This window comes from Streptomyces sp. H27-H1, from assembly GCF_026627445.1.
In the GTDB taxonomy this organism is placed as follows: domain Bacteria; phylum Actinomycetota; class Actinomycetes; order Streptomycetales; family Streptomycetaceae; genus Streptomyces.
Genome location: NZ_JAPNLJ010000008.1, coordinates 1 through 56,117, shown reverse-complemented (window position 1 = coordinate 56,117; position 56,117 = coordinate 1). Strand labels below are relative to the sequence as shown.

General features: G+C 72.9%; 52 protein-coding genes and 2 pseudogenes (1 of these 54 running past the window's edge). 27 read left to right on the top strand and 27 right to left on the bottom strand.

Going from position 1 to position 56,117, the window contains the following annotated elements; genetic code table 11:
* The 9 genes from OTB20_RS10910 to OTB20_RS10870 form a co-directional block, all read right to left on the bottom strand.
* A protein-coding gene (locus OTB20_RS10910; RefSeq protein ID WP_420716370.1) for a hydroxyacid dehydrogenase crosses the window boundary here: on the bottom strand, window positions 1-1,019 show its 5' portion. 28 nt of this gene lie to the left of the window's left edge; only the first 1,019 of its 1,047 coding nucleotides appear in the window; it begins with the start codon at window positions 1,017-1,019; the stop codon falls past the left edge of the window.
* Complete coding sequence (locus tag OTB20_RS10905) at window positions 1,016-2,017, bottom strand: carbohydrate ABC transporter permease (protein WP_267816793.1); 1,002 nt, start codon at window positions 2,015-2,017, stop codon at window positions 1,016-1,018. Before OTB20_RS10905 ends, OTB20_RS10910 begins: the two co-directional genes overlap by 4 nt.
* Entirely contained in the window at window positions 2,014-2,874 is an 861-nt protein-coding gene (locus tag OTB20_RS10900) for a carbohydrate ABC transporter permease (RefSeq protein ID WP_420716376.1), read from the bottom strand. The genes OTB20_RS10905 and OTB20_RS10900 overlap by 4 nt, the downstream gene beginning before the upstream one ends.
* Window positions 2,875-3,120: 246 nt before the next feature.
* A complete protein-coding gene (locus OTB20_RS10895) occupies window positions 3,121-4,428 on the bottom strand; it encodes an ABC transporter substrate-binding protein (RefSeq protein WP_267816790.1) in 1,308 nt (435 codons plus the stop codon).
* 115 nt (window positions 4,429-4,543) lie between these two features.
* Window positions 4,544-5,659, bottom strand: coding sequence for a substrate-binding domain-containing protein (locus OTB20_RS10890; protein WP_267816789.1), 1,116 nt, complete (start codon window positions 5,657-5,659; stop codon window positions 4,544-4,546).
* Between the two features lie 101 nt (window positions 5,660-5,760).
* On the bottom strand, window positions 5,761-7,266 hold the full coding sequence (locus OTB20_RS10885) for a peptide MFS transporter (protein ID WP_267816787.1): 1,506 nt from the start codon (window positions 7,264-7,266) through the stop codon (window positions 5,761-5,763).
* Between the two features lie 297 nt (window positions 7,267-7,563).
* Window positions 7,564-8,322 (bottom strand): ribonuclease H family protein, encoded by a 759-nt coding sequence (locus OTB20_RS10880; protein ID WP_267816785.1) that lies wholly within the window; start codon window positions 8,320-8,322, stop codon window positions 7,564-7,566.
* A 14-nt stretch (window positions 8,323-8,336) separates the two neighbouring features.
* Window positions 8,337-8,828 carry a hypothetical protein gene (locus tag OTB20_RS10875; RefSeq protein ID WP_267816783.1) on the bottom strand — a complete coding sequence of 164 codons (492 nt, stop codon included), beginning with the start codon at window positions 8,826-8,828 and terminating at the stop codon, window positions 8,337-8,339.
* Window positions 8,829-8,970: 142 nt separating this feature from the next.
* Window positions 8,971-9,459, bottom strand: a complete 489-nt coding sequence (locus OTB20_RS10870; RefSeq protein ID WP_267817117.1) for an MMPL family transporter — start codon at window positions 9,457-9,459, stop codon at window positions 8,971-8,973.
* A gap of 317 nt (window positions 9,460-9,776) precedes the next feature.
* Between OTB20_RS10870 and OTB20_RS10865 the strand changes: the two genes are divergently transcribed.
* The 7 genes and pseudogenes from OTB20_RS10865 (at window position 9,777) to OTB20_RS10835 (ending at window position 15,106) form a co-directional block, all read left to right on the top strand.
* Window positions 9,777-10,469, top strand: coding sequence for a TetR/AcrR family transcriptional regulator (locus tag OTB20_RS10865; RefSeq protein ID WP_267816781.1), 693 nt, complete (start codon window positions 9,777-9,779; stop codon window positions 10,467-10,469).
* Window positions 10,466-11,206 carry a DUF2993 domain-containing protein gene (locus OTB20_RS10860; protein WP_267816780.1) on the top strand — a complete coding sequence of 247 codons (741 nt, stop codon included), beginning with the start codon at window positions 10,466-10,468 and terminating at the stop codon, window positions 11,204-11,206. The genes OTB20_RS10865 and OTB20_RS10860 overlap by 4 nt, the downstream gene beginning before the upstream one ends.
* A gap of 8 nt (window positions 11,207-11,214) precedes the next feature.
* Window positions 11,215-11,364 (top strand): annotated as a pseudogene (locus OTB20_RS10855) (DUF4440 domain-containing protein); the annotation flags it as partial.
* 123 nt (window positions 11,365-11,487) lie between these two features.
* Window positions 11,488-12,452: pseudogene (locus OTB20_RS10850) on the top strand (ADP-ribosylglycohydrolase family protein).
* 83 nt (window positions 12,453-12,535) lie between these two features.
* Window positions 12,536-13,240 (top strand): VanZ family protein, encoded by a 705-nt coding sequence (locus OTB20_RS10845; RefSeq protein ID WP_267816778.1) that lies wholly within the window; start codon window positions 12,536-12,538, stop codon window positions 13,238-13,240.
* 98 nt (window positions 13,241-13,338) lie between these two features.
* A complete protein-coding gene (locus OTB20_RS10840; protein ID WP_267816777.1) occupies window positions 13,339-14,034 on the top strand; it encodes a response regulator transcription factor in 696 nt (231 codons plus the stop codon).
* Window positions 14,027-15,106: a sensor histidine kinase gene (locus OTB20_RS10835; RefSeq protein ID WP_267816776.1), complete on the top strand. Its 1,080-nt coding sequence runs from the start codon at window positions 14,027-14,029 to the stop codon at window positions 15,104-15,106. The genes OTB20_RS10840 and OTB20_RS10835 overlap by 8 nt, the downstream gene beginning before the upstream one ends.
* A gap of 47 nt (window positions 15,107-15,153) precedes the next feature.
* On the opposite strand, the gene OTB20_RS10830 is transcribed toward OTB20_RS10835, so the two are convergent.
* Window positions 15,154-17,346, bottom strand: a complete 2,193-nt coding sequence (locus OTB20_RS10830) for a D-alanyl-D-alanine carboxypeptidase family protein (RefSeq protein ID WP_267816774.1) — start codon at window positions 17,344-17,346, stop codon at window positions 15,154-15,156.
* Between the two features lie 169 nt (window positions 17,347-17,515).
* Between OTB20_RS10830 and OTB20_RS10825 the strand changes: the two genes are divergently transcribed.
* Window positions 17,516-18,205, top strand: a complete 690-nt coding sequence (locus tag OTB20_RS10825) for an N-acetylmuramoyl-L-alanine amidase (protein WP_267816772.1) — start codon at window positions 17,516-17,518, stop codon at window positions 18,203-18,205.
* On the opposite strand, the gene OTB20_RS10820 is transcribed toward OTB20_RS10825, so the two are convergent.
* Entirely contained in the window at window positions 18,165-19,199 is a 1,035-nt protein-coding gene (locus OTB20_RS10820) for a helix-turn-helix transcriptional regulator (RefSeq protein WP_267816770.1), read from the bottom strand. The genes OTB20_RS10825 and OTB20_RS10820 overlap by 41 nt on opposite strands.
* Before the next feature lie 95 nt (window positions 19,200-19,294).
* Between OTB20_RS10820 and OTB20_RS10815 the strand changes: the two genes are divergently transcribed.
* The 3 genes from OTB20_RS10815 (at window position 19,295) to OTB20_RS10805 (ending at window position 21,561) form a co-directional block, all read left to right on the top strand.
* On the top strand, window positions 19,295-20,014 hold the full coding sequence (locus OTB20_RS10815) for an NADPH-dependent F420 reductase (protein ID WP_267816768.1): 720 nt from the start codon (window positions 19,295-19,297) through the stop codon (window positions 20,012-20,014).
* Between the two features lie 215 nt (window positions 20,015-20,229).
* Entirely contained in the window at window positions 20,230-20,391 is a 162-nt protein-coding gene (locus OTB20_RS10810) for a carbohydrate-binding protein (protein ID WP_267757631.1), read from the top strand.
* 195 nt (window positions 20,392-20,586) lie between these two features.
* Window positions 20,587-21,561 (top strand): phosphotransferase family protein, encoded by a 975-nt coding sequence (locus OTB20_RS10805; RefSeq protein WP_267817115.1) that lies wholly within the window; start codon window positions 20,587-20,589, stop codon window positions 21,559-21,561.
* 171 nt (window positions 21,562-21,732) lie between these two features.
* Here OTB20_RS10805 and OTB20_RS10800 read toward each other — a convergent pair whose 3' ends face one another.
* Window positions 21,733-23,457: a chloride channel protein gene (locus OTB20_RS10800; protein WP_267816766.1), complete on the bottom strand. Its 1,725-nt coding sequence runs from the start codon at window positions 23,455-23,457 to the stop codon at window positions 21,733-21,735.
* A gap of 272 nt (window positions 23,458-23,729) precedes the next feature.
* Here OTB20_RS10800 and OTB20_RS10795 point away from each other — a divergent pair, with 272 nt between their 5' ends.
* Window positions 23,730-25,115 carry a cytochrome P450 gene (locus OTB20_RS10795; RefSeq protein WP_267816763.1) on the top strand — a complete coding sequence of 462 codons (1,386 nt, stop codon included), beginning with the start codon at window positions 23,730-23,732 and terminating at the stop codon, window positions 25,113-25,115.
* Here the strand turns inward: OTB20_RS10795 and OTB20_RS10790 are convergent.
* Window positions 25,087-25,836 carry a ZIP family metal transporter gene (locus tag OTB20_RS10790; protein WP_267816761.1) on the bottom strand — a complete coding sequence of 250 codons (750 nt, stop codon included), beginning with the start codon at window positions 25,834-25,836 and terminating at the stop codon, window positions 25,087-25,089. The two genes, OTB20_RS10795 and OTB20_RS10790, sit on opposite strands and share 29 nt — an antisense overlap.
* A 363-nt stretch (window positions 25,837-26,199) precedes the next feature.
* Between OTB20_RS10790 and OTB20_RS10785 the strand changes: the two genes are divergently transcribed.
* The gene (locus OTB20_RS10785; protein ID WP_267757636.1) at window positions 26,200-26,820 is read left to right on the top strand and encodes an L-threonylcarbamoyladenylate synthase; all 621 of its coding nucleotides are present in this window, start codon (window positions 26,200-26,202) and stop codon (window positions 26,818-26,820) included.
* A 120-nt stretch (window positions 26,821-26,940) separates the two neighbouring features.
* Here OTB20_RS10785 and OTB20_RS10780 read toward each other — a convergent pair whose 3' ends face one another.
* The 4 genes from OTB20_RS10780 to OTB20_RS10765 all read right to left on the bottom strand — a co-directional run bounded on the left by OTB20_RS10780 (window position 26,941) and on the right by OTB20_RS10765 (window position 30,754).
* The gene (locus OTB20_RS10780; protein WP_267816759.1) at window positions 26,941-27,192 is read right to left on the bottom strand and encodes a hypothetical protein; all 252 of its coding nucleotides are present in this window, start codon (window positions 27,190-27,192) and stop codon (window positions 26,941-26,943) included.
* 67 nt (window positions 27,193-27,259) lie between these two features.
* Window positions 27,260-28,147, bottom strand: coding sequence for a hypothetical protein (locus OTB20_RS10775; protein ID WP_267816757.1), 888 nt, complete (start codon window positions 28,145-28,147; stop codon window positions 27,260-27,262).
* 82 nt (window positions 28,148-28,229) lie between these two features.
* A complete protein-coding gene (locus OTB20_RS10770) occupies window positions 28,230-29,630 on the bottom strand; it encodes a uracil-xanthine permease family protein (RefSeq protein ID WP_267816755.1) in 1,401 nt (466 codons plus the stop codon).
* Entirely contained in the window at window positions 29,627-30,754 is a 1,128-nt protein-coding gene (locus tag OTB20_RS10765; RefSeq protein ID WP_267816753.1) for an aryl-sulfate sulfotransferase, read from the bottom strand. Before OTB20_RS10765 ends, OTB20_RS10770 begins: the two co-directional genes overlap by 4 nt.
* A 153-nt stretch (window positions 30,755-30,907) precedes the next feature.
* Here OTB20_RS10765 and OTB20_RS10760 point away from each other — a divergent pair, with 153 nt between their 5' ends.
* A complete protein-coding gene (locus OTB20_RS10760) occupies window positions 30,908-31,486 on the top strand; it encodes a helix-turn-helix domain-containing protein (protein ID WP_267816751.1) in 579 nt (192 codons plus the stop codon).
* Between the two features lie 30 nt (window positions 31,487-31,516).
* On the opposite strand, the gene OTB20_RS10755 is transcribed toward OTB20_RS10760, so the two are convergent.
* A complete protein-coding gene (locus OTB20_RS10755) occupies window positions 31,517-32,680 on the bottom strand; it encodes an AI-2E family transporter (RefSeq protein ID WP_267816749.1) in 1,164 nt (387 codons plus the stop codon).
* A 270-nt stretch (window positions 32,681-32,950) separates the two neighbouring features.
* On the opposite strand from OTB20_RS10755, the gene OTB20_RS10750 reads away from it, so the two are divergent.
* The 7 genes from OTB20_RS10750 to OTB20_RS10720 all read left to right on the top strand — a co-directional run bounded on the left by OTB20_RS10750 (window position 32,951) and on the right by OTB20_RS10720 (window position 41,967).
* Window positions 32,951-33,322 (top strand): hypothetical protein, encoded by a 372-nt coding sequence (locus OTB20_RS10750; RefSeq protein ID WP_267757643.1) that lies wholly within the window; start codon window positions 32,951-32,953, stop codon window positions 33,320-33,322.
* Window positions 33,323-33,527: 205 nt separating this feature from the next.
* Window positions 33,528-37,481, top strand: coding sequence for a helix-turn-helix domain-containing protein (locus tag OTB20_RS10745; protein WP_267816746.1), 3,954 nt, complete (start codon window positions 33,528-33,530; stop codon window positions 37,479-37,481).
* Window positions 37,482-37,712: 231 nt separating this feature from the next.
* Window positions 37,713-38,561, top strand: coding sequence for a C40 family peptidase (locus OTB20_RS10740; protein ID WP_267816744.1), 849 nt, complete (start codon window positions 37,713-37,715; stop codon window positions 38,559-38,561).
* 98 nt (window positions 38,562-38,659) lie between these two features.
* Window positions 38,660-39,916, top strand: a complete 1,257-nt coding sequence (locus OTB20_RS10735) for a serine hydrolase domain-containing protein (protein ID WP_267817113.1) — start codon at window positions 38,660-38,662, stop codon at window positions 39,914-39,916.
* 115 nt (window positions 39,917-40,031) lie between these two features.
* Window positions 40,032-40,832 carry an NPP1 family protein gene (locus OTB20_RS10730; RefSeq protein ID WP_420716369.1) on the top strand — a complete coding sequence of 267 codons (801 nt, stop codon included), beginning with the start codon at window positions 40,032-40,034 and terminating at the stop codon, window positions 40,830-40,832.
* 287 nt (window positions 40,833-41,119) lie between these two features.
* On the top strand, window positions 41,120-41,683 hold the full coding sequence (locus OTB20_RS10725) for an HPP family protein (protein WP_267816742.1): 564 nt from the start codon (window positions 41,120-41,122) through the stop codon (window positions 41,681-41,683).
* A 98-nt stretch (window positions 41,684-41,781) separates the two neighbouring features.
* A complete protein-coding gene (locus OTB20_RS10720) occupies window positions 41,782-41,967 on the top strand; it encodes a DUF6381 family protein (RefSeq protein ID WP_420716368.1) in 186 nt (61 codons plus the stop codon).
* Between the two features lie 95 nt (window positions 41,968-42,062).
* Here the strand turns inward: OTB20_RS10720 and OTB20_RS10715 are convergent, their stop codons facing one another.
* The gene (locus OTB20_RS10715; RefSeq protein ID WP_267757651.1) at window positions 42,063-42,413 is read right to left on the bottom strand and encodes a hypothetical protein; all 351 of its coding nucleotides are present in this window, start codon (window positions 42,411-42,413) and stop codon (window positions 42,063-42,065) included.
* Window positions 42,414-42,533: 120 nt separating this feature from the next.
* Here OTB20_RS10715 and OTB20_RS10710 point away from each other — a divergent pair, with 120 nt between their 5' ends.
* A complete protein-coding gene (locus OTB20_RS10710) occupies window positions 42,534-43,109 on the top strand; it encodes a YdeI/OmpD-associated family protein (protein WP_267816740.1) in 576 nt (191 codons plus the stop codon).
* 25 nt (window positions 43,110-43,134) lie between these two features.
* Here the strand turns inward: OTB20_RS10710 and OTB20_RS10705 are convergent, their stop codons facing one another.
* Entirely contained in the window at window positions 43,135-44,328 is a 1,194-nt protein-coding gene (locus OTB20_RS10705; protein ID WP_267816738.1) for a cytochrome P450 family protein, read from the bottom strand.
* A gap of 114 nt (window positions 44,329-44,442) precedes the next feature.
* Here OTB20_RS10705 and OTB20_RS10700 point away from each other — a divergent pair, with 114 nt between their 5' ends.
* A complete protein-coding gene (locus OTB20_RS10700; RefSeq protein WP_267816736.1) occupies window positions 44,443-45,240 on the top strand; it encodes a dienelactone hydrolase family protein in 798 nt (265 codons plus the stop codon).
* A gap of 452 nt (window positions 45,241-45,692) precedes the next feature.
* On the opposite strand, the gene OTB20_RS10695 is transcribed toward OTB20_RS10700, so the two are convergent.
* Window positions 45,693-46,103 carry an organic hydroperoxide resistance protein gene (locus tag OTB20_RS10695; protein ID WP_267757655.1) on the bottom strand — a complete coding sequence of 137 codons (411 nt, stop codon included), beginning with the start codon at window positions 46,101-46,103 and terminating at the stop codon, window positions 45,693-45,695.
* 125 nt (window positions 46,104-46,228) lie between these two features.
* On the opposite strand from OTB20_RS10695, the gene OTB20_RS10690 reads away from it, so the two are divergent.
* A complete protein-coding gene (locus OTB20_RS10690; protein WP_267816734.1) occupies window positions 46,229-46,702 on the top strand; it encodes a MarR family winged helix-turn-helix transcriptional regulator in 474 nt (157 codons plus the stop codon).
* On the opposite strand, the gene OTB20_RS10685 is transcribed toward OTB20_RS10690, so the two are convergent.
* The 3 genes from OTB20_RS10685 to OTB20_RS10675 all read right to left on the bottom strand — a co-directional run bounded on the left by OTB20_RS10685 (window position 46,665) and on the right by OTB20_RS10675 (window position 49,739).
* A complete protein-coding gene (locus tag OTB20_RS10685; RefSeq protein ID WP_267817108.1) occupies window positions 46,665-47,315 on the bottom strand; it encodes a cytochrome b/b6 domain-containing protein in 651 nt (216 codons plus the stop codon). The genes OTB20_RS10690 and OTB20_RS10685 overlap by 38 nt on opposite strands.
* 85 nt (window positions 47,316-47,400) lie before the next feature.
* A complete protein-coding gene (locus tag OTB20_RS10680; RefSeq protein WP_267816732.1) occupies window positions 47,401-48,165 on the bottom strand; it encodes a molybdopterin-dependent oxidoreductase in 765 nt (254 codons plus the stop codon).
* Between the two features lie 212 nt (window positions 48,166-48,377).
* Window positions 48,378-49,739, bottom strand: coding sequence for an FAD-dependent oxidoreductase (locus OTB20_RS10675; RefSeq protein ID WP_267816730.1), 1,362 nt, complete (start codon window positions 49,737-49,739; stop codon window positions 48,378-48,380).
* Between the two features lie 198 nt (window positions 49,740-49,937).
* Here OTB20_RS10675 and OTB20_RS10670 point away from each other — a divergent pair, with 198 nt between their 5' ends.
* Both OTB20_RS10670 and OTB20_RS10665 read left to right on the top strand, forming a co-directional pair.
* On the top strand, window positions 49,938-50,480 hold the full coding sequence (locus OTB20_RS10670) for a hypothetical protein (RefSeq protein WP_267817107.1): 543 nt from the start codon (window positions 49,938-49,940) through the stop codon (window positions 50,478-50,480).
* A 162-nt stretch (window positions 50,481-50,642) separates the two neighbouring features.
* Complete coding sequence (locus OTB20_RS10665) at window positions 50,643-51,380, top strand: HNH endonuclease family protein (RefSeq protein ID WP_267816728.1); 738 nt, start codon at window positions 50,643-50,645, stop codon at window positions 51,378-51,380.
* A gap of 21 nt (window positions 51,381-51,401) precedes the next feature.
* Here OTB20_RS10665 and OTB20_RS10660 read toward each other — a convergent pair whose 3' ends face one another.
* From OTB20_RS10660 to OTB20_RS10650, 3 genes are all read right to left on the bottom strand, one after another.
* Complete coding sequence (locus OTB20_RS10660) at window positions 51,402-52,538, bottom strand: YncE family protein (RefSeq protein WP_267816726.1); 1,137 nt, start codon at window positions 52,536-52,538, stop codon at window positions 51,402-51,404.
* Window positions 52,539-52,756: 218 nt separating this feature from the next.
* Window positions 52,757-53,290 (bottom strand): GNAT family N-acetyltransferase, encoded by a 534-nt coding sequence (locus OTB20_RS10655; protein ID WP_267816724.1) that lies wholly within the window; start codon window positions 53,288-53,290, stop codon window positions 52,757-52,759.
* 188 nt (window positions 53,291-53,478) lie between these two features.
* Window positions 53,479-54,450: an isopenicillin N synthase family dioxygenase gene (locus OTB20_RS10650; RefSeq protein ID WP_267816722.1), complete on the bottom strand. Its 972-nt coding sequence runs from the start codon at window positions 54,448-54,450 to the stop codon at window positions 53,479-53,481.
* 785 nt (window positions 54,451-55,235) lie between these two features.
* On the opposite strand from OTB20_RS10650, the gene OTB20_RS10645 reads away from it, so the two are divergent.
* On the top strand, window positions 55,236-55,994 hold the full coding sequence (locus OTB20_RS10645) for a VOC family protein (RefSeq protein ID WP_267817105.1): 759 nt from the start codon (window positions 55,236-55,238) through the stop codon (window positions 55,992-55,994).
* Window positions 55,995-56,117: the final 123 nt, after the last annotated feature.

The following is a 56,117-nucleotide window of genomic DNA, read 5'->3' as shown; positions in this document are numbered from 1 at the left end:
TGGACGGCGTACGCGAAGGGGAGACCTCCGGCGTATCGCTCCAACTCCTCCGCTGCGCAAGCCGCGAGGCGTCCGAGCTCGTTGCCGAGGGAGCCTGCGACATGCGGTGTGAGCAGCACGTTCGGCAGGTCGTAGAGCGGTGATCCGGCCGGCAGCACGTCGGGGTGGGTGACGTCGAGCACGGCGTGCAGCCGGCCGGAGACCAGCTCGGCGGTGAGTGCTTCCGTGTCGACCAGCGATCCCCGGGCGGTGTTGACGAGGGTGGCCCCGTCACGCATGAGGGCGAGGCGGCCGGCGTCGAGCATGTGGCGGGTCTCGGGGGTCTGCGGCGCGTGCACGGTCACCACGTCGCTGCGGCCCATCAGTTCGTCCAGGTGGACGGTCTCGACCCCCAGGGCTTCGGCTTCGGCCCCGTCCAGGTAGGGGTCGTGGACCAGCACGTGGGCGTCGTAGGAGCGCAGCAGCTCGATGACCCGGCGGCCGATGCGCGAGGCGCCGATGACGCCGACGGTCCTGCCGTAGTTGCCGATTCCGGGGTACAGCGTGAGCGGGTTGAGCTGTGTGCGGGCCTCGCGGTAGGCCCGGGCGGTGGCGAGGACCCGCTTGTTGGCGAAGACGATCGCGGCGACGGTGTACTCGGCGACGGGGCGTGCGTTGGCCTCGGCCGCGCTGGTGACGGAAAGTCCGCGCCGCCAGGCCGCTTCCGTCATCAGGCCCTTCACCGATCCGGCGGTGTGCACCACCGCGCGCAGGGACGGGAGCAGGCCGAGGGTCCGCTCGGTGAGGGGCGGGCAGCCCCAGCCGGTCAGCAGGACCTCGGTTTCGCGCAGTCGCGCGGGGTCTGCCGTGGCGAAATCGGTCACCAGGAGCGCGGGGTCCAGACGGGCGGTGGCGCCGAGGCGGGCGAGGAGCGGCTCGTCGAGCAGGGCCGCCCTGGTCTCCTGGTCCATGACGAGGAGGGTGCGGGGCCTGTGGACGGGGCTGGGCAGGCGAGGGTCGGCCAGGCGCTGGTCGGTCATTTCACCGCTCCCGCCGACAGGCCGGAACGCCAGAACCGCTGCAGGCCGATGAAGGCGAGGGCCAGCGGGACGACGGCGACCAGTGATCCGGTGATGGCCAGCGAGTACAACTCGGGGTTTTGCACGACGAGTTGGTTCCAGTTGTAGATGCCGAGCACCGCCGGGTACAGGTGGTGGTCGTTGAGCATGACCAGCGGCCCGAAGAAGTTGTTCCAACTGGCGGTGAAGGAGAAGAGGAAGAGGGTCATGAAGCCGGGCATGAGCATCGGCAGCGCTACCGACCGGAAGACGCGCATCTCGCTCGCCCCGTCGATGCGCGCGGCCTCCAGCACCTCGCCGGGTACGTAGCCCTCGGAGAAGACCCTGGCCAGGTACACGCCGAAGGGGTTCACGAGCGCCGGAAGGAGGATCGCCCAGTAGGTGTTGACGAGGCCGGCCTCGGAGGCGAGCAGGTACTGCGGGAGGGTGATGACGACGCCCGGTACGAGGGTGCCGGCCAGGATGAGGCCGAAGAGGGGGCCCTTGCCGCGGAACTCGTACTTGTCGAAGCAGTATCCGGCGGCGACGCTGATCAGCGAGGACGCCAGTGATCCGAGGACGGAGTAGAGGAGGCTGTTGAGCAGCCAGCGGACGAAGATGCCGTCGTCGTAGGTGAACACGGCCCGGAGGTTGTCGAAGAGGTGGAACTCTCCGAAGCCGAAGCCGGGCGTCCCGAAGAGGTCCGCGTGGTTCTTGGTGGCCGCGATCAGCAGCCAGGTCAGCGGCATGAGGGTGTAGAGGACCGCGACCAGGAGCACGGCGTTGACCGCGACCTTGGATGCCGCCGTCCCGCTCCGGCGCCGCCAGGGCCGCGCGGCGGAAGCAGTGGAAGCGACGGAAGTGGCGTCGGATCCGGCACCGGGGAGCCGCCCCGGTGGGACGCCGGCGCCGACGCCGGGGGCCTCGCGGCCGGGTTCGGGCGTGGCGGACGAGGTCGGGGGGACTGTCCGGGTGTTCATTCCGAGCCACCTCGCTTTCCGATCCGGGTGACGACGTAGGAGAGGGTGCCGGCGACGAGGGCCATGAGCAGCGAAGCGGCGGAGGCGAGGCCGTAGTCGTGCCGTTCGAAGGCCGCCTTGTAGATGAACATCATCGGAGACCAGTCGGACCCCATCGAGCCGGACCGCTGCGAGAGGAGCATCGGCTCGCTGAAGATCTGGACGACTCCGACGCAAGTGAAGAGGAGGGTGAGGAAGACGGCGGAGCGGATCATCGGGAGTTTGATGCGCAGCGCGATGCGCAGTTCCCCGGCGCCGTCCATGACGCCCGCTTCGATGACCTCCCGGGGCACCGCTTGCAGGGCCGCGAAGAAGATGATCATGTTGTAGCCGATCCACTGCCAGGCCGCCACGTTCACCAGGGAGGGCAGGACGCTGCCCGGGGCGAAGAAGTCCCAGTGGCCGCCGGCGCCTTCGATCCAGTCCACGACCGGGCTCAGGCCGGGGGTGTAGAGATAGATCCAGATGATCGCCGCGATCAGTCCGGGCACCGCGTGCGGCATGAAGACGGCGAACTGGACGAGGCGCTTGGCCTTGGCCGCCGCCGAGTCGACGAGCAGGGCCAGGGCGAGTGCGGCGCCGATCATCACGGGGATGTAGAGGGCGCAGTACGCGGCCACGTGCAGGAACGAGGAGCTGAAGCCGTGGTCCGCGAGGGCCTTGGTGTAGTTCCCGAGACCGCTGAAGACCCGCTCGGTGCCGCCGAATCCCAGCCCTGAGGAGCGTTCCGAGAAGAGGCTCATCCACAGCGCGTACCCGACGGGGAGGATCAGCACGGCGGTGAAGAGCAGGAAGAAGGGACCGAGGAAGGTGACCACCGCCCGGCCCTGGCCTGGCCGGTGCGCGGCGTCGCGCGCGGAACGAGTGAGGGGTGCTGCCACCGGGGCTCCTTGGTGGTGTGCTGCGGAGGGGGATCTACGGGGGTGTACGCGGAGGGATGTAAGCGGGGGTGGTAGGTGGGAGGCCTGCGCGGGGGGGCGTGCGAGGTGACCGGCTGCGGGGCCCGGGCGCCGGGCGGGCTTCGGGCCCCGTGCTGCGGCTACTTCGCGAGCGAGGCGCTGCGGCTACTTCGCGAGGTTGAGCCCTCGGCCCTTGATGGCTTCCTCGGCGGCCTTCTGGCCTGCCGCGAGCCCGTCGGTCAGGGTGCCCTTGAGTCCGGCGTCCTGGATGGCGGTGTTGGTCGCCGTCTGCACGGGACCCCAGACCCAGCCCGGGACGATGGTGTCCACCTGCGCCCCGGCCACCGCGAAGACGTCGTCCCCGCCGAAGAAGCCCTTGTCGTCGAAGGCCGCGGCGGCGATCGTACGGAGTTCCGGGTTGGCGGGCAGGCTGCTGCTCGGCGACTTGAGGCTGCTGATGCGCGCCTTCACCCCTTCGGGGCTGGTGGCGGCCCATGCGGCGAACTCGGCCGCCTCCTTGACGTGCTTGCTGCCCTTGGGGACCGCGTAGCTGGTGCCGCCGAACATGCCGGTGGCCGGGGTGCCCCAGTGCGGCAGCGGGGCCACGCCCCACTTGCCGGAGTCCTTCGCCAGGGCCGTCATCGTGCCGCCCGCGCTCCACGAGGCGCCGATGAAGCTGGCCATGGCCCCGTCGGCCTTGGCCTTCACGAACTCCGGGCCGTTGATCTTCAGGTTCATCACCAGGTCGTCCTTGACCAGGCCCTGCCAGTACGAGGCGACCTTCTGCGAGGAGGCGTCGTTGATGTTCACCTTCCAGCCGTCGCCCTCGGTGCCGTACCACTTGCCGCCGGCCTGCCAGGAGAGCGCGGCCAGCAGCGGCGCGTCGTCGTTGCCCCAGCCGCCGATGCGCACGTTCTTGTCCGCGGCCTTGATCTTCTCGGCGGCTGCCTTGTACTCGTCCCAGGTCTTGGGGACTTCGACGCCCGCGTTCTTGAAGAGGTCCTTGCGGTAGTAGAGGAGGTTCGGCGTGGCGTCGTAGGGCACGGCCCAGGTCTTGCCGCCGAGCGTCACCCGCTCCTGGACGCCCTGGGGGAACTTGGCCTTCACGGTCGCGCCGGTCTGGGCGCTGAGGTCCTCCAGGAATCCCTGGCTGACGAACTCCGGGAGGGTCGGGTACTCGATGCCCGCGACGTCGGGTGCGTTCCCCGCCTTGATGGCGTTGCTGATCTTGGCGTATCCGTCCGGTCCGCCGGTGATGGCGGAGTAGGTGACCTTGATGTCCGGGTGGGACGCGTTGAAGGCGTCCACCACCTGCTGGGCGCCGCCGGTCCAGCCCCAATAGGTCAGGCTGACCGGCTCCTTGGGCCCCTCGGCCTTGGGGTCGGCGCTCCCACTGCCACCGCAGGCAGTGGCGAACAGGGCCAGCGAAAGGGTGGCGAGGGCGGCGCGGGAGGTACGGGAAGTGAGCTTCACTGCTCTGCTCCTCAGATGCGAGCCGTCGATGCGGCGAGGTGATGCACATCATTCGGCCAGAGCAGAAGGGAGTCAATAGAAAAACAAACTTTGAGAAAGGAAAGCGAAGTTACCGTTACGCTTCGCTGGACGCACGCACCCGCAGCTCGGGCAGGATGGCGATCCGACGCCGGGGCCGGCCCGGCTCCCGAAGCCGGCGTACGAGCAACTCCACGCCGGTGACGCCGACTTCATGCTTCGAGGGTGCCACCGCGCTCAGCGGCAGATCCGCCAGGGACGCCACCTCGTCGTCGTACGAGACCAGCGCGACGTCTCCCGGCACGGACAGCGAGGCGCTGCGCAGTCGCTGCATCAGCACCATGGCCTCGTGATCGGGATGGACCAGGGCGGCGTCGACGCGGCCCGCCCGCACCGCCTCTACGAACGCGTCGACCACCTGCTCGTAGGCGGGTTCGCCGCCGCTGAACTCGGCGAGGTCGAGGAAGAGCGCGTGGCCGGCGACGTCGGGACCGGCTTCGTCCATCGCCGCGTGGTAACCCTCCCTGATCCAGGGCGCGGTGGGGGTGCCGCCGCGCATCACGAGGGCGATCCGGCGGCGCCCCGTGTCCAGGAGGTGGCGGACCGCCAGCCTGGCACCGTACCCGTGGTCGGTCCCGACGTGCTCGGCGGCGGAGGCCTGCTGTTCGGGGCGGCGCTCGATCAGCACGACGGGCACGCCGAGCTCCTCGTACCACTGGCCGCCCGGCTTGCCGTCCCCGGCGGAGGGTGCGAGCAGCAGCCCGTCGACGCCGTCCGCGACCATCCGCGCGGCCTGCGCCTTCTCGGTGTCCACGTCGTACGTCGACACGGCGAGGGTCAGCCGTACCCCCAGGGCGTCCGCCGCCTCCCGGGCCCCCTTGATCACCTCGGGGTAGTAGTAGGCGGAGGAAGGCACGATCAGTCCCAGTACGAGCGACCGGCCGGGCGCGGCTCCCCCGGACCGTCCGCCACCGGCGGCCGCCCCCGTCCCGGCCGCCGCGGCGGCCGGGACGGGGGCGGTTTTCGCCCAGTCCTCGGGCAGCATCGCGCCGCCGTGCACCCGGGCCAGCAGACCGCGCTCCGCGAGCACTTCGACGTCCTTGCGCACCGTCACCACGGATACGCCGAGCTCCGCCGCGAAGTCCGTGACACGCATCGATCCCGCTTCGCGGACCCGGCGCAGGATGGCCTGCTGTCGTTCCTCTGCGTGCACGGTGGAGCTCCCCTCGACTGCGTCCCTGGTCGAGGTCAGCGTAGCGCGCGAAAGCCCGAACTATCGTTTTCTTTCGAACGAAAGGATTACATGGTTTCCGCTCACCGTACGCCGCCCATCAGTTCCTTCACCTTGTTGCGGTACATGAAGATCGCGGTGCCCCCGAGGAGAGCGAGCGCGCCCTGACTCGCGAACCAGGACGGGGCGTCGGTGGGTACGCCGAACTGCTGGAGCAGTGCCACCACCGAGTCTCCGACGGTGACCGCCAGGAACCAGACGCCCATCATCTGGGAGGAGTACTTCTCCGGGGCCAGCTTGGTGGTGAGGGAGAGGCCCACCGGGGACAGGGTGAGCTCGCCGACCGTCTGGATCAGGTACACCATCGCCAGCCACATCGGGGAGACCCGTACCCCGTCCACGGCGACGCCCTGCGCGATCATCATCACGCCGAACGACAGGCCGATCAGCACCAGTCCGACGGCGAACTTGGCCGGGGTGCCCGGCTCCTTGGCCCGCCGGCTCAGCGCCATCCAGGCCCAGGCGAAGACGGGCGCGAGAGCCATGATGTACAGCGGGTTGAAGGCCTGGAACCAACTGGCCGGGAAGCCCAGGCCGAAGAAGGTGCGGGCGGTGCTGTCCTGCGCGAACAGGTTCAGTGTGGAGCCGGTCTGGTCGTAGATCCCCCAGAACAGCGCGGCGGCCGCGAAGAACCACACGTAGGCCGACATCCTGGCCCGCTCGGCCTTGGCGAGCGCCTTGTCGCGCTTCATCCGCAGCAGGTACCAGCACGGCAGGAAGATGCCCAGGACGGTCAGGGGCAGCATCGCCCAGTTCAGGGTGAGGTGCCCGGACAGGCCCACGCAGCCGTAGGCGACGGCGGCGACGGCCAGCCAGACGAGCGACTTGCGGACGACCGCTGCGCGCTCCGCCCGCGAGAGGGGCGTGGGGACCACGTCGCTGCGCTCCGACATGTGGCGGCTGCCCAGGGCGAAGAAGGCGAGGCCGAGGGCCATGCCGACACCGGCCATGGCGAATCCCAGGTGCCAGCTGATGCTCTGGCCGACGGTGCCGATCGTCAGCGGCGCGATGAAGGCGCCGAGGTTGATCCCCATGTAGAAGATCGTGAAGCCGCCGTCGCGGCGCGGATCGTTCTTGTCCTTGTAGAGGTGGCCGACCATCGTGGAGATATTGGCCTTGAGCAGGCCGGAGCCCACCGCGATGCACACCAGGCCGACGAAGAACGAGACCCGGGCCGGTACGGCCAGCAGGAAGTGCCCGATCATGATGACCGTGCCGCCGATGGCGACGGTCCTGCGGGCGCCCCAGGCGCGGTCGGCGAACCAGCCGCCCGGGAGGGCGAGCAGGTAGACCATCGCGTTGTACAGGGAGTAGATCGCGGTGGCCATGGCCGCGTTCATGGCCAGCCCGCCCTGGGAGGCCGGGGCGACCAGGTAGAGCACGAGCAGTGCACGCATGCCGTAGAAGCTGTAGCGCTCCCACATCTCGGTCATGAAGAGGTTGACCAGCCCGCGGGGGTGGCCCATGAAGGTCTTCTCAGTGCCGGCGGAGGAGGTTCTGTGCTCGTCCTTCGTCAGGCTGGACGCCATGAGTCGGTCCTTGCTCGCTCTGGGCGCGCGCGGATCGGCGTGGGGGCCGCGCCCGGTGGGAAGGCCGGCACCGGCGGGCCGTCGCCCCTCCCCCACGCCCATGGGGGTCCGGGCGGGCCTCAGGAGCGGCCGGCCGGGGGCGGAACGCGCCGGGATCCACGCCCGGACGCACCATCGCGGCCGGGCCCGGCCCACAGGTCATTCACTGCCATCCAGCCTGTCCCGGTCCACGGCCCGCCCCCAGAGACCTTCGGGCAGACCCCACGGCCGAAGGTCACTGCTCCGGCGGGCGGGGGGCTACCCGGCGTCGGCGTCGCCGCAGTCGGGGTGGCCCCAGCGCGAACCGAGCTTGCTGATCTTCTCCCCCGCCGCGTACTGCTTCCCGCACGGGCAGGTGCCGGGGAACTTGGCCTTGATCGTCACGCCGCCCCGGCCGGGGCTCGTACGCCTGGTGGCCGGCGCGCTCTTGGCGGCTTCCGGGCCCCCGGCCGGCGCGGCGCCGGCCGTACGGCGGGCGGAGGCGCCGCGGGCGGGGGCGCTACGGGCCGGGGTGCTGCGGGCCTGCGCCGGGACGGGCATGGACGCGTGGCCGAGCGCGGTGCCGGCCGGCTCCTGGCTGACGGCCGCGTCGCTGGCCGCCTGGTCGGCGATCGCGTTCAGGTGGTCGCCGTCCTCGCGGTGCGCGGGGACGTAGCGGAACTCCACGTCCCGGTCGGTCAGCAGGGCGTCGATGCTCTCGACGAGCTCGCGGTTGGCCACCGGCTTGCCCGCCGCCGTCTTCCAGCCGTTGCGCTTCCACGCCGGGAGCCACTGGGTCACGGCCTTCATGGCGTACTGGGAGTCCATCCGCACCTGAACGGCCGTGCCGGGGGCAACGGCCTCCAGCAGCCGCTGCAGGGCGGTGAGTTCACCCACGTTGTTGGTGGCCCGGCCGAGCGGCCCGGATTCCCAGCGCTCGGGGTGCCCGTGGACGTCGGCGATGACCCATGCCCAGGCGGCCGGCCCGGGATTTCCCTTGGCCGCCCCGTCGCAGGCGGCGATGATGCGATCAGACATCCCCCGATCATGCCTCACCGCGAGCGCTGCTCGTGCCCGCGGCTGTGGCTGTGGCTGTAGCCGCGTCCGGTTCCGGCGACGGCTCCGGCCGGTCGTCGGTGTCCGGCCGTGGCAGGACCCGGTCCAGGAACCGCGGCAGCCACCAATTGGCCCGGCCCATCAGGAACATCGCCGACGGCACCAGCACCAGCCGCACCACGGTCGCGTCCAGGACCACACGCTATCCCGGCCGTGTCCCGCAGCGCCGACGTGAGTTCGGCCGCGATCCGGTCGGCCGGGACCGCGGCGTGGTGGAGGTCGGCCACCAGGACGAAGGGGCCGTTGGCCCCGGGGCCGAAGCCGGGTCCCTCGCCCTCGGCGATCCAGTCGTAGGCCTTACGGGTGGTGCTGCCCGACCGGTCGGCGCCGTCGTCGACGTGGCCGAGGCGCATGGAGAAGGGCGGTACGGCGCACACCGCGAGCAGCAGGGTCCCCGCGGTCGGGAACTTCCACGGATGCCGTGCCACCTGGGCGGTGTAGCGGTGCCAGCCGTCGTGGTCGCCGGAGGTCTCGGCGACCGGGCGGCGCAGCGCGAACCGGTCGCGATCCGGCGTCCCACCAGGCCCAGGGCGGCCGGGACGAGGGCCAGCGCGGCCGTTCCGGTGACGGTCAGACCAGCGCCGTGACCAGGGGCAGCAGGGCCGCGGCGACGCTGCCGAAGGCGAGGGGGAGGATCAGCAGGGCCACGAGGTCGCCCACCGCCTCGCCGGTCCTGTCGTCGGCCGGCGGCCGCACGATCTGGTTCAGGTCCCCGCCGTAGGCGACCTCCACGCCCGAGGCCCGGGCCTCGGCGGTGGCCGTGTCGAGGGTGGCGGTGGAGGCGTGCCCGAGGGTTTTGACCTGCCGGTCGTAGGACACCGTCGTGTAGGCGGTACGACCGTCCGCGCTGGTGGCGACCGGGGACGCGGCGGTGACGTGGGGCATCCGCGCGAGGCGGGCCACGCTCTCGTCGACGGCTTGGCGCCGTCCGGCCAGGGAGCCGGAGTCCACGTGGAGGACCACGCGTCCGTTGGGGTCGCCCATCCCCGGAGCGGACGCGGCCAGCAGGTCGGCGCCGGTACGGGACTGCGTGCTGGGGAGGTTGACTGGTCGCTGCAGACCGGGGCGGCCAGCTGGCGGCGAGCATTGCGCCGGCCGGCAGCAGGAGCCAGGCCGCGATCACCCGGACGGAACGGCGGGCGCAGAAGGCTCCGGGGCGGCCCAGGCGGCCGAGGCTTCTGGAGCTGCTCACGATGCTCACGGGGGAGGCCTCGGCCCGTGGTGCGGGCGGCTGGGGGAATGCACGACGCCTCCAAGAAGTGGCAGGACTGACACGAAGCGCCATAAGCGGAAAATGTCAGGACCGACAATTGGCGGAGCTGTCAATTGTCATGGGTGACAATTGACAGGGGTGACGCGATTGCTAGGCTTCGGCCGTGAACCAAGATCCGGCCGCACCCGCCTCCTCAGCCGCACCCGCGCCCCCATCCGGCTCCGGCTCGGAGCCGGAGCCGGATTCCGGGCTGCGCGAGCGGAAGAAGGAGCGGACCCGCAAGCTGCTCCGCGAGGGCGCCGCCGCACTGTTCGCCGAGCACGGCTTCGCGGGCACCACGGTCGCGGACATCGCCGCCTGCGCGAACGTCTCCGAGCGGACCTTCTTCCGCTACTTCGAGAGCAAGGAAGCCCTGCTCCTGCCCGACAGCGTGGACCTGTTCGCGTACGTCGAGGCCGAACTGGCCCGGCGCCCGCCGCAGGAGGATCCCCTCGACGCGGTCTGCAACGCCCTGATCTCCGCGGTGGCCCCGTTCGCCGCCTCCAGCCTGACGGCCCTGACCCACTCCGTGGCCATCGCGGGTGACGAGCGCGTGGTGGCCGCCCAACTCGTGCAGCTCTTCGCCGATTGCGAGAACCGGCTCACGCTCCTGGTGCTGAACCGGCTCCCCGCCGACACCCCCGAGGCCGACCTGCGCGCCGGGGTGATCGCGGGCGCCGCCCTGTCCGCCGTCCGCGCCGTCCTGCGCACCCAGCGCCGGCGCCGCGCGAACGGCACCCTCACCGACACCCCGCCCTCCTCGCTCCTGCTGGAGGCCTTCGGGATGCTGAAGCAGATCGGATCCGCCCCGCAATGAAGCTCCGACGCACCCCCGTACTCGTCACCGCCGGAGTGGCCGCCGCCCTCGCCGCCGTCTTCGTGGCCGACACCGTGGTGGAACAGACCGCCCTGGACCGCATCGCACGGGCGGCGGGCTGCCGCCTCGAGGCCCGCGGGCCCGTCACCGCCGAACTCTCCGGCGCCTTCGCCGGACTGCGCGCACTGACCGGCCAGGTCGGCTCCGTCCACCTGGCGGCCCGGGGCGTGCACCGTGCCGACACCGACATGGACATCAAGGCCGATCTGTACGACGTCACGCGCGACGGCGGCATGAGCGGCGGCCGGGCGACGGCCACCATCCCCTACGAGGCCCTGCAAAAGCGCCTGGCCGACTCCGGGGAGGCCGCCGCGGGCACCGAAGGGCTGACGGTGGGCGGCGACGCGAAGGGGCTCACCCTCACCGGGACCGTGGGCGGCCTCGGCCTCCCCATCACCGTGCACGCGAGCACCAGCGCCACGGCGACCGGCCTCACGATCACACCGACGACGGTCACCGTACTGGGCCGCGAACTGCCGATAGCCACCGTGAGCGGGCTGCCCGGCGCGGCCGGCCTGGCCGAGCGCCTCGCGCCCCGGACCGTGGACGTCGGCGACCTGCCCGACGGCGTCCGGCTCACCGGAGCCAGGACCACCGGCGCCGGCCTCACCCTGGACGCCTCCCTCGCCAAGTCCGCCGCACCCGATGCCGATGACAGCCGCTGCACGTCGGCTTAGCCTTCCCAGACGGCGAGGTCACCTACGCGGTGGTCCACGTGCTCTTCGTCCGCCCCGACGTCGCCGCGGTCAAGGTCCGTCAGCGCTACCTGTGCCCGGGCGAGGAGAGCGAGGGCGCACCGCTGCAGGTGGTCTCGAAGCAGGCCGACGGCTGCTGACCGCTGGCTGCCTGCCAGAACACCGGGGTTGTCGCGGACCAGCCTTAATCGGCTCGCGCCCGGCATCCGCGGACGGCGAGGATGACCGGACCAGTCCGCCGCCCCCCGCCTCGAGGACCCCCGATGAGCAGCCCGCCGTACACCCGTTCCGGCCGTTCCGCCCGTGGCGCCTTGGACGGGCTGGTGATGGGCGACGCCTTCGGTGACAGCTGGTTCACGCTCTCCGGCGAGAACATCGAGGAGCAATGGGCGGCGCGCGGGCTCCGGCCCGCTCCGTGGCGGTGGACGGACGACTCCGCCATGGCGTTCGTGCTGTTCGCCCACCTGACGGCCCACGGGGAAGTCCGGCCCGGCGCTCTGGCGCGGGAGTTCGCCGCCGAGTACGAGCGGGACGACGGGCGCAAGTACGGGGCGTCCATGCACGAGGTACTGGGGCGGATCGGCGCGGGCGAGGACTGGCGGGGCGTCACCAACGGGCAGTTCGACGGGCAGGGTTCCTACGGCAACGGCGCCGCGATGCGGGTCGCACCGCTCGGCGCCTGGTTCCGGGGGGACCCGGAGGAGGCCGCCGCGCAGGCCCGGCTGTCCGCACTGGCCACGCACGCCCACCCGGAGGCGGTCGCGGGCGCCGTCGCCGTGGCGGTGGCCGCCGCGCTGGCGGCCGCGAGCGAGGGCCGCAGCGCCCCACTGCGCACCGAGTTCCTCCGGGAGGTCGCCGGGTACGTGCTCGGGAGCGAGGTCGGTGCCGGGGTGCGGTTCGCCGCGGGTTTGCCCGCGCGCACGTCGGTGCCCGTGCCGCGTCCGTGCTGGGCTCGGGGTGGCGGATCTCGGCACCGGACACCGTGCCGTTCGCCCTGTGGTGCGCCGCGAGCCACTTGGACGACCTGCCGGAGGCCTTGTGGCAGACCGTCGGCGGCTGGGGCGACCGCGATACGACCTGCGCGATCGCGGGCGGGGTCGTGGCGGCCCGCACCGGCACCGGCGGGGTCCCGGCCGACTGGCTCGCGGCACGCGAGGCCCTTCCCGCGTGGAGCGGGTGGACGCCCGAACGGCAGGCGCCCGAGCGTGCGAAGCCGTCGCCGGACTGAAGGCCGTCCTGGGAGCGTGCGTATCGCGGGTGTATCGAAAACCGGATACGCCACCGCGACGGCCCTTCGCCTTCAATGGGCGCATGAACCACACCGCACCCCTGTCGCCACCGCCCCGCCGCACGCTCAGGATCGTGCTCCTCGGCCTCGCGGTCCTCGGCATGGCGGGCGCCCTGTTCCTCGTACGACAGCCGCTCATGATGGCCGCTCCGACGTGCGGGGCCGGGCGGTGGCACGGCTGCTTCGACACGTTCAACGGTGTCGTGCTCATGACCTTGGTCTTGCTTCCGCTGTCCGTGCTGGTGGTGTGGGCTCTGGCGCGCGTCCGGCGCGGCGCCGGTGTCGCATCGGCGTGGCGGATGTCACTGGCCGAGGTGGGCATGGTCCACGGGACGGTGCCGTGGACATGGATGACGATGATGCCGGGCGCCGGGGCCGGCGTCGTCCCCGGCCGGTTCAGCCTGGTACCCCTGCGGGACCTGGTCACGATGGGCCCGCTCGGGATCTTCGGCAATCTGCTCGTCTTCGCGGCGCTGGGGTTCTTCGCCCCGATGCGGTTCGCGGCACTGGCCTCCGTGCCGCGGATCCTGGCGCTCGGGGCGGGCTGCTCGGTCCTGGTCGAGACCGCGCAGTACGTACTGCAGCTGGACCGGGTGTCCTCCGTGGACGACGTACTGGTCAACGCGGTCGGCGCCGCGCTGGCCGCACTGGCCTCGCGCCGCTGGTGGCGCACCACCGCACAGGCGCCTTCGGACCAGCCCCGCCCCGTTCTGACACCGGTGGGCTGAGTCGCTCGTCCGGTAGGGACACGTCCTTGCGTACGTCCTTGCACTTGCGTACGTCCTTGCATACGACGGCGATATGTCGCGCTGCTTAGGCTTCGGACATGCGTGTACTGATCGTGGAGGACGAGCCCTACCTGGCCGAGGCGGTCCGTGACGGTCTGCGGCTGGAGGCGATCGCCGCCGACATCGCGGGCGACGGCCACTGCGCCCTGGAGCTGCTCGGCGTCAACTCCTACGACCTCGCGATCCTCGACCGCGACATCCCCGGCCCCTCCGGAGACGAGGTCGCCCGGCGCATCGTCGCCTCCGGCAGCGGTATCCCGATCCTCATGCTCACCGCCGCCGACCGGATCGACGACAAGGCCTCCGGGTTCGGGCTCGGCGCCGACGACTACCTCACGAAACCGTTCGAGCTGCGCGAGCTCGTCCTGCGGCTGAGGGCGCTCGACCGCAGACGCGCGTACGCCCGGCCGCCGGTCCGCGAGATCGCGGGCCTGCGACTCGACCCGTTCCGCCGGGAGGTCTTCCGCGACGGACGCTACGTCGCGCTCACCCGCAAACAGTTCGCCGTGCTGGAGGTCCTCGTCGCCGCCGAGGGCGGGGTCGTCAGCGCCGAAGAGCTGCTGGAACGGGCCTGGGACGAGAACGCCGACCCCCTCACCAACGCCGTGCGCATCACCCTGTCCGCGCTGCGCAAACGGCTCGGCGAACCATGGGTCATCACTACGGTGCCCGGCGTCGGCTACCGGATCGGCGCGGGCCAGGACACCGCCGGCCCCGGCGGTACGCATGCGTAGGCGCCCGGGGCTCAGCGCCCGACTGAAACTCACCCTCAGCTACGTCGGATTCCTCCTCCTCGCCAGCACCCTTCTGCTGGCCGTGGTGTGGGTGTACCTGCTGCGCTACGTACCCGACAACTCCCAGGGCCTGCTCGGGGTCTCGCCCAACCGCTACCTCCTCCTGCACATGTTCGCCCCGGCCGCGGCCACGGCACTGGCCTGCCTGCTCGTGCTCGGTCTCCTGGGGGGATGGATCCTCGCCGGCCGGATGCTCGCACCGCTCAAGCAGATCACGGATGCGGCGCGGCTGGCCGGAAGCGGGTCGCTGTCCCACCGGATCCACATGCGGGGCCGTCAGGACGAGTTCCGCGAACTCTCCGACGCGTTCGACACCATGCTCGGACGACTCGACTCCCACGTGGCCGAGCAGCGGAGGTTCGCCGCGAACGCCTCCCACGAGCTGCGCACCCCGCTGGCGATCTCTCGGACGCTCCTCGACGTCGCCCGCAAGGACCCCGGGCGCGACCGGGGCGAACTCATCGAACGCCTGCACTCGGTCAACACACGGGCCATCGACCTCACCGAGGCCCTCCTCCTGCTCAGCCGCGGTGACAGCGGAACCTTCATCCGCGAGAGCGTCGACCTCTCCCTCGTCGCCGAAGAGGCCGCCGAGACGCTGCTCCCCCTCGCCGAACGGCGCGGGATCACCCTCGACGTCACCGGCGGGACGGCCCGGACCAGCGGGTCCGCGGAACTGCTCCTGCGGATGATGACGAACCTCGTCCAGAACGCCGTCGTCCACAACCTCCCCACAGGCGGCACCGTGACGGTCCACACGCGGACGCACGGCGACACGAGCGTGCTCCGCGTCGAGAACACGGGCCGGCGTCTGTCACCCGAACTGGTTCCGACCCTCACCGAACCCTTCCGGCGCGGAGCGGACCGCCTACGCACCGACGAGCACGCCGGCGTGGGCCTCGGCCTGGCCATCGTCGACAGCGTCGTCCGCGCCCACGCCGGAACCCTCGACCTCACCCCGCGCCCCGCAGGCGGCCTCCTCGTCACGGTCCGGCTCCCCGGTACGCCGTAACCGCCCGCGGACGGCGCCGCGCCCGGCGGCGAGTTCGCCGCGCCGTCCTAGGGAAGGCGTACGAGCTTCGCGCCGAGGGAGGGTTCCGACAGGTCCTTCTGAACCGCCACGGGGGCCGTCTGGGCACCCGGCCCGGTGCCGATGGTCAGTACCCCGATCTCGGTGCCGGCCCGCGCCTGCGCGGGGAGCCCCTTCTCGCCGACGGCCAGGCTCAGCTCGATCCGCTGGCCCGGAAGGGCGACGACGGCCGTGTCCCGGGTGGCCACCACCGGGGTCCGGGTGCCGAGCCCGTCGTCCACGTAGCCGACGACCTGGCCCTTCTTGACCGCGACGGCCGAGGTAAGTGCCGCGCGGACGGCCTCGATGATCTTCTTGCTGTTGTCCTTGACGAGGATCAGGCTGTTGGAGCCGCTGGGGTCGGAGCCGGTGACGTGCTGGTCGAGCATCGTGCCGAGGAGCAGCGGGGTCTTGTCGCCCACCGTCTTGTACGCCGCCCACATCAGCGCCCCGCCGGCCGCCGAACTGGAGCCGGTCTTGATGCCCCTGATGCTGAGCTTGGAGACGAGCAGGCTGCCGTTGTTGTTGATGAGCTGCTTGGGCAGGCCCGGGACGGTGGCGCCGGCCATCTGGACGATCCCGCGGAACGCGTCGAGCTTCATGACCTCCTCGGCCAGCTTCAGCTGATCGACGGCGGTGCTCACCGTCTTGGCATCGAGCCCGCTGGGGTCGGTGTAGGTGGTGGAGGTCATGCCGAGTGCCTGGGCCTCGGCGTTCATCTTCTCCACGAACGCGGCCTCGGAAGCGCTGCCGGTGTCCCAACGGGCCAGCAGGCGGGCGATGTTGTTGCCCGAGGGGATCATGAGCATCTTCAGCATCTCCTGCTGGGAGAAGCGGGTCCCGGCCGTCAGGCCCTCGATGCGCGACTCGCTCTCCGAGGTGCCGTCCGCCACGGCCTTGGCGTCGACCTCGATCCGCGGGCCTGCCTCGTCCTTCTTCAGCGGGTGGCCCTTGAGGATCACGTACGCCGTCATGACCTTGGCGACGCTGGCCGTCGGCACGGGCTTCTGCTCCCCGAACGTCCCCACGTCACCCGCGCCGCCGACCCGTACGGCGGCCTGCCCCTTCTCCGGCCAGGGCACGTCGAAACGGCCGTCGAGGGTGACGGCGGACGCCGCGTTCCCGCTGGTGAGGGCGGCGTCGGGCAGGGGCCGCAGCGCCTGTACGACGGCCAGTACGGCGACCAGCAGGAGCAGCGGCGGCACCCAGATCCGAAACCGGCGCGCCACCGTCCGGCCGGGCGTCGCGGACGGCGGCGGGGTGTTGGTGAGCTGCGCGAGCAGGTCGAGCGCGGGCAACGGCTGCTCGGCGGTGCCCTCGGGGGCGGGGGCGGCTTCCGGGGCCGGGACCGTTCTCGGCGCGGAGGCCGAAGCCGGGGCGGAGGCCAGGGCGGAGGCCGAAGCCGGGATGGGCCAGGATCCCGAAGCCGGGGCGTACGCCGCCTTCGGCTCGGCCGGGGACGGCCGTACGGGTACCGGCGCGGGGGCGGAGGCGGGTGGTGGAGCCGACGCCCATGCCGGTACCCGTACCGGCGTCGGTGCCGACGCCGAGGGGGCGTCGTCCAACGGCTTGAGCGCGATGAACGTGCTCGTCCTCTCGCAGTCCGACTCGGGACGGGTACGGGTACGGGTACGGGTGCCGGTCCCGGGGCCGTCTGCCGTCGCCCGGTCCAGCTCGGGGACGGATTTCGGACCCGCCGGCAGGCCCGGTTCCGGTTCCGGCTCGGCTTCCGGCTTCGCTTCCTGCCGCGGTACGGCCACGTCCCGGACAGCCGCCTCCGGAAGGATCTGCGGCTCCGGTCCGGACTCCCGCTCCACGGCCTCGGACCCCGGCGCAGGGACGGGCACGGGCACGACCTCGGCCCCGGGGACGGACTCGGGATCGGACGCAGCCACCTGCTCGGCCGCAGCGTCCGCATCCTGACCCGTCCTCGGCCCCGGCACGGTCGGAGCCGGAGTATCGGAGCGCAGCCCGAGTTCCGACGCGGACCCCGACGCCGACGCGGGTTCCGAGGTGGACGCCGACGCGGGTTCCGATGCCTGCGCGTCGCGTGCCCCGGGCTTCCTCGCCGGGTCCCCGTCCTTCGCCGCGCGGGGCTTCTCGCCCTCCACCGGTACCGCCGTCATGCCGTACACCGCCTTGCTCGTGCCGTTCTGGATCGGATGCCAGTCTCCGCACCCCATATGCGCAGGTCATGCGCACGAGATGACCAGTTGGTCACAATCCGGGCGGCCGGGGACGGGCCTGCACCCGTCATCAAACGATCATCAAACGATCACGGCCCCATCATGAGCGCCCCGAAGAATCGCCAGTTCCCCCACGCTGGGCACCACCAGGAACCGGACGCCTCTCATGAACCACAGGAAACCCGGCCCCCCGGCCCTGTCGAGGCGACGCCTGCTCGCCGGTGGCGGGCTGTTCCTCGCCGCGTCGGCCGGCTCCCTCCTGGCCGCCCGGTCCGGCGGCTCCGGACAGCCCCACGACGACCGCGGCAGGGCGGCGGGTCCGTCCGCGGACCGGCCCACCACCTCCCCCGCCTCCGGATGGATGCCCGGGGCTGCGGCGATCCCCCTGGAACGCAACTTCGTCCGCGGCTCCCGCGACGCCCAGCGGGGGCTCGTGCTCCACGTGCAGGAGGGCGAAGGCTCTCTGTACGAGCGGTTCAGCACCCCGGGGATCAAGGCCTCCTCCCACTTCTGGGTCTCCCGGGACGGGGAGACGGAGCAGTACGTGTCCGTCCTGGACCGGGCCTGGGCGCAGGTGGACGGCAACGGTGCGTGGTCCTCGGTCGAGACCTCCGGTTTCACCACCCGGCCGCTCACCGAGGCGCAGGTGGACGCCGTCGCCCGCATCTACGCCTGGGGCGCCCGCGCACACGGCTGGCCGCCGGCCGTCAGCGAGCGCCCGGACCACCCGGGTCTGGGGGTCCACGCCATGGGCGGCGCCGGGTGGGGCGGACACGAGTGCCCCGGCACCCTCCGGTCGGGCCAGCGCGCCGAGATCATCCGCCGGGTGCGCGGCCTCCTGCCCGCCCTGGAATAGACCGGTCGGGCGGCCGGAGAGAGCCTTCGCGTTCCCCCGTGGCGCGCAGGGTGCGGTGCGCCGTGTCGCGGAGGTGGCGCAGGACCTGCGGGTCGGCGTCGAGGGTGTAGTCGGCGTCGCCCAGGGCCGCGAGGGTTTGTGCGACACGGGTCAGGGAGTCGTCGGAGGCGTCGACGAGGCAGGCATCGTCCGCTGTGGGCCGGATTCGCGTGGCCAGGCCCCGGGTGTGGGCTCGGACGTGGTCGGCGGATGCGTGGACGGTGGCGACGGCGCGGTAACGGGTGGGTGCGGCCGAGAGCCGGCGGGCGACGAACGAGGCGGGGTCCTCACCCGGCACGGGGCGGGGAGGCACGCGGTGGCCGGTCGGGGTCGGGGCCGATATGCGGTCGAGGCGGAAGACGCGCCAGTCGCCCTTGTCCACGTCGTGGGCGAGGAGGTACCAGAGGCTGCCCGAGGCGACCAGATGGCAGGGCTCGACACGGCGGGCCGAGGTCGCCCCCGGGCGGGTGGTGTAGTCGAAGGTGAGGATCTCGTGGTCGCGGCAGGCGACGGCCAGCGCGGCGAGGAGGGCGGGGTCGGTGCGCGGCCCGCGGTCCTCCCAGGTGATGCCCGTGACGGACCCTTGGAGTGCGGCGACCTGGCCGCGCAGGCGGCGGGGCAGCACTTGTTCCAGCTTGGCCAGTGCGCGCAGGGCCGTCTCCTCGATCCCGGTGAGTCCACCCGCGGCGGTGCGCAGGGCGACGGCGATGGCGACGGCCTCCTCGTCGTCGAGGAGGAGCGGTGGCAGATCCGTACCGGAGGCCAGGCGGTAGCCGCCGCCGTGTCCGCGGGCGCTGTCTACGGGGTAACCCATCTCCCGCAGCCGGTCGATGTCGCGGCGTACGGTGCGCACGGTCACCCCGAGCCGGCCGGCCAGGTCGAGGCCGGCCCATTCCCGCCGGGTCTGCAGCAGGGACAGCAGACGCAGCATCCGGGCGGTCGTGTCACTCGTCATGCATTCCACTATGCCCGGATCAAAGGACACCTCCTGTCCTGAAATTCCCCTACGGTGAAACCTGCCCATCAAGCACCAAACCGGGAGGTTCCCTCATGAAGATCACTGTCCTCGGCACCGGTGGCGGCGGCCGCGCGCACGCCGCCAAGCTCGCCGAGCTCGGCCACGAGGTGTTCGTCGGCACCCGCGACCCCCGGGCCACCCTGGCCCGCACCGAGCCCGACATGATGGGCAACGTGCCCTACGGGCAGTGGCTCGCCGACCACCCCGGCATCACCCTGCTGCCCTTCGGCGAGGCCGCGGCCTCGGCCGACGAGCTCGTGATCAACGGCATCGACGGCCACAACGCCGTGGCGGCCTTGTCCGCCATCGCCGGCCGGCTCGACGGCAAGACGCTCGTCGACTACGGCGTCCCGTTCGTCTACCAGCACGAGAGCGAGCACCCGTGGCCGACGCCGTGGGGCGTCATGCCGAAGCTCGACCCGTGCGACACCGACAGCCTCGGCGAGCAGATCCAGCGCGCCCTGCCCGGCACCAAACTGGTCAAGTCGTTCGTCACGCAGGAGCAGACCACCGTGGTCAACCCGAAGGCCATCGGCGAGGGCGACCACACCATGTTCGTCGCCGGCGACCATGCCGACGCCAAGCAGCAGGTCACCGACCTGCTGAAGGCCTACGGCTGGACCGACATCCTCGACCTCGGCCCCCTGGTCTGCGCCCGCGGCATGGAGATGTACGCCCACATGCACTCCGCCATCGGCTTCGGCCTCGGCCATCGGTTCGGCGGCCACTTCGGCATCAAGGTCGTGCGCTGAACCGGCCCAGGCCGTCGACACCGGTGATCTTCACGACGTCTCCGACCGGGATCACCGGCGCGAGCCCGACCCACCGGCTGCCGTGGACATCGCGGAAGAGCGGTCACAGCCGACCAGGACGCCAAGCGGCGCCCGCTCCGGGCCGAGCAGGGCCCCGACGTGCGAGGATTCGGGCGGGCCCGGCAGTGGGCCGGCCCGATGAAAGGTACCGAGACATGGCAGCAGGATTTTCGGACTGGAAAGTCAACCGGCAGTACTCGGCGAACGACCGGGTCTCCTACCAGGGGAAGCAGTACCGCTGCCTGGTGGCGAACAAGTCCAACTCAGCGTCCAACCCGAAGACGGCCGTGAAGCTGTGGCAGCCGTACTCGGTGTGACCGGTCAGCTGCCCGGGGCCGGCAGGTCGGGGACTGTCTCCTCGGGCAAGCGGTGACCCGGCCCGGCCCCGAAGCGGGCCAGAGCCGGTGCGTGTCCGGATCCGGGGTAAACCCCATCGTCACCGCATCGGTGCTCCCGTAGGGTGCGCGGGTTGGCGTGGTGGAGAGGCGGTTCGGTACGTGGCACCCAGGGCAGTGGCGCGGGAGTGGTTGGCGGGGGCGGCGCGGGCCGCGCTGGGCGGCGGGCGGCGGCTGGAGGCGGTCGAGCGGGTTTCGGGCGGCAGTAAGAAGGGCGTGTACCGCCTGGTGATGGACGACGCGACGACCGCGATCGCCTATCTGTGGGACGACGCCGAGAACTACTGGCCGACGGCCGCGGGCGATGACGACCTCGGCGACCCCTTCTCGCCCGGACTCGGGCTCGATCTGTTCCAGGCCGCGCACGCGCGGCTGGACGCGCTCGGCGTCCGCGTCCCGGCGATCCGCCTCGTCGACGCCGACGGCGCCCACTGCCCGGCGGACCTCGCGATCGTCGAGGACCTCCCGGGGGAGAACCTTGAGACATTGCTCGCGCGCGATCCGCGTACGGCTGCTCGTGCCCTGGCCCGACTCGCGGATTCGCTGGAGGCGATGCGGGGCCACCGAGCACCGGCGTACGGCAAGGTGGCCGTGGTCGACCGAGGAGGAACCTCGCGCGGTACCTCGTGCGAAGCAGTGGTCCTCGACCGCGCACTGCGGGACCTCGCCGAGGCGGCCTCGCGCGATCCGCGAGTCCGGGACGCCCGCGACCGGCTGGAGGAGCGGCTGCGGGAGCTGGCCGCGACGGTGCGTCCGCGCAGGGAGTACGCGGTCGTGCACGGCGAACTGGGGCCCGACCACGTGCTGGTGGACTCGGACGGGAACCCGGTGGTGATCGACATCGAGGGATTGATGTACTTCGACGTCGAGTGGGAGCACGTGTTCCTGCGGATCCGCCTGCACGACGCCTACCGGCCGCTGGGTGTGGCCGGGTTGGACGGGGACCGGCTCGCGCTCTACCTGCTCGCCCAGCGACTCTCGCTCACGGCGGGGCCGCTGCGGCTGCTCGACGGGGACTTCCCCGACCGGACGTTCATGGCGGGCATCGCCGAGTACAACCTGAAGCAGGCCCTGGCCCTGATCCCCGCCTGATTTCCCGGATGCCCAGCCGTAGTACGGGAGGGGGAAAGGATGCCGACGCCCCCTCCCCTGGATAGGCGCGGGGTTCGCGTCGATCCGACAACTGTCCTGCTAGGAGCGGATGTTCATGCTCGCGCGGCTCCGGACCTGGTGTCGGGGAGTCCCCTCCGCAGCGGGCTCGGATCAGGTGGGCGGGTGCAGGGCGTGCAGGGCCGAGCGGTGGGAGACCCAGCCCAGGAGGCGGAGTCGTTCCTCGTCGAGGACCGGGAGGCCGTCGCCGTCGCTCGCGGCCAGGAGCGGGAGTGCGTCCTGCAGGGACTGGCCGGCGAGGAGGGTCGGCGGGTGGTCCCGTACCGTTTCTACGGGCGCGCTCTCGGGCAGGCCGTCGTGCAGGGCCCGGGAGAGGGCGAGCGCGCTGACCGCACCCTCGTAGCGGCCGTGGCGGTCGACGACCGGGAGGCGTCCGGCGTCCGCCTCGATCATCGCCGTGACCGCCTCGCGCAGGCCGGTGCCGGGTGCCAGCGCGGGCGGTGGCGGTCCCATCGCGGTCCGGACCTCGATCGCGGCCGGGCCGGTCAGGTCCAAGTCGACGCCGCGGCGGAGGAGTTTGGCCGTGTAGACGGTGTCGCGGCTGAGCGCGTGGCTGACTCCGGTGGCGACGGCGATGGCGGCCATCAGCGGCAGGATGATGCCGTACTCGCCGGTCAGCTCGTAGATGATGACGACGGCGGTGATCGGCGCGCGGGCCGAACCGGCGAAGACCGCGCCCATGCCGATGACGGCGTAGGTCATGGCGGGGCCGGTCACTCCGGGCGCGAGGTGGCCCATCGTCTGTCCGAAGGCGCTGCCGAGCATGGCGCCGACGAAGAGGCTGGGCGCGAAGACACCTCCCGAGCCGCCGATCCCGATGGTGACGCTGCACGCGATGATCTTGCCGACGAGCAGTACCAGCAGGAATCCGATCGCGTACCCGCCCACCGCGGCCTTGCCGAGGACGGGGTAGCCGACCCCGTACATCTCGGGCAGTGCGAGCAGGATCGCGCCCAGCACGATGCCGCCGGCCGCCGGCCGCAGCCATTCCGGGCCGCGCCAGACGGCGTCGCAGAGGTCTTCGACCCCGTACAGCACCTTGGAGAAGAGCACTCCGACGCCGCCGGCCACCGCGCCGAGCAGCACGTACAGGGCGTACGCGGCCACGTGGTCCGCGCTCACGGGCGTCAGGTCCAGGAACCGTTCGTCGCCGAGGGCCGCGCGTCCGATCACGCTGGCGGTGACCGCGGAGACGGCCACCAGGCCGAAGGCGCGGGCGGTGATGTCGCGCAGGATCAGTTCCATCGAGAAGAAGACGCCGGCCAGGGGTGCGTTGAAGGTGGCGGCGATGCCGCCGGCCGCGCCGCAGGCGACCAGCAGCCGCATCTGTTCCTCGCGCATGCGCAGGAGGGCTCCGGCGGTGGAGCCGAGGGCGGCTCCGATCTGGACGATGGGACCTTCGCGGCCCACCGAACCGCCGCCGCCGATGCACAGGGCGGACGCGAGCGACTTCACCACCGCGACCCGGGGCGGGATCCGGCCGCCTTGGCGGGCGACCGCGTACATCACCTCGGGGACTCCGTGGCCGCGCGCCTCCTTGGCGTACCGGTAGACGAGCGGCCCGTAGAGCGCGCCCGCGACCACGGGCGCGAGCAGGACGAAGTACGGTCCGAGCCAGGGCACGTACGGGTTGTCCGCGTGGCCCGCGTCGGAGTAGTCGTCGTGGCCGGACAGGATCCGGGTGAACACTTCGATGAGCCAGCGGAAGCCCACCGCTCCCAGCCCCGCCCCGGCGCCGACGACGAGCGCGGGCAGCAGCATCGCGGCCTCGGTACGGCGCAGTGCGTCCCGTGCCCCGACCGCCGAGAACGGACCCATGTCACTCCTCAGGAACCGATGCTCTGCCGATCGCGCGCCCCGGCCCCTGACCACGATCCCCCGGACCACCCATCCAACGGGCCGCCTCCCGCCACGGCCCGGAGGCGGGCCGGACGTACACCCGTCCGGCGCATCCCGGGACCCGTCCGCGACGGTGTGCCGCCTGGCCGAAGGGCGACCCCCGCCCGCTCCCGGTCCCGTACAGTCCGTGCTGCCGCCGGTCCGGTGCGGGCGGAGTACCAGCCGCCGAACGGACGAACAGGGGAACACCGATGGCCATCGAAGCCGGTCCCGTACGCCGCCTCAGCCCCCCGGTCCCCGAGCTGGACCCCTCTGTCGTGGAGCGGTGGAGCGCGGGGGGAGGCCAGCTCGTGGAGCTGCTGGCCGAGGTGTGCGGACGGCTCGGCGGAGTCGGCGCGTTCCGGCTCGGGGACGGTCCCGGGGGCGGGTCGGGGGGCGGCGCGGGAAGCGGGTCGGGGGGCGGCTCAGGGAGCCGGCCGACCGTGCTGGTCACCGATCCGGGGGCCATCCAGCACGTGCTGGCCCAGCATCCGCAGCGCTACGTCAAACGCTCGCACCGGGCCCGGCTGCTGATCGGTGAGGGGGTGCTCTCCGCGACCGGCGAGGCGTGGAAGCGGCAACGGCGTCTCCTGCAGTCCCAGTTCACCGGAACCGGGATGCGCCGCTACGAGCAGCGGATCGCCGAGGCCGCGCGGACCACCGCCGGGCGCTGGGCCGCGTACGCCCGGACCGGGGAGGTCTTCGACGTCGGCGAGGAGATGCGGCGCTTCGCCCTCGACACCATCTGGCGCTCCCTCACCGGCCACCCCCTCGACGCGGACACCGAGCGCGAACTCACCGCCGTCGCGGCCGTGGTGGCGGCGCTGCCTACGCTGCCCGCCGACGCCGCCGATGCCGGGGAGGCGGTCGCCGCCGATCTGGCCAGGATCGACGCCGTGGCCCGGCACGCCATCGCCGCCGCCCGCCAGGGTTCCGCGGGTCCCGACGGTCCGGGGCTGCTGCACCTGCTGGTGGGGGCGTCCGCCGAGCGGCCCGAGTACACCGACCGGCTGATCCGCGACGAGCTGGTCACCCTGCTGGTCGCCGGGCACGAGACCACGGCCTCCACGCTGACGTGGCTGTACCTGCTCCTCGACCGCCATCCGGAGGCCCGCGAGCGGGCCCTCGCGGCGGGCGGCGAGGGCTCGCCGGAGCGCCGGGAAGCCATCCAGGCCCTGGTCAGCGAGACGCTGCGGCTGTACCCCTCCGCCTGGATCCTGCCCCGGCACGCCGTGGAGGACGACGTCCTGGCGGGCTACGCCGTGGAGGCGGGCACCGACGTGGTCGTCTGCCCCTACCTCGCCCACCGCGACCCCGCACTGTGGCCCGATCCCGAGCGCTTCGACCCGCTGCGCTTCACCGCACCGGGCGGCCGGCCGTCCGTCCCGGGCGGGTACGTACCCTTCGGCATCGGCCCCCGTGCCTGCCTCGGGCTGCAGTTCGCGCTGCGCGAGACGACCGTGCTGCTGGAACACCTGCTGCCGGCCCACAGGCCCGTCTTCCGGTCGATCCCGGACAAGGCCGCCTACAGCATCACGGTGCGGCCGGACGGGCCGACGCCGGCCACGCTCACAGCTCACCGAGACCGAGGGCGGTGAGGAATCCCGCCACCGTCACCAGACCGGTGACGAGGTGGGCGTTCTCCTGGGCCTCCGGGAGCATGGTGTCGGCGATCATCGCGAGGATCGCGCCGGCCGCGAAGGCCGTGACAGCCGCGAGGGCCTCCGGTGGGGCGTCCCCGAGCAGGGCGTTGCCCATCAGCGCGGCCACACCGCTGAGCAGGGCGATCCCGCCCCAGAGCGCGAAGACGTAGCGGCGGCCGCGGCCCGCCGTGCGCATCCCGGCGGCGCTGGCCATGCCTTCGGGGATATTGCTGATGAACACGGCTCCGATCGTGGCCAGTCCGACGGATCCGCCGCCGAGGAGGCTCGCGCCGATCACCACGGACTCGGGCACCCCGTCCAGTACCGCTCCCATCGCGATGGCGCTGCCCGAGCCGGGCTGCTGTTCCTCCGAGGGCTGGTGGCCGCCCGAGCGTTTGCGGTGCCGGCCGCCGCGCCGGGCCAGCAGGGCGTTGCCCGCGCTGTAGACGGCCGCGCCGGCAGCGGTACCGAGCACGGTCGGGAGCATTCCGCCCGTGTCACGGGCCTCGGCGATCAGATCGTAGGAGACCGCCGCGATCAGCACGCCCGATCCGAACGCCATGATCAGGGCGATGAGTTGCCTCGGTACCGCGAAGAAGGTGCCGATGGCCGCGCCCGCCAGCAGGGCGCTGCCGGCGAGGAGCCCCCAGGCGCCTGCCGCAAGTGCGTCGTACAAGGTGCGTTCCCTTCCCCTGGTCTCCCGGTCCGCCGGCCTCCCGGTTCCCGATCCCCTCATCCCCGCTGCCCTCATTGTGGCCTTTGATGCCCTCCGCCCCGGCCGGACGGGCCGCCGTGACGGGAATCACCGCCGGCGCGGGTCCCTCCGGGCATTTGGGCGATTCCCTGCGGGGAAAGGGCCTGAAAGTTGATGGCGGCAGGGATTTTCGATCATGGATTGGTGGGACGGGTGAAGGAGCGGCCCTGGAAACCGACGCCGTACCCGCTCCGCCGGTTGGAGAGCGGCCGCTTTTCGCTCGACCCGCCCTCGGGAAGCGCCCGACCAGAGTGCCGGAACCGCCGGATCCCGTAGGCTCGACGGATGGCAAAGTACTTCGACGTACACCCCGATAACCCCCAGCCCCGCGCCATCGGCAGCATCGCCGACGGCATCCGCTCCGGTGGCCTCGTCGCCTACCCGACGGACTCCTGCTACGCGCTGGGCGCCCAGCTGGGCAACCGTGACGGGGTGGACCGGATCCGGTCCATCCGGCAGCTCGACGACCGCCACCACTTCACCCTGGTGTGCGAGAACTTCGCCCAGCTCGGCCAGTTCGTCATCATCGACAACGACGTCTTCCGTGCGATCAAGGCGTCCACCCCCGGCAGCTACACCTTCATCCTTCCGGCGACGAAGGAAGTGCCGCGCCAGCTCCAGCACCCGAAGAAGAAGACGGTCGGCGTGCGCATCCCCGACCACGTCGTGGTCCAGGCCCTGCTCGCCGAGCTCGGCGAGCCGCTGCTGTCGAGCACGCTGCTCCTGCCGGACGAGGCGGAGCCGATGACGCAGGGCTGGGAGATCAAGGACCGGCTCGACAACGTCGTGGACATGGTGGTCGACTCGGGCGACTGCGGGACGCTGCCGACTACGGTCATCGACTTCTCCAGCGGCGAGGCCGAGATCGTCCGGCGAGGCGCGGGGGACACCACCCGCTTCGAGTGACCGACGGCGGGGCCGCCGTCGCCGGGTGGGCCGGGCCCTCCTCACAGGGCGGGCCGGGCCCTCGCAGGATGGGCCGGGCCCCCGCGAAGGGGCCCGGGCACCCGGCCCCGGGACGGTGGGTCAGGCGCGCGGGTGCAGGACGGGCTTGAGGCCGTAGTCGAGCTCGGAGCCGTCCACGAGGAGTGCTTCCACCGTTCGGGTGACCGGGTCGATGTCCGCCACCATCCCGTCACCCGAGTAGCGGGGATAGCCGGAGGCACCGCTCTCGCCGGTCGGCGCGACCACGGCCGAGCGGACGGCGTCGTCGGCGGACCCCTCCACCACGTGCTCGGGCACCAGCAGGATCTCGAAGTTCTGCGGTTCGGTACTCATCCCCCGACGCTAACCGGCTCCCGCGCAACGTGCCGTCCGGCGCCGCCTTCAAGTCCCGGGAGCACGGCTACGACCGGCGTGCGTCATCCCCCGGCCCGGCCGCCTCGTCCCGGGGTCCCGAGGGGTGGCGCAGCAGACCGCGCGCCCACCGTTCGTTGAGCCCCGCCAGGAAGCCGAGGGCTCCCCAGAAGAACCAGGCCTTGGCCAGGGCCCCGTGCCCGTCGGCGGAGAGCGGGCCCGGGCCGCACAGTCCGGCCGGGGCGGCCGGCGGGGTGAGGACGGTGAGGATCCCGCCTCCGACGAGGAGGTAGAGCGCGGTGGCCAGGAACCACCCGACCACCACCCGGTACCAGCCCTCTTGACGCAGGGCCCGGGACAGCTGGACCGGGTCCGTGGCCCGGTCGGCCCCTCCCGGCCCTTCGAGGACGAGCTGCCGGGGGTCGCGCAGCCGGATGATCACGCTGAAGACCGCGCCCATCGCGCCGCCCGCGAAGCACACCAGGGCTTGGGCCAGGGCCAGTTGTTCCTGGCAGCCGAGGTCGACGCCGAAGAGCCGGGGTACCCACTCCCCCAGTGCGAGGACCACGACCAGGACCACCGGGCTGACCACGATCCCGCACGTCAGTCCGGTGTTCAGGCCGCGCGCGCCCGCGGTGGCCGTATCGGCCTCCAGCCGCGTCCCGGCCCGCGCGACCGCCGCCTCCAGCCGGGCCACGTCCGCGCCCCGGGCCACGGCGCGCAGGGCGCGCAGGAGCTCCTCGGTGACCGCGTCGCGCGTGCGGCGCTCGAAGGCACGCTGCGCAGCCGTGTGCAGGTGGTCGAGGCGGAGCATCAACTCCGGTTCGGCGCACCATAGTTCACGCAGCCGCTCCGGATCGATGCCGGGCACCTCTTCCAGTGCCCGTATCTCCCCGTCGGCCGCACCGCCGAACCACTCGCGCGCATCGCGCAGCATCCGCTCCCCCTCTTCGCACAGCAGTTGTACCCGCCTTCGACGCGTGAGGGTAGCCGCGGGACGGGCCCGGCGGTCGCCGCCGTCAGTCCGCGGGGCGGGCGGACCGCACGGGCGGGGTCCCGCCGCCCTCCGCGCTCCCGCCGTCCCCGCCGTCCCCGCCGCTTGCGAACGCGCGGAAGAGGGCGTGGAGCAGGACCGCGGCGAGCGTGCCCGCCACCACTCCGCTCCCGAGGACCGTCCGGGCCCAGGTCGGGAACCCCTGGTAGAGGTCAGGAGCCACCACCGGGAGCAGGCCGGCGGTGAGGGCCAGCGCGATCACGGTGGAGCCCCCGGCGGAGCCGGGCGCCGTCCGCCCGAGCATGTCGATGCCCATCACCGCGATGATCCCGTAGATCACCAGGGCGGATCCGCCGACGACGGGCGCGGGGATCGAGGCGAGCACCCGGGAGACGGGCGCCAGCAGGCCGACGGCAATGAGCAGAACCCCCGCCCCGGCGGTCACGAAGCGGCTGCGGACACCGGTGAGCCGCCCTATGCCGATGTTCTCCGCGCTCGTGACCATCAGCGAGGTACCGAACAGCCCGCCGAACACCGAGATCAGCGCGTCGGCCCTGGCCACCCGGGGCACGTCTCGGGCGGGGTCGCTCTCGCGCCCCACCGTCTCGCTGTTCAGCACGGTCTGTCCGGTGATCTCCGCGAGGGTGGTGAGGCTGAAGACGAGGAGGGGCAGCGCGGCGAGCACGTCGAAGTGCGGTGCTCCGTACGGGAGGAGGTGCGGGAGGGTCGGGCCCCCGCCGGCTCCGCCCGCGGGCGCGAGGTGGCCGAGGCCGGTCGTGAGCGCGATGAGGGTGCCCGCGCCCATGCCGAGGAGCACTGCGGTCTGCCGCCAGATTCCGCGCAGCACCATGAGGAACAGCACGGTGCAGGCGATGGTCGCGCCGGCCAGCACCACGGCCGACGGCGCGGCGTAACCGGGGCTCCCGGGGCGGCCGGTGACCAGCTGGGCGGCGACCCGGATCATGGCGATCCCGATGAGCAGCACGGTGGCGCCCATGACCACGGGCGGGAAGAGCCGTACGACCTTCGCGTAGAAGGGCAGTACGGCGAAGAGCAGCGCCGCGGCGAGGAGCACCGAGCCGGTCGCGGTCGCGGGGCCGTGGTCCTTGGCCATCTGGATGAAGAGCGCGGTGGCCGCCCCGCCGGGGAGCATGACGAACGGCAGCCGGGCCCCGAACCGCCACAGTCCCAGGGACTGGAGGAGGGTGCCCGCACCGCAGAGCACGAGGGTGGCGCTGAGCAGGGAGGCGGTGCCGGCGGCGGTGAGGCCGAGGGCCTGGCCGGTCAGGAAGGTGGTGGAGACGGGCGCGGCCACCATGGCCAGTACGTGCTGTGCGGACAGCGGGGCCAGTCGGCGCACCGGCAGCCGCTCGTCGACCGGGCTGAGCGGGCTCAGCGGTGTGGGCTTCGTGGAGGGGGCGGTCACCGGGAGGCCTCTCTGTCCAGCCAGGGCAGCTCCTCGGCGGTGTACCGGTAGGAGCGGAAGACAGCGTTGGGTTCGGAGGGGAACAGGTCCCGGACTTCGGACTCCTGGTAGGCGCCGAAGTGGGGGACCACGTACTCCCAGCAGAGGTAGCCCTCGGGTGTCACTTCGAAGAGGCGGCCCGACGGGGAGTCGGTGACGAGGGTGTTGCCCCCGGCCAGGCGCTGGGCGCTGCCCATGAAGGGGGCGAAGAAGGCTTCGCGGGCCGGGTCGTGGTACTCCCAGACGATCTTGCCGGAGGAGCGCTCGATCTCGATGACGCGGGAGTACGGGACGTCCGATCCGGGGCGGAAGACGCCGTTGTCGAACACCAGCACCCTGCCGTCGGACAGTTCGGTGGGGGCGTGCTGCTGTGAGACGGCGCCGGGCTCGGTCCGCCAGAGGATCTCGCCGGTCTCCCGGCTGATGACGACGACGGCCGAGACGCTGCGCAGGCTGGCGAGGACGTTGCCGTCGGCGAGCGGCACGACGCTGTTGACGAGCGGCCAGTGCTCGCGTGCGTAGTCGGGGTGCAGGGCGTATTCGGCACGGTCGAGGTGTTCGGCGGCGCTCCACGACCAGCGTACGGAGCCGTCGGCGTCGACCTCGGTGATCGTGTCGGCCCATACCGTGCCGTCGGCCTCCGAGCCGGGGACTCCGCCGAGCACGCCCGCCGCGTCCGCGCCCCGCAGGGGTTCGACCGCGGTGTAGAGCACGCGGCCGCCGCCGAGGTGGTGGGCGTCGTGGTGCTGGAGCGGGTCACGGTGTTCGCGCAGGACGGTGCCGTCCGGGGCGGCTTCGAGCATGACGCCGCCGCGGTACTTGTGCCACATCGGGAAGAGGGCCTCCTCGCCGGGGAGCACGCCGCTGTAGGCCAGGTTGCCGCCTTCGAGGATCCGGGCGTGCCGGCCGGGGCGGTAGGGCAGCCGCCACTCGTGGACCACCTCGCCGCGGATGTCGATCAGGTAGACCTCGCCGGTGCCGGTGAGCGGGGCGAAGAGCGTGTACCCGCCTTCCGAGGCGTTGGGGTCGAGGGCGATGAGACCGGTGCCGCGGCGGCGGCGGAAGTTCTGGTCGACCGGGGGCATGCTGTCCTCCTGCGAAGCGTGAAACTTTCTTTGATACGAACAATCATGTTTGAAGTTAGCGGGGCATTGTTGCGGCACTGTGAAGGGCGTGCGAAGCCCGCGGCGGAGTGCGGGAAGATGATCGTCTCCGGAGGGGAAACGAGGGGCAGTCAGGTGGAAGAAGAGACGTCCGAGCGCAGGATCGGTGCGAGCATCCGCAGACGGCGCAGGGCCCTGGACCTCACCCTCGCCGAGGTGGCCGCGCGCAGCGGACTGTCCTCGCCCTTCCTCAGCCAGGTCGAGAACGACCGGGCCCGCCCCAGCATGCGTTCGCTGCAGCGCGTGGCCGATGCCCTGGACACCACGGCCGTGCAGCTGCTGGCCGCCGGGGAGACCCCGCGCAGGGTGGACATCGTGCGGGCCGATGCCGATCCCGGGCTCGATCCGGGGCTGGATCCGACGGCCCGGGTCCGTCCGCTCGTACGCGGTCAGCAGCAGATGCACGCGCTGGAGTTCACCGGGGACCAGGACGGCGGGCGTGCGTTCCGGCACCGCAACGACGAGTTGATGTACGTTGCCGACGGCTCGGCCGAGGTCGAGGCCGACGGGCGGACCCATCGCCTGGGCCGCGGCGACACCCTGTACCTCACCGGCGGGGTGGAGCACCGCTGGCGGGCGCTGGAGGCGGGTACGCGGGTGCTGCTCGTCGCCGTCGCCGACCACGTCGAGGCCGTCGTGGACCCCCGGAGCTGACGCGGGAGACGTGCGGGGAGACCCTGTACGTCAGCTCGTGCGGGTGGTGCGCAGGTACTGGTGGACGGACCAGGCCACCGAGACCAGGGGCACCGCCACCACGGCCCCCACGATCCCCGCGGCGATGGCTCCCGCGACCACCGACAGGGCCACCACCATCGGGTGCAGGCGCACCGCCCAGCTCATCACGAGGGGATGCAGGAGGTGCCCCTCGATCTGGCCGATGACCACGATGAGCGCGACCACCAGGGCTGCCACGAGCGGCCCCTGGGTGGCGAGGGCGACCACGGCGGCCACCCCGAGGGCCACCGGGGAACCGATGAGCGGGACGAACGCCGCGACGAACTCCAGCAGGGCGAGCGGGACGGCCAGCGGGACGCCGAGGAGGTAGAGCGCGATGCCCACGAGGACGGCGTTGGTCGCGGCCACGAGCACGATGCCGTGGGTGTAGCCGGTGAAGGTACGCCACGCGGCACGTCCGGCCCCCGCCACCCGTTCCCTTACGCCTTCCGGCAGTTGTCCGCAGAACCAGCTCCACTGCCGGTCGCCCGAGTGGATGAAGAAGACCGAGCAGAACAGTCCGAGGGCCGCCACGGTGAACACCGCCACCACCCGTCCCGCCCCGCTCAGCGCCGTGCTCAGCAGGGTGGAGCGGTGGCTGGAGAGGTAGGTGCCGATCTTCGACTGGACATCGTCCAGGGCGTGCGGGTCCAGCCGCAGGGGCGGACCCTGGAGCCAGCTCTGGATCCGGCCCAGCCCCTCGCGGAACTCCCGTACCAGCGCGGGCCACTCCCCCGCGACGGCCTCGCCGACCAGTGCGAGGGCGCCGAGCACCAGGACCAGGCTGCCGATCAGCGCGCAGGCCACGGCGAGCCCGCGGGGCATGACCCGGGCCAGCAGGGCGGCCGGCGGGCGCAGCATGGCCGCCGCGACCAGGCCGAGGAAGAGGGCCAGGGCGATCTCGTGGAACCGTCCCAGCACGGCGAAGACCGCGTACGCCGCCGCGCCGACGACCAGCAGCCGCCAGGCGTAGGCCGCCGCCGTCCGCAGGACCGGGGGCACCTGGGCCGCCGTCCGCGCGGCCGCGGACGCCGCACGGGCCGGGGTACGGGCGGGTCCGGTGCGGCCGTCGCGGCGCAGACGGCCGGAGGGCGGGAGCCGCCGGTCGGGCCGCGTCACGAGTCGCCTGGTCATGTGCGGCCGGACCTCCGGGGGGTGTTGGTCCCCCCGGGCTATCACCCCGGCGGCGGCGGGCCCGTGCGCCGCGCAGCGCGTTCGCCCGAAGGCCTCATCCGCGCTGGGCCGAAGGAGCAGCCACGGGCGTTGCCCCTCCTTCGGCGAGTTCGCTGGTCACAGGGGTTTCCCGGGCCGGACGGCGGACGGGCGACGGGAAACCCGTCGACCCGGGTGCCCGCCGGGGACAGGCTCGAGGTGTCAGCACGGAGCAAGACCCAAGGGGACACCATGCGCAAGATGATCCGCGGCGCCGCCGCGTTCGCCACCGCCGCGGCCGCCGTCGTCGCACTGAGCGGAGCCGCCGGAGCGTCCGGCGCGCAGCCGGCCGACACGTGGGCCGGGTGCCCGGACGGGGCGGTCTGCATCTACCCGCAGAACCAGAACCCCGCCGTCAGCCCGAGCCAGGTCTTCTACAGCTACGGGGCCCACAACCTGAGCAACCAGTACGGCAACCACTGGGTCCTCAACAACCAGCACAGCGGCGCCACCGCCCGCCTGTGCACCGGCTCCAACGGGGCCAACTGCGGCAACTCCATCGCCCAGGGCACCGGGGTCTACGCCGACCTCGGACCGATCAACTCGATCACGCTCAACCGGTAGCGGCGCGCGGACCGGTCCGCCGGTTCACTCGTTCATCCGTCCATCAGTTCACTCGTTCGTCATTCGTAACGGCGTTCCGGAGCCGGTCGCCGGGTCGGCTCCGGAACGCCGTCGTTTCACGCCACACCGCACGAATGGCCGGTCGGCCCTCCGACCCCCGCGATAGCCTGGGCACCTGCTTCTCACAGCCTGGGCGCACATTGCCATGGGGGACGTCTTGGGGGATCCGGACCGCGCGAGCGGGACCTCGGCTGCGGCCTTTCCCGCCCAGTTGAGAAGGATGCGCGTCGAGCGCGGCCTGTCGCTCGCCGACCTCGCCCGCCAGACGCACTACAGCAAGGGCTACCTCAGCAAGATCGAGACCGGCGTGAAGCCGGTCACCGCCGAAGTCGCCCGCAGCTGCGACCGGGTCCTCGGCGCGGAGGGCGAGCTCCTGAGGCTGGTACCGGACGGCGAGGAGTCCGAGCCCTCGGCCGGATCCCGCTCCGAGCCCGCCGGTCCGCCCCGCCCGCGTGGTCCGCAGTCGGACGGCGCGTGCCCCTACCGCGGCCTGTCGGCGTTCACCCCGCAGGACGCGCAGTGGTTCTTCGGCCGGGAGCGTGCGACGGCCGCCCTCGTCGAGCGGGTCCACGACCGGCTCGGGCACGGGCCGCTGCTCCTCGTCGCCCGATCGGGTGCGGGCAAGTCCTCGCTGCTCAGTGCGGGTCTGGTACCGGCCCTACGGCGCGGCGGCTTCCCGGTGGCGGGGGCGGACGGCTGGCCGGTCGTCAGGCTCACCCCCACCGCGCACCCGCTGCGGGAACTGCTCGAAGCCACCGCCAGGACGGTGGCGGGTGATCTCGGCGTCACCCCGGCACAGTTGGGCGCCCGTCCGGAACTGCTGCTCGAATCCGTACACCGGCTGACACACCGCTCGGGCCCCTCCTCCGGGTCGTACGGGCGGCAGCAGCCGACCGTACGGCCGGTGTTGCTGGTGGACCAGTTCGAGGAACTGTTCACCCTCTGCGCCGACGAGGAGGAGCGCCGCGCCTTCGTACGGGTGCTCCGCGCAGTGGCCGCCTCCCCGGCCGCGCCGGCCGGGTACGACCCCGCCGTCGTCGTGCTCGGTGTGCGGGCCGACTTCTCCGGGGAGTGCCTGGACCTGCCCGAACTGGCCGCCGTATTCAGCGACGGGCTGTTCGTCCTGCCCCCGATGTCCGTGGCGGAGCTGCGGGAATCGATCACACGCCCGGCGGAGCTCGCCGGGCTGGTCCTGGAGCCGGGGCTGGTCCCGCTGCTGCTGCGAGACGCCGGCGTCGGCCGGGACGGCAGCGGCGGTGCGGACGGCAGCGGGCCGGACTGCGGCGGACATGACGGTGGTGGACGGGACGGCGCGGGTCCGGACGGGGCGGGTCCGGATACCTGGCCGGGGGAGGCCCCCTCCAGTGCCCTGCCGCTGATGTCCCACGCCCTGATGGCCACCTGGCAGCGGCGCGAGGGCTCCACGCTCACCGTCGCGGGATACTCCTACGCCGGCGGCATCCAGGGCGCGGTCGCGCGCAGCGCCGAGCAGGTCTTCGCCCGTCTGTACCCGGCCGAGCAGCGGATGGTCCGGCGGCTCCTCGTACGGCTGGTGCACGTCGCCGACGGTGCGGGGCCGACGAGGCGCCGGATGAGCCGGGCCGCCCTGCTGGAGGGGCAGGCCGACACCGCACGGGCCGCCGCCTCCCTCGACGCCTTCGTCCGGGCACGGCTGATCAGCACGGACAGCGAGACCGTCGAGATCACCCACGAGGCCCTGCTGCACGCCTGGCCCCGGCTGCGCGGCTGGATCCAAGCCGACCGGGCCGGGCTGCTCGTCCACCAGCAACTGGCCCAGGCCGCCGACGAATGGGTGGGCGAGGCCCGCGACCCTTCCGTCCTGTACCGCGGCAGCCGCCTCGCCACCGCCCGCGCCTGGGCCGACGAGCTGGACGGCCGCAGCCGCCTGGGCCCGCGGGAGTTGGCCTTCCTCGACGCGAGCCGGGCCGCGGAGGAGGCCCGGCGCGGTCAGGACCGGCTCCGGGTCCGCCTGCACCAGCGGATGCTGGCCACCCTCGTCGTCCTCCTCCTGCTGGCGCTGACCGCCGGCGGGGTGGCCTACCAGCAGCGCGCGGGGGCGCTCGGCCAGGAGCGGACCGCCCGTTCCCAGGCGCTGGCCGCCCGGTCCGTAGCGCTGGCGGCCGGACAGCCCGAGGCCTCCATGCTGCTCGCCGAGGAGGCCTACCGCGCCGAAGCGACGCCCGAGGCGCGCGGCGCCCTGCTCAGCACCCAGTCCCAGCCCTTCCAGGCCCGGCTCGGCGGGCACGGCGGGCCGGTCAACGCGGTGGCCTTCGCACCGGACGGCCGGCTGCTGGCCACCGCCGGCTCCGACGGGAAGGTGCTGGTGCGGCGGGTGGCCGACCGGAGCACGGTCGCGGCCTTCACCGCGCCCGGCCGGGTGCGTACCGTCGCCTTCGGCCCCGACGGACGGACCCTGGCGGCCGGTTCCACCGACGGACCGGTCCGCCTCTGGTCCGTCGGCGCCGGCGGCGGCACCGTGTCGGTGCTGCCTCCGGGTACGGCGGGCGCCCGCGCGGTGGCGTTCGCCCCCGACGGGGCCACCCTCGCCGTCGCCTCCGCCGACGGGACCATCCGGCTGTGGGACCCGGCCGGGGAACACCGGGAGCGAGCCGTCCTGACCGGGCACACCGCACGGGTCAACACCCTGGCGTACGCCCCGGACGGCCGGAGCCTCGTATCGGCCGGCGCCGACGGCACCGTACGGCTGTGGGACACCCTGCGGGCGGAGCCGGCCGCCGTCCTGGAAGGGCATGCGGGCGAAGTGCTGGGCGCGGCCTTCGCCCCGGACGGCCGTACGGTCGCGACCGGCGGGGTCGACCGTACGGTGCGGCTGTGGGACGTCGCCGGACGTCGGGCGACCGCGGTCCTGTCCGGGCACAGCGACGACGTCAACTCCGTGGCCTACACGCCGGACGGCACGACCGTGGTCAGCGGGGGCGGCGACGGCACCACCCGGCTGTGGGACGTCCGGGGCGGCCGCCTCACGGCGACGCTCGCCGGCCACACCGACTACGTGCTCGCCGTCGCCGTGGATCCGGCGGGCGCGCTGCTGGCCACCGCCGCGTTCGACCAGACCGTCGTGTTCTGGGACCTGCGGGGGCCGGTGCTGACGGCGCGCCCGTTCACCGAGGTGTGGCACGCCGCGTACAGCCCCGACGGGAAACTGCTGGCCACGGCCGACGCCGATCACACGGTGCTGGTGTGGGACGTGGCCGGGCGGCGGGTTCTGGCCACTTTCACGGGGCACGGCGGGACGGTGTTCTCGGTGGCCTTCGCCCCCGGCGGCCGCACGCTGGCCTCGGCCGGCGCCGACGGCACCGTACGCCTGTGGGACACCACCACGCGCAGTCCCCTCGCCACCCTCAACGGGCACACCGGGACCGTGTTCGCGGTGGCCTTCGCTCCCGGCGGCCGCACGCTGGCCTCGGCCGGCGCCGACGGCACCGTACGCCTGTGGGACACCGCCACGCGCGGCCCCCTCGCCACCCTCATCGGGCACACCGACTTCGCCAACGACGTCGCCTTCAGCCCCGACGGGCGGACCCTGGCCAGCGCCGGGGACGACCTGACCGTCCGGCTGTGGGACGTGGCCGGACGGCGTCCGCTCGCCGCGCTCAGCGGTCACGCGGGAGCGGTACGGGCCGTCGCCTTCGGCCCGGACGGCCGGACCCTCGCGAGCAGCGGCAACGACGGCACCGTACGCCTGTGGGACACGGAGCAACGGCGCGTCACCGCGGTACTGACCGGGCACACGGGCTCGGCGCGGGGCATCGCCTTCTCCCCCGACGGCCGGACCCTCGCCAGCAGCGGCAACGACCGTACGGTGCGCCTGTGGGACGTACCCGGACACCGGCTCCGCGCCGCCCTGTCGGGCCACACCAACGCCGTCTGGGGGGTCGTCTTCTCCCCCGACGGCCGGACCCTCGCGAGCAGCAGCAACGACGGCACGGTACGGCTGTGGAACCCGGATCCCGGAGCCCGGCTGGCGGACATCTGCCGGATGACCGACCACCTCGAACCGCGGGAGCGCCACACCCTGGTACCCGGCCTGCCGGTACGGGCGCCGCGCGCCTGCTGACCCCGTCGGCCCGGGGCGCCGGGGGCCGGCCTGATCCGGGAGTCGCGTTCTAAGCCGTCCGGGGTTTCCCCGGGGGTTTCCCGTTGCCCGTTCGGGTGGTGCCGTGCGCGGTTCTCGACGGGGGTCCGCGACGGTCGACAGGCTGGTCACGGGTGCGGCGCCGGCGGCCAAGTGCCGGGCGGACGGCCGTGCTTCACCACCACCGTGCCGTGTGAAACGAGGTCTCCCTCCGTGCTGCGCCGAACAGGTCTCATCGGAACGCTCCTCGCGCTCCTGACCGTACTCCTCTGGACCCCCGCCACCCCTGTGTCCGCCGACAGCGGTTGCCGGGTGTGGGCCCCCGGTGCCTCGGCGGCGGCCGAGCGTGCCGTAGCCGCCGCCTGCGAGCAGGTGGGAAAGGGGGTCTGGTACACCTGGGGCGGCGGGCACGGCCCGGGGCCCGGGGCCACGTACGGGCAGGTGGACCCCTCAGATCCGGCGAGCGAGCACGATCCCGAACGGCTCGGCTTCGACTGCTCGGGCTTCGTCCGCCACGCCTACGCGCAGGCCACCGGCTCGGATCCGCTCGACGGGGTGGCCAGTGCGCAGTACTACACGCACCGCGCGGCCGCGCGTTTCACCGCCGCCCAGGGGCTCGCGCCGCTGCTGCCGGGCGACCTGCTCGTGTGGGGGACCCCCCGGGACCTGCACCACATCGCCCTCTACCTCGGGGCGGGCAGGATGGCGGAGGCCCGGCAGTCGGGTACCAGGCTGATGGTCAGTGAGGTGACCGAAGCGCGGCTGTCGAACGGCTACCACGGGGCGGTCCGCGTGGACACCGGCCCGGTCACCGGGCACGTGTTCCAGACCTGGGGCGCCGGCGTCTGGACCAAGGACCGGCCGTCGGCGGCGGCCGCGCGCGTCTACGCCTTCCCCGGGCCGACGACGGTCCGCGTCGAATGCCAGAAGCACGCGGAGCCGGTGACCTCGGACGGCTACACCAATGACGCCTGGTCCTACCTTCCGGACTACCAGGCGTGGATGACGAACATTTACGTCCGGGGGGCGGCTTGGCTGGAAAACGTGCCTACCTGTCGTTGATCATCCGTAAAGTCGGGAACAGTCCGCAACCCCCCAAGTCGGCCGACCAGGCCAAATCGAGGAGAAACGTGCGTCCGTCCCCGTCCCCTGCCACCTTCCTGCCGCTCCCCCGCGGACGGCGCCTGGCCGTCGGCGCCGCCCTGCTCGCCGTCGTGGCCGGCGCTACGCTGCCCAGCGCCGCCGCCCACGCGGCGACCGTGCCCGGCTCCGCCGCCCAGAGCGCGGCCCAGTCGGCCGTCGCGCCCGATCTGGACGCGCTGACGCAGGCGTTGCGCAATACGACGGCGGCCGGGGCGCCCGGGGCGATGGCCCGCTTCACGGGTCCGGACGGGGTCCGCAGCCGGGTGGAAGGCGTACGGGACCGGGTTACGGGCGCGGCGATGGACCCGCGGGCCCGCTTCCGCATCGGCAGTGTCACCAAGACGTTCTCCTCGGTCGTCCTGCTCCAACTGGTCGACGAGGGCCGGATCAAGCTGGACGAGCCGGTCAACGCCCTGCTTCCGGGGCTGCTGCCCGACGACCGGATCACGGTGCGCCACCTGCTCACCCACCGCAGCGGCCTGGCGGACTACACGAACGTGATGTTCGAGCACACGGTGCCCGGCTTCGAGGCCGTCCGGAACAAGGTGTTCACCTACCAGGAGCTCGTCGGGCTCTCGCTCGCCGAGCCGAGGACCACCGAGCCCGGGGTGGCGTACAAGTACTCGAACACCAACTTCGTCGTGGTGGGGATGCTGATCGAGAAGGTCACCGGAAGGCCGGTGGCCAAGGAGTACGAGCGGCGCATCATCAAGCCCCTCAAGCTGAGGAACACCTCCTACGTCCACCCCGGCACCGCCATCAAGGGGCTGCACGCCAACGGCTACCTCCACCCGGACGAGGCCGGCGCCCCGCTGGTGGACTCCACCGAACAGACCGTCTCCTGGGCGCAGTCCGCGGGCGCGATGATCTCCAGCGCGGCCGACCTCAGCACCTTCATGTCCTCCCTGCTCGGCGGGAAGCTGCTGCGTCCGGGCACTCTGGACGCCATGCTCAGCGTGACCCCGACCGATACCACCAACACCCGGTTCTACGGGCTGGGCCTGCGCCGCTACGACCTCTCGTGCGGTACGCAGGTCTACGGGCACACGGGCACGGTCCAGGGCTTCTACACCTACGCCTTCACCACCCGCGACGGCAGCCGCGCCCTCTCCGCCATGGCGAACACCTCCAACCGCGGCCAGGCCAACACCGCCCTCGGCGGCACGCTGGAGGCCGCCTTCTGCGGTAAGGCTCCCGCGGCCGGCCCGGCCACCGCGCGCGGCTTCGCGTTCGCTCCGGCCGCGGCGGAGGCGGACCTCCCCGAGAACGGCTGACGGCGAGTCCCGGACACGGGAGGCTCCCGCCCCTTGGCTTGGGGGCGGGAGCCGGGGAAGCTGAACTCCGCATTCCCGCACGGGTGTTGCCCGTGCGACCGATGAGGAGGACACGATGGCCGACGCACCGCCCGTGAAGCGTTCCCACCAGGGGGCGGGCCGACGGGCCCGCAGGATGCTCGCCGTCACGGCGGGGGCCGCCGCGCTGGTCCTCGCCGCCCCGGCGATCGCGTACGCGGCGCCGCCCCAGGCCCTGCCCGCCAACGCGGACGGCCAGGAGCAGACCTTCCAGCCGGCCTTCGACTACGACCGCGACGGCTGCTACTCCAGCCCCGCCATAGGCCCCGACGGCACCATCGCGCCGGGCCTGAAGATGGGCGGCGACGTCAACGGCAACTGTCGCGACCTCTCCGACCTGAACAACACCAACGGCTACTCCCGCGCGAAGTGCAACAACGGCTGGTGCGCCGTCATGTACGCGCTCTACTTCGAGAAGGACCAGGTCTCGCTGGGCCCCGGCAGCGCCGGGCACCGGCACGACTGGGAGCACGTCGTGGTGTGGATCCAGAACAACCAGGTCGCCTACGTCTCCACCTCGGAGCACGGGAACTTCAAGATCCACTCCAGCGCGCAGATCCGGTTCGACGGCACCCACCCGAAGATCGTCTACCACAAGGACGGCATCGGCACGCACTGCTTCCGCGCCGCGAACTCCAACGACGAGCCGCCGGAGAACCACAAGGGGACCTGGCAGTACCCCACGCTGGTCGGCTGGAACGGCTACCCCGCCGGGCTGCGCGACAAGCTGAGCCAGGCCGATTTCGGCAGCGCCCTGCTCGGAATCAAGGACGGGCAGTTCAACGGCCACCTGGCCAAGGCCAAACCGGCCGGGATCCCCTTCGACCCCAACGCGTGACGGCCACCGGCCCCTGAGGCGGACCGGCAGGCAGACCCGGAGGCAGCCCGCGGGCGGGCACCGGAAGGGTGCCGGATAGTGTCATGTCGGGAATGCGCCGCCCCGCCACCCGGGGAGGCGTGAGGCCGGACGGCTGTCGATCACGGCACGCCCGCACCGCGCGGACCGGCTGCTCCACACGGAGCGGCCGCACCGCGCAGGCACGTCACACCGCCGTGGCGCCGCCTCGACCGCCCCCGTCCCGCCCCTGCCCGGCCGACGGCCGCCCTGCCCGGAAACCTGCCTCGATGAGTACCGCGCTGCACCCCGCGTCGCCCCCCGAATCCCCCGGGAACGCCGCCTCCCGACCACTGCGCCGCCGCGCGATCAGCGGCCGGGCCCCGGCCCGGCCCACGACCGCCGCCGCGATCCACAGCATCGGCGCCGCCACGGCGGTCCTGCTGTGGCTCGTGGCGATCGGCGCCATGATCCACGAGCCGATCCTCATACCCCCGCTGGCCGCGAGCGCCGCCCTCGTGCACAGCGCCCCCGCACTGCCCCTGGCGCAGCCGCGCGGGGTGGTCATAGGCCATCTGGTGGGGGCCGCCGTCGGCTACGGCGTGCTGGCCCTGGCCGGCAGTACCGCCTGGGCGGCCGCCGTGGCCGCCGGTGTCACGCTGGCTCTGGTCATGGCCGCGCGCACCCCGCATTCACCCGCCTGCGCCACCGCCGTCGTGGTCGTGCTCCAGGCCCCGGTGGCGGCACGGTTCGTCCCGTTGCTGTTCGGATCGACCGTCCTGATCGTCCTGACCGGGTACGCGGCCTCCCGCGTGCGCCGCGAGGCACCGAGGTACCCCGCCTACTGGTGGTGACCGTACGACGTCGCGGGCCGAGGTTCGAGATGCGCTCCGGGCGTACTACTGGTTCGCTGTAGCCGCCCGGCGTCCCCCCACAGCGCCCTGGAGTGATCATGAGTGCAGGCGAATCCCTCGGCCGGTCCCGGCAGCTGCGCGACAAGGCGCAGGAACTCGACGATGCCGCCACCCGGTCGACCGACCCCCACGAGAGCCGGCGGCTGCGGGACAAGGCGCGCCGCCTGCGCGAGCAGAGCGAGCAGGAGCGCGTCATCGACGACCCGGGCATGGACCTGCGGTAGAGCGTCCTGCGATAGGGCGTCCTGCGATAGGGCGTCCTGCGATAGGGCGTCAAGACACGCCCCAGGACCGGCCGCCGCGGCCACGGGCTCCGCAGCTACGGGGCCACGGCCGCCGCGGGGGCCTCGTCGAGCTCCCACGCGTGGCGCTTGAACTCGCGGACGAAGTCGGCGTGGTCCTCCCACTGCCGGGCGATGCCGCGCAGCACGTCCCAGTGGTGCTCCACCGCCTGGTCGATGACCCGGCGGACCGCCGGTTCGGCCGTCGCCCGCTGCTCGATGAGGCCCTTGGCCACCGAGGCCTCCAGTGCCGCGTTGCGCAGGGCGCGCAGGGCGCGGGAGGTGTCGTCCATCCCGAAGCCGTTCTCGCTGCCCGTCTCCTCGGCGAAGAGCGGGGTGAGCCGCGCCTCGATGAAAGCGGTGATCCGCTCGAAGTGGCGTACGTCCATCGGGGGCTCCATCTCGGGTCGCTGCGGTGTCCGGCGCGAACCGGGCCCGCACCGTCGATCATTATCCCGCAGCCGGGCGCCCTCTCCGCTCCGGGGGCCGCGGGCACTAATCTGGCCGGCATGGACGAGCTGGACGGCGTGCAGGTCATCGCGTTCGCGGATGGCGGGGCCTTCGAGGAATGGCTGGCCGGGCACCACGGCCGGCACGAGGGCGTGTGGGTCAGGATGGCGAAGAAGGCCTCCGGGATCGCTTCGGTCTCCGCGGACGAGCTGGTCGACATCGGGCTGTGCTACGGCTGGATCTCCGGGCAGCGCCGGTCCCTGGACGAGCGGCACTACCTGCAGAAGTACGTGCCGCGCAGGCCCCGGAGCCTGTGGTCCCAGGTCAATGTCGACAAGGTGGCCGAGCTGACGGCACTGGGCCGCATGCGGGAACCGGGCCTCGCCGAGGTGCGCAAGGCGCAGGAGGACGGTCGCTGGGGCGGGGCCTACGCCTCCCAGCGGACGGCGGAGGTGCCGCCCGACCTCGAGGCGGCGCTGGCGCGGAGCCCGGCGGCCCGGGCGGCCTTCGAGGCCCTGGACCGGACCGGGCGCTACCTCGTCGCCCTGCCCCTCCTCCAGGCCCTCACCCCGGAGCTCCGCCGGGCCCGCCTGGACAAGGCCCTGCGCCTCCTGGCGCAGGGCTCCGGCGACTGACACGGACGTGCCCCGGGCCCCCGCGCTACCAGCGGAGCGGGAGCCGGGTCACGCCGCGCATCAGGCCGCCCGTCAGCCAGAGCGGCGGACCGGCCGCCGGGTCTTCGGCCAGGCCGGGGAAGCGTTCGAGCAGGGAGCGGATCGCGATGCGGCCCTCCATGCGCGCCAGCGGGGCGCCGATGCAGAAGTGCAGCCCGTGTCCGAAGGCCAGGTGGCCCTGCGGGGCCCGCCCGATGTCGAACCCGTCGGGGTCCGCGAAGCGGGCCGGGTCGCGGTCGGCGCCGGCCAGGGAGACCAGTACGCTCACGCCGGCCGGGATGACGGTGCCGCCCAGCTCCAGGGACTCGCGGGCGTAGCGGTACGTGGAGTGCTGGACGGGGCCGTCGTAGCGGAGCATCTCCTCCACCGCGCCGTCGAGGAGTCCCTCGAAGTCCCCGCGCAGGGAGGCGAGTTGCTCCGGGTGTGCGAGCAGGGCCCGGACGCCGTTGGAGATGAGGTTGACGGTGGTCTCGTGGCCCGCGACCAGCAGCAGGAAGGCCATCCCGATGACCTCGTCGTGGGACAGCGAGTCGCCGCCCTCGTCGCGGGTCCGGATCAGGGCGCTGAGCAGGTCCTCGCCCGGATCCCCGGCCTTGGCCTCGATGAGCTCGGCCAGGTAGAGGCCGAGCTCCCGGTGCGCCTTCTCGTTGGAGGCGCCGGGGGCCGGGGCGACGATCTCGTTGGACCAGTACCGGAACCTGTCCCGGTCCAGATCGGGGACTCCGAGCAGTTCGCAGATCACGGTCATCGGGAGCGGGAACGCCAGCGTCTCGATCAGGTCGCCGCCGCGCTCCGGACCGGCGGCCATGGCGTCGAGCAGCTCGTCGGTGATCTGCTGGACGCGCGCCCGCATGCCTTCCATCCGGCGTGCGGTGAACTCCCGTGCGACCAGCCGCCGCAGCCGGGTGTGGTGCGGCGGGTCGGATTCCAGCATGTTGGAGTTCACCGCGTTGTCCAGGGCGTCCGGGAACTTGCCCGAGGTGCGCCAGTCCTTGGACAGGGCCGGGTGGTTGAGCGCGCGCCGCGCCTCCTCGTGGCCGACCACCATCCAGCTCGGCTCGGCCTCGTCGGCCGAGAAGACGACCTGGTGGACGGGTCCCGCCTCGCGCAGTCTCGCGTAGAACGCGTACGGGTCGGCCTTGAAGTCTTCGGCGCTGGCACTGATGTCCACTACTGGCATCGGACCACGGTACTCGTGCAGTTGAGGCCGGTGGGGGCGGTTTCCGGACACACCGGGGCAACACCCCGATCACGGTAGTCTGCGGCTTTCGCCATACAAATGAGGGGGGCGGCCATGACGACCGCATGCGAGGTAGTCCGGACGACCGTGGACGTCGTCACGCGGGACGGCACCGCCGATGCCTATCTGGCCCGGCCCGACGGCGAGGGCCCGTACCCCGGGGTGCTGCTGTACGTGAACGCCCTCGGGATCCGGCCCCACATCAAGTCGGTGGCGGACCGGATCGCCGCGGCAGGATACGTCGTCCTGATGCCCAACCTCTTCTACCGCCACGGACGCGCACCGGTGTTCGAGCTTCCGGAGTTCGTGGACTTCGGCCGGCAGCCGGAGCTCTTCGAGCGCGTCGGACCGGTACTCGACTCGCTGACCTCCGAGCTGGCGATGCGCGACGCCGAGGCCTATCTGGAGCGGCTCTCGGGCTTCCCGGAGGTCGCCGCCGGGCCGGTGGGAATCACGGGCTACTGCCTGGGGGCCCGGCTGGCCCTGCTCACGGCGGGCAGGTATCCGGAGCGGGTGGCTGCGGCGGCCGGCTTCCACGGCGGAAGCCTGGCCACGGACGCGGCGGACAGCCCGCACCTGGTGGCGCACCGGGTCACCGCCGAGCTGTACTTCGGCCACGCGGACCAGGATCCGTCTCTGCCGGCCGAGGAGATCGACCGGCTGGAGAAGGCCCTCTCGGCGTCGGGCGTCCGCCACCTCACGGAAGTGTACGAGGGCGCGGCGCACGGCTACACCCTGGCCGACACGAGCTCCTACGACGCGTCCTCGGACGAGCGGCACTGGTCGGCGCTTTTCGCACTGCTGGACCGGACGTTCGGACCGGACGTCGCGAGGCGCGCGACGGTGCGGTGAACCGTGGGCCGCGGATGCGGACGGGGAACGGCGGGGACGGCGGGGACGGCGGGGCGGGGACGGATCCCGCCCCAGCGCTGTGCCGGACCCGCGGTGCTACAGGGCTCCGGTCGCCGGCACCGGCCGGACCGGGGTCCGACTACGGTGACGCGCGTCGCCGGTTCGTTGCCCTGGCAGCGCAGCGGCCCGACGGTTCACCCGTGGCTCCGGCCGTGTGGTCGGCGTCCGGGATGTACGAGCGCTGACCCGGGGGGTTCCGGGGCGCAACGCGCTCGTGGTGCAGCGGGCCCGTCCGGCGTCGAGCGGGCACGGACGAGCCGTTCCCCGCGGACAGGAGGGCGCCCGGGAGACGCGCCGACGCCGGAGCGGCCGCCCTCACCGCCCGCACGGCGCGTGCGGCGGGCACGGCGGGCTGACGGTGAGGAGCGGCCGCTCCGGTGGGGTGTGCGGGACTACTCGACGACGAGCTCGACGGGGATGTTGCCGCGCGTGGCCCGGGAGTAGGGGCAGACCTCGTGCGCCTGCTTGACCAGCAGGGCGCCGGTCTCGCCCGCCAGGGCGTCGGGGAGCTCCACCCGCAGGACGGCGGCCAGCCCGAAGCCCGCTCCGTCCTTGCCGATGGAGACCTCCGCGGTCACCGAGATCTCGCTGGTGTCGACCTTGGCCTGACGGCCGACCAGCCCGAGGGCGCTGGCGAAACAGGCGGCGTACCCGGCCGCGAAGAGCTGCTCGGGGTTGGTGCCCTGGCCGTTGCCGCCGAGGGCCGGGGGCATGGCCAGCGCCAGGTCGATCTGACCGTCGGAGCTGACGGCGCGGCCTTCACGTCCGTTGGCGGTGGCGACAGCGGTGTAGATCGCGTCCATCTCGGGGTTCCTCTCGGGGGCGGAGGCGGGGCCGTCGTCCGAAGACCTCGCCCCATCAATATGGCACACAATTAAGTTGTGCACAATTCAGTTGCCACCACAACGCCCCGGGTACACTTGGCCCCATGACCGAGCAACCGACCGACACCCTCCCCGACCAGGACTTCCTGCGCCTCGACGGCCAGATCTGCTTCGCTCTCGGCGCGGCGAACCGCGCCTTCGGCGGCCTCTACCGCGTCGTCCTGAAGGATCTCGGGCTCACTTACCCCCAGTACCTGGTGATGCTGGTGCTGTGGGAGCACGGACAGCTGCCGGTCAAGCAGCTCGGGGAGCATCTGCGGCTCGACTCGGGAACTCTCTCCCCCCTCCTCAAGCGCCTGGAATCGGCCGGTCTGCTCGTGCGCGAGCGCAGCGCCGCGGACGAAAGGTCCGTGCGCGTACGACCCACCGAGGCCGGTACGGCCCTGCGTGCCCGAGCCGTCGAGGTGCCCCGGCGCATCGCCGCCGCGACCGGCTTCGAACTCGGCGAGATCAAGGATCTTCAGGACCGCCTGCGGCGGCTCACCGCCGCTCTCGACGCGGCGGTTCCGCAGGAGTAGGGCGGACCGCCCTCTCGACGGAGGAGCCGTGCGGACGCCACAGCGGGTGTTCGCGCCTGGCCCAGTCGGCGGCCACCGAGCCCGTGCGCATGCCCCGCCGGGCCTCGGGATCGGCGAGGGCCATCATGACGTGGCCCACGACGGCCACGGCCATCGCGATGGCCAGCCAGTCGTGGACGAAGGTCGCCCCCGTCCGCCAGGGCAGCGGGGCCAGGCCGGTGAACCACATGAGCAGGCCGGTGCCGAGCATCACCAGGGCCGCCCCGGCGCTCCAGCTCGCGTAGAGCTTCTGCCCGGCGTTGAACTTGCCCGCCGGGCGCGCGGCGGGCCTGCGGTCGCGGCGCAGAGCGGAGCGCAGCCAGGTGCGGTCGTGCGGGCCGAAGCGGTTCAGCCGGCGCAGGTCGCCGCGGAAGGCCCGGGAGGCCAGCCCCAGCAGGGCGGGTACCGGGATCAGCAGTCCGGACCACTCGTGGACGGTGACCACGAGGTGGCGGCGGCCTACGAGTTCGGCGAGGGGCGGCAGGTAGAGGCAGGCGGCGCTCGCCAGGCACACCCCCGTCAGGGTGGCGGTGAACAGGTGCACCAGGCGTTCCGATCGGCTGAATCGCCGCACCCGGGCCGGGCGTTCGGCCGGGACCTCGCCGGGGAGTCCGGACGGGGTTGCGGAGTGGGCCGGGGAGTGGGCCGCAGCGGGGGGTTCAGACGGTTGGGGCATCGTCGCGTCCGTTCGACTTGCCGACCCAGGCGTCGACGTCGTAGCCGAGTTCTTCCCAGTAGCCGGGCTGGACGTCCTGGGTGAGGGTGATGCCCGACAGCCATTTCGCCGACTTGTAGAAGTACATGGGGGCCGCGTAGAGGCGGACCGGGCCGCCGTGGGCGTGGCTGAGGGGCTTGTCCTGCATGTTCAGGGCGACCATGACGTCCTCACGGCGGGCCTGCGTCAGCGTGAGGCTCTCGGTGTAGGTGCCGTCGAAGCAGGTGAAGCGGATCGCGCGGGCCTCGGGGCGGACCCCGGCGGCGTCCAGGAGCCGGAAGAGCGGGACTCCCTCGAAGGGGGTCGCCGGGACCCGCCAGCCCGTCACGCACTGGACGTCGCGCACGACCCGGGTCCGCGGCAGGGCGCGCAGCGCGTCGAGGGTGTAGACGGCCGGGCGTTCGACCAGGCCGTCGACGGTCAACCGGTAGTCGGCCGGGCCGCGTTCGGGAACCGAGGAGGCGACCGAGTAGTAGCGGAACCCGCCGCCGCCCGGCAGCAGTCCGGTGAGGCCGGTGGGGTCCTTGCTCGCGGCCGCGCCCAGTACGGCGTCGAAACCCGACTGGAGCCGTGGCGCGAGAGCCAGGCCGAGGGCGCCGAGTCCCACCATTCCGAGGACCAGCCGCCGGCCCACGGGGGGACCGCTGCCGTCGGGATCGGGATCGGGGGCTGGGTCGGGGTCCGGACCGGCTTGCTGATCTGTGCTCACGTACCGATTCGACCACCTGCCGCACCCGGCGGCCAGGGTCCGCGGCCGCCCGTCAGACTTCCGTAAGGGACGGTCACCCGCCCGCACTGCCGCCCGGACGTCTGAACGCCCGGCCGCCCGGCCGCCTGAACGCGCAGACACGCCGACGCCCAGACGCCTGGAGCCCGGCCGGGCCCGCGCGCATCGGGTCCGGCCGGGCTCCGGGACCGGTACTACGCTCCGCTCGCCTTGAGCATGTCCTCGCGTTCCACGAGCTTCACGCGCTCGCGGCCCTGCGGCTCGCCCAGCGCCTTCTCGGCGGCGTCGAGCTGGTACCAGCCCTCCCACGTCGTGAAGCGGATCTCCTTCTCCGCGAGGAAGGCCGCGACGGCCTCCGGCTCGGGAGCGGCCGGCGTCAGCAGGCGGCCTTCCGCGTGGTCGGCGAGCAGGTTCGCGACCGTCTCGTTCGCGTCGCCCTTGGTGTGGCCGATGAGGCCGACGGGGCCGCGGCGGATCCAGCCGGTGACGTACGTGGACGGCAGGTGCGCGCCGGCTTCGATGACGCGGCCGCCCTCGTCCGGAACCGTGCCGGAGTCGACGTCCCACGGAAGCTTGGGCAGCTCGTCGGAGAGGTAGCCGACGGCGCGGTAGACGGACTGGACGTCCCAGTCGGTGAACGTGCCGGTGCCCTTGACGTTGCCGGTGCCGTCGAGCTCGGTGCGCTCGGTCCGCAGGCCGACGACCTTGCCGTCCTCGCCGAGGATCTCGGTGGGCGACTCGAAGAAGTGCAGGAAGAGCTTGTGCGGACGCTCGCCTATGTCGCGGATCGCCCAGTTCTCCAGGGTCTTGGCGACCATGTCCGCCTGCTTGTTGGAGCGGCGGGTGGTGATCGAGCCCTCGTCGTAGTCGATGTCCTCGGGGTTGACGATGACCTCGATGGTGGGCGAGTGGTCCAGCTCGCGCAGCTCCATCGGGCTGAACTTGGCCTGCGCGGGGCCACGGCGGCCGAAGACGTGGACCTCGAGCGCCTTGTTGGCCGCCAGGCCGTCGTAGACGTTCGCCGGGATCTCGGTCGGCAGCAGCTCGTCGGCGGTCTTGGCGAGGATCCGGGCCACGTCGAGGGCCACGTTGCCGACGCCGAGGACGGCGACCTTCTCGGCTTCCAGCGGCCAGGTGCGCGGCACGTCGGGGTGGCCGTCGTACCAGGAGACGAAGTCGGCGGCGCCGTAGGAGCCGTCGAGGTCGACGCCCGCGATGGTGAGCGCGCGGTCGGCGGTGGCCCCGGTGGAGAAGATCACGGCGTCGTAGAAGGAGCGCAGCTCGTCGAGGCTGATGTCGTTCGGGTAGTCGACGTTGCCGAAGAGGCGGACCTGCGGCTTGTCGAGCACCTGGTGCAGGGCGGTGATGATGCCCTTGATCCGGGGGTGGTCGGGGGCGACGCCGTAGCGGATCAGACCGAAGGGGGCCGGCATCCGTTCGAAGATGTCGATGGACACACCCGGCTCGGCGGCCGCCTCGGACTTCAGCAGGGCGTCGGCGGCGTAGATGCCGGCGGGGCCGGCACCGACGATTGCTACCCGCAGGGGGCGAGGCATGGCTGGGTTCCCTTCGAACGACGAAAGACTCGATCAGTGGAGACCCTAAGCTAAGGGCAGCCTAACCCGGCACCCGCCCCTTGGTTATGACCCCATAACCCTCGCTTATGGCATCCCCAAGCAATGCTTGGAGCATCCATGAGCGGAGTGCCCGGGGCCTCCGGAGGCGGTCGCGGCCGCGTGATACCTCTGGGCCGCATGGACACCCAGCGGGCCCGCGCTCTCCCGCGCCCCCTCCCCCGCCCCCTCCCCCTCCTCTTCCTCGATGTCGACGGCCCGCTCATCCCGTTCGGCTCCCCGCACGGCCACCGGGTCCACGGGGTTCCGGGCGCGGCCGACACGTCCGGCGGCCACCCCCTCCTCTCCCGGGTGGATCCGGGACTCGGTCCCCGGCTCGCGGCGCTGCCCTGCGAGCTGGTGTGGGCCACGACCTGGGGCGAGGACGCGAACCTGTGCCTCTCCCCGCTCCTCGGGCTGCCGGTCCTGCCGGTCGCGGACTGGCCCGAAAGCTCCGGGGCCGACGGCCGGGACGGCACGCACTGGAAGACCGGCGGCCTCGTGGCGCTGGCGGCGGGACGGGCGTTCGTCTGGGTCGACGACGAGATCGGCGACGCGGACCGCCGGTGGGTATCAGCCCACCACCCCGGCCCGGCCCTGCTCCACCGCGTCGACCCCCGGGTCGGCCTCGCGAACGCCGACTTCGCCGCACTGGACGCGTGGTTGCGCAGCCACGCCACCTGAGCCCGCTCTCGCCGGACCCGGCCACCGCCCGACCCCGTCCACCACTGGGCTTACGCCCGGCGAGTGTTCACCGCCCGCCGGGCCAACGGGCCTGGCGTCTGGCCCCGTCCGTCCTGGGTAGGCTTCCCGGGACATAGTGGGCGGCAGGGTCGGGGTGGGGTCATGGGACGTCAGATACGTGTGCCCGGTGCGGTACTGGCGGCCTCGCTGCTGCTGGCCGCCGCCGGATGTTCCGGGACGGGGACGGGGACGGCTCCCGGAGACGACCCGAAGCCGGGCGGGGGCAAGCCCTCCGCCACCGCCAAGCCCTCCGCGACCGGCGACGGGAAAGCCCCCTCCGGTGACGTGCTCCCCGGCATGGTCGGCGCCTCCGTGGCCCGTACCCAGCTGGCCGCGCTCAAGACGGCCACGCCCGGGAGCATGTCCGGCTACAGCCGGGACAAGTTCACTCACTGGGCGGAGCAGGGCGACAAGTGCGACACCCGCGAGGTCGTCCTCCAGCGGGACGGCTCGAACGTCACCCGGAACTCCGAGTGCAAGGCCGTGTCGGGCACGTGGAAGAGCCTGTACGACGAGGTGGTGGTCACCGAGGCCACGAAGATGGACATCGACCACATGGTGCCCCTCGCCGAGGGCTGGCGCTCCGGCGCGGCCGGCTGGGACGCCGCGAAACGCAAGGCCTTCGCGAACGATCTGACGCGCCCTCAACTGCTCGCGGTGACCGCCTCCTCGAACCGCTCCAAGGGTGACCAGAGCCCCGACCTGTGGCAGCCGCCGTCGAAGGCGTCCTGGTGCCAGTACGGGCGGGCCTGGACCACGGTCAAGTCCACGTACGGCCTGACCGTCACCGAGCCCGAGCGGAAGATGCTCTCCACCATGCTGAACACGTGCGGGGGCTGACACCGCTCATCCCAGCACCGCTCATCCCAGGACCGCGATGCCGAGGGGACGGGAGCCCGCCGCGAGCCGGCGGCTGCTCCCGCTGTCGAGGTCCACGACCGTGATGCCGTTCCAGTAGCCGTCCCGGGTGAAGCCCCCGGTGACGTAGGCCGTGCGCCCGTCCCGGGACACGGCCACGTCCTCGTGCGGCCCGTCCAGCGGGTACACGCGCTCCGAGCCGTCCGGGGAACGGACCGTGAGGGAGGGCCCCTTGCCCTTCCCCGGTTCCACCGCCCCCGTGCCGACCACCAGCAGCCGGCCGTCCGCCGTGACCGCGGCCCCGTGCTGGTGGGTGTCGGCGGTCATCTCCTCCACCGTGGTGCGGCCCGTCCGCGGATCCACCACCGCGAGCCGCTCGCCCTCGAAGGGCAGCAGCATCCCGTCCGCCGGCCGCACGACGGCGTAGTGCGGCTTCAGCCAGGAGCCGAGGCCGCCCTCCGTGCCGTACGGGGCGACCTCGACGCGCCGCGGACGCAGCGAGCCGGCGGGGACCACGGTGACGTCGAAGGAGTCGTGGCCGGTGACGTAAACCTCGGAGCCGTCGACCGAGACGTCCACGTCGAAGGGCCGCCTGCCCACCGGTACCGCCGCCGTGACCTCGGTCCTCGCCGTGTCGACGACCTCCAGGACGCCCGTGGTCCCGGGAACGTTGACCCCGACGTACGCGTGCGCGCCGTCGGGCGACAGCGCGATGCCCATGCCGCCGCCCCGGTACTCTCCGCCGCTGACGGGCCCCGTGCCGGTGGTGCGGTACGGGATACGGGCCAGCCGGGTCCGCGTCCGCGTGTCCACGACGGCGACCCCCTCGGCCGTGGCCACCCAGGCCCGGCCGTCGGCCCCCACCACCAGGCCGTACGGGGCCCTGCCGACCGGCACCGAGCCGACCGCGCCGCGCTCCGGATCCACGAAGGTGACGGTGTCGGCCCCGAAGTCGGCCACCAGGAGGGTGCCGCCGGGGGTGGTCGCCGCAGTCGGGAGCGGGGAGGCCGCGGGGGCGGCGGCGGGCGGCGCGTCGGGGGCGGCGCAGGCCCCCAGCAGCAACGCTCCGGCGAGGGCCGCGAGGGCGGTACGGGTTCCCCGTGCGCGGCGGCGCGGATGCGGGCGGTGGCGCTGCGGCACGGGTGATGCCCCTCTCGGTTCCGGGGGCGGGGCCGGTGACGCGCCCGCTCCCCCGTACCCATCCTCACCGCACGGGACCGGTCGGCCGCTCGGCCCGCCGGCCGACAGCGGGGTCAGCCGATCGGTTGATGCGGGGGGGGCGGGCGCGGGGCGGGGGCCCGGGGCGCCGGGTGCTCGACTCCACGTGCTCGGCGCCCGGTACTGGGCTCCGGGTCCACTCAGCCCTCGTACTCCGTGAGGTCGATCGCGTGGATGTTGAGCAGCGAGCCGGACTGCGGGTGCGCGGTGGCCTTCTCCTCCGTCATGCCCAGCTTGCGGATCACGTTCTCGGACTCGTCGTTGCCCGCCCGGTTGACGGCGACGACCCTGTCGAGGCCCCGTTCCTGGAGGGCGAACTCCAGCGTGGCGTGCGCGGCCTCGGAGGCGTAGCCCTGACCCCAGAAGGAGCGGCCGAGCCGCCAGGTGATCTCCGCGGCCGGCAGGACCTCGGGGAGCCACCACGGCATGGAGAGCCCGACGGCGCCGATCAGCTCGCCGGAAGCCAGCAGCTCCACGGCGAAGATCCCGAAGCCCTCCTCGTCCCACTCGTCCTCCCAGCGCTCGATGGTCTCGGCGGTCTCCTCCATGTCGAGGGTGGAACCGTCGCCGATCCAGCGCATCACCTCCGCGTCGGCGTTGATCTCCGACAGGGGGACGAGGTCGTCCTCGGACCAGCGGCGGAGGAGGAGGCGGGGGGTACGGATCTCGGTCATGACCTCCATCCTGCCGAACGCGCCCGACATCGGGTAATCGGGTCCGCCACCGGCCCTCCGGCACCCCCTCCGCGCCCGTCCGCCGGCCCCGCGGCGCCCCTCCGTCCCGTGCCGCGGGGGCCCTCCCCGCCCTCGCCCCGCCAGGCCGTCTCTTCCGGATCTTGCCGGCAAGTTCCGGAAGAGACGGCTTAGCCCTCCCGAACGGTGATCGCGTCGAGCTGCGCCCTGAGGTGGACGTGCGAGTCGACGGGCGCGTGCGCGATCCGGCCCAGCGGCGCCGGGAGAGACTCGACACGGGTGTGCGGATCGCACTCGTAGAAGTAGACGAGCGAGATCAGCTCCTCGGCCGGCGCGTCGGCGGGCGGCGGCAGGACCCGGTGGCGGCCCGCCCGCCAGCGGTCGCCCGTCCAGCGCGCCATCAGATCGCCGATGTTCACGGTGAGCGCCGCCGGATCGTACGGGGCGTCCTGCCAGCCCTCGGCATCGGTGTGGATCTGGAGTCCGCCCGCGCCCTGCTGCCGGTCGAGGACGGTGACGGTGCCGAAGTCGGTGTGCGCGCCGATGCGGAACTGGCCGGGCAGCGACGGGCCGAGGAGCTCGGTGCCGGGGTACCAGTTGAGGTTGAACCCCCAGGTGGGGTGGTGCGTGTGCCGGGTGAAATGGTCCGTCTCCAGGCGGAGCGCGGCCGCCAGCAGCTCCAGCAGCTCGTCGGAGAGGACCCGCATCGCGGCCAGGTACTCCGTCACCAGCCCGCGCAGCGCGGGCACTTCGGCCGGCCAGGCGTTCGGCCGGAACCACTCGGCGTCCACCGTGGCGATCCCGGTCGGCTCCTCCGCCGCGCAGGACCAGGACTCCTTGAGGTCGGGCGGCGAGGGCGCGCCCTCCGCGTGGCTGTTGGCCTCGGCGCCCGGGCCGAGCCAGCCGCGGCCGCCGACCGGCACGGCGTACGGGGCCTTGGCGGCGGCCGGGAGCCTGAAGAAGGTCCGCGCCGCCTGCCGGATCCGCCCGGGCAGCTCCGGGTCCACTCCGTGCCCGGTCACGAGCAGGAAACCGGCCGCCTGGAGGGCCTCGTCGACGCGGGAGGCCACGTACCGGCGCGCCTCGGGTCCTCCGGACCTCCACGGGCCGAGATCGATCACGGGAACCTGCGAACTCACCACGGAGGAACCTGCTTTCCGGATCGGGCGGGCTGCCCGAGCCGGCCCGGATCGGTCGCCCGGGTCCGGCCGGACGCCGCGGGCGGGGCCGGCCGGACCCGAAGGGCACGCCCTGGACGGCTGGGCTCAGCATGTACCGGACTTTGCCTTCCCCTGAGCCCGCCTCGGTGAAACCGGCCCGGCGTAGTACCGCCTGCGAAGGAAGGCCGGTCTCCTCCACCGCGGCCGCCGGCAGGGTGATGCCCGGCTGCCCGAGTACCCAGCCGGAGAGGGCCCGCCCTCGCCGCTTCGGCGGCGTAGCCGCTGCCGCGGGCCGGCGGGCCGAACTCGTAGCCGGCTCGGCGCGGCCCCCGGCGTCCGAGGCCCCGTGGAAGCCCATGCCGCCGATCGCCCGCCGGTCGCCCGCGCGGATGATGTCGTACGCCCGCCCCAGCCCGGCCGGTAGGTCCCTTCCCGTCGCGTCGCGGCCGCCCGCCCGGCGGCGTGCAGGTCGTCCCCGTACGAGACGTGCGGGTAGATCCGGTCCAGCACCACGGCGGGCAGCTCGGGGGCCGCTGGAACCCGTCCCTATAGAACCCGTGCGCGTCATTCGCGAACCTTGGGACCCGTTTCCGCGAGCCGCCAAGGGGATATCCGCGCTCCGGTGGCGCGCCTGCGCGCCCCCAGCGTGGCCGGGGCGCTACTGCTTGTGCTCGGACGGCGCGCTGACCGCGCCCCGGTGAAGGGCGGAACAAACGGTGGAGATTTCGACGAGGGACGTCTTCGGGGCGCCCTGCTGGGTGAGCCTGATGGCCCGTGACCTCGGCGCCGCGCAGCGGTTCTACGGTGCGGTCGCGGGCTGGCGGTTCCGGCCCGCGCGGCTCGGCGAGGCCTTCTCCGTGGGCGAGCTGGACGGGATGCCGGTGGCCGGGATCGGGGCGCTGGCCGGGGATCTCGCGGTGCCCGTGGCCTGGACCCCGTACTTCGCCGTGGACGACGCCGACGTGGCGGTGGACCGGGTCCGGGAACGCAGCGGCACAATCGCGGTCGGCCCGGTCTCCTTCGAGACGGGGGGCCGCGGGGCGCTGGTGGCGGACCGGGACGGGGCGGTGTTCGGGATCTGGGAGGGCCAGGTCTCCTCGGGCTGGCGGGTGGGCTCGGGGCAGGCTCCGGCCTGGCTGGAGCTGCGCACCCGGGACGCCTTCGAGTCGGCGATCTTCTACGGGGAGGTGCTGGAGTGGGCCACCGGCCGAGCCGGGTGCTGCGAGGTCGCCTACGAGGAGGACCGGGTCGTGCTGCGCCAGGAAGGGGAGCCGGTGGCCCGACTGGACAGCGGCCCGGTCGAACCGGGCGCCTACAGTCCGTACACCCGGCCGCGCTGGCACGTGCACTTCCGGGTGCCCGCGCTGGAACCGGCGGTGGAGGCCGCCGTCGCACTGGGCGGCCGCACGGTGTCCGAGCCCGGGTCTAGCGAGACCGAGCGGTGGGTGGCGCTGCGCGATCCGGACGGGGCGCTCTTCACCCTTACGACGTTCCGGACGGACGGCGGGACCGAGAGCCGGTCCTAGGTCCTGTCTGGAGATCGGATTATGAATGTGGTGCGATGCTGCGGAGCCAGAGCATCGCACCGCACAGATGCAGGCCGGCCTCGTAGCTTTCTGGCGTCTTGTCAAAGCGGAACGCGATGCCGC

Excerpts from the sequence above, each read along its gene's own strand:
- OTB20_RS10710 (WP_267816740.1), top strand. The coding sequence starts at position 42,534 with ATGGACGAGCTGGACGGCGTGCAGGTCATCGCGTTCGCGGATGGCGGG.
- OTB20_RS10690 (WP_267816734.1), top strand. The coding sequence starts at position 46,229 with ATGACCGAGCAACCGACCGACACCCTCCCCGACCAGGACTTCCTGCGC.
- OTB20_RS10695 (WP_267757655.1), bottom strand. The coding sequence starts at position 46,103 with ATGGACGCGATCTACACCGCTGTCGCCACCGCCAACGGACGTGAAGGC.
- OTB20_RS10730 (WP_420716369.1), top strand. The coding sequence starts at position 40,032 with ATGGCCGACGCACCGCCCGTGAAGCGTTCCCACCAGGGGGCGGGCCGA.
- OTB20_RS10810 (WP_267757631.1), top strand. The coding sequence starts at position 20,230 with ATGGCAGCAGGATTTTCGGACTGGAAAGTCAACCGGCAGTACTCGGCG.
- OTB20_RS10755 (WP_267816749.1), bottom strand. The coding sequence starts at position 32,680 with ATGACCAGGCGACTCGTGACGCGGCCCGACCGGCGGCTCCCGCCCTCC.
- OTB20_RS10645 (WP_267817105.1), top strand. The coding sequence starts at position 55,236 with ATGGCCCGTGACCTCGGCGCCGCGCAGCGGTTCTACGGTGCGGTCGCG.
- OTB20_RS10815 (WP_267816768.1), top strand. The coding sequence starts at position 19,295 with ATGAAGATCACTGTCCTCGGCACCGGTGGCGGCGGCCGCGCGCACGCC.
- OTB20_RS10795 (WP_267816763.1), top strand. The coding sequence starts at position 23,730 with ATGGCCATCGAAGCCGGTCCCGTACGCCGCCTCAGCCCCCCGGTCCCC.
- OTB20_RS10725 (WP_267816742.1), top strand. The coding sequence starts at position 41,120 with ATGAGTACCGCGCTGCACCCCGCGTCGCCCCCCGAATCCCCCGGGAAC.
- OTB20_RS10765 (WP_267816753.1), bottom strand. The coding sequence starts at position 30,754 with ATGCCCCCGGTCGACCAGAACTTCCGCCGCCGCCGCGGCACCGGTCTC.
- OTB20_RS10880 (WP_267816785.1), bottom strand. The coding sequence starts at position 8,322 with ATGTCTGATCGCATCATCGCCGCCTGCGACGGGGCGGCCAAGGGAAAT.
- OTB20_RS10705 (WP_267816738.1), bottom strand. The coding sequence starts at position 44,328 with ATGCCAGTAGTGGACATCAGTGCCAGCGCCGAAGACTTCAAGGCCGAC.
- OTB20_RS10715 (WP_267757651.1), bottom strand. The coding sequence starts at position 42,413 with ATGGACGTACGCCACTTCGAGCGGATCACCGCTTTCATCGAGGCGCGG.
- OTB20_RS10700 (WP_267816736.1), top strand. The coding sequence starts at position 44,443 with ATGACGACCGCATGCGAGGTAGTCCGGACGACCGTGGACGTCGTCACG.
- OTB20_RS10905 (WP_267816793.1), bottom strand. The coding sequence starts at position 2,017 with ATGAACACCCGGACAGTCCCCCCGACCTCGTCCGCCACGCCCGAACCC.
- OTB20_RS10750 (WP_267757643.1), top strand. The coding sequence starts at position 32,951 with ATGCGCAAGATGATCCGCGGCGCCGCCGCGTTCGCCACCGCCGCGGCC.
- OTB20_RS10840 (WP_267816777.1), top strand. The coding sequence starts at position 13,339 with ATGCGTGTACTGATCGTGGAGGACGAGCCCTACCTGGCCGAGGCGGTC.
- OTB20_RS10785 (WP_267757636.1), top strand. The coding sequence starts at position 26,200 with ATGGCAAAGTACTTCGACGTACACCCCGATAACCCCCAGCCCCGCGCC.
- OTB20_RS10860 (WP_267816780.1), top strand. The coding sequence starts at position 10,466 with ATGAAGCTCCGACGCACCCCCGTACTCGTCACCGCCGGAGTGGCCGCC.
- OTB20_RS10780 (WP_267816759.1), bottom strand. The coding sequence starts at position 27,192 with ATGAGTACCGAACCGCAGAACTTCGAGATCCTGCTGGTGCCCGAGCAC.
- OTB20_RS10675 (WP_267816730.1), bottom strand. The coding sequence starts at position 49,739 with ATGCCTCGCCCCCTGCGGGTAGCAATCGTCGGTGCCGGCCCCGCCGGC.
- OTB20_RS10655 (WP_267816724.1), bottom strand. The coding sequence starts at position 53,290 with ATGACCGAGATCCGTACCCCCCGCCTCCTCCTCCGCCGCTGGTCCGAG.
- OTB20_RS10670 (WP_267817107.1), top strand. The coding sequence starts at position 49,938 with ATGGACACCCAGCGGGCCCGCGCTCTCCCGCGCCCCCTCCCCCGCCCC.
- OTB20_RS10845 (WP_267816778.1), top strand. The coding sequence starts at position 12,536 with ATGAACCACACCGCACCCCTGTCGCCACCGCCCCGCCGCACGCTCAGG.
- OTB20_RS10745 (WP_267816746.1), top strand. The coding sequence starts at position 33,528 with ATGGGGGACGTCTTGGGGGATCCGGACCGCGCGAGCGGGACCTCGGCT.
- OTB20_RS10885 (WP_267816787.1), bottom strand. The coding sequence starts at position 7,266 with ATGGCGTCCAGCCTGACGAAGGACGAGCACAGAACCTCCTCCGCCGGC.
- OTB20_RS10825 (WP_267816772.1), top strand. The coding sequence starts at position 17,516 with ATGAACCACAGGAAACCCGGCCCCCCGGCCCTGTCGAGGCGACGCCTG.
- OTB20_RS10820 (WP_267816770.1), bottom strand. The coding sequence starts at position 19,199 with ATGACGAGTGACACGACCGCCCGGATGCTGCGTCTGCTGTCCCTGCTG.
- OTB20_RS10665 (WP_267816728.1), top strand. The coding sequence starts at position 50,643 with ATGGGACGTCAGATACGTGTGCCCGGTGCGGTACTGGCGGCCTCGCTG.
- OTB20_RS10800 (WP_267816766.1), bottom strand. The coding sequence starts at position 23,457 with ATGGGTCCGTTCTCGGCGGTCGGGGCACGGGACGCACTGCGCCGTACC.
- OTB20_RS10830 (WP_267816774.1), bottom strand. The coding sequence starts at position 17,346 with ATGGGGTGCGGAGACTGGCATCCGATCCAGAACGGCACGAGCAAGGCG.
- OTB20_RS10775 (WP_267816757.1), bottom strand. The coding sequence starts at position 28,147 with ATGCTGCGCGATGCGCGCGAGTGGTTCGGCGGTGCGGCCGACGGGGAG.
- OTB20_RS10835 (WP_267816776.1), top strand. The coding sequence starts at position 14,027 with ATGCGTAGGCGCCCGGGGCTCAGCGCCCGACTGAAACTCACCCTCAGC.
- OTB20_RS10720 (WP_420716368.1), top strand. The coding sequence starts at position 41,782 with ATGAGTGCAGGCGAATCCCTCGGCCGGTCCCGGCAGCTGCGCGACAAG.